Raw genomic sequence first — 55988 nt, forward strand, 5'->3', positions numbered from 1 at the left:
TTATTATTACTCAAGCCTTTTATTTGCATTTTAATTATATAAAAATCTTTTTATCTTCTGAGTAGGACTTTTAATAAATTCTTCTTTTTGTATAGTAAATCCAGATATTCTTCCAAATTCAGGAAGTATTTTATTTACTTCTACTCTGTTTTTTTCTATTAATTTAATAACTTCTTCATCGCTCAAATTCTCTGCTTTTATTCTTTCTGAATCTAAATATATTAAAGCATGGAGTTTATTATCTCTTTGTAAAACTAAAGATTCTAATATATAAGGCATAGTATTTAATTTACTTTCAAGCTCTTCCGGATAAATATTCTGTCCGCTTGCACCAAGAAGCATATTTTTACTTCTTCCTTTTATAAATATTCTGTTATTTTCTCCAAGTACACCCAAATCTCCAGTTCTAAGCCATCCGTCTTTTGAAAGCACATCAGCAGTTGCCTTATAGTTTTTATAATAGCCAAGCATTACATTTTCACCTTTAACCATTATCTCGCCTATTTCACCTTCTTTTTTAGCATCTATTTTTACTTCTAAAGTGTCAATTATACATCCGCAGCTTCTAGGAACATGCTTATCCCAAGGTCCATAACTTATTAAAGGCCCGCATTCTGTCATACCATATCCCACAGTGAATTTGAATCCTATATCCATAAGAAATTTTTCAACATCGCTATTCAAAGCACTTCCGCCGATTATAAGCTCATAAAAATTACCGCCGAAAGATTGAGTTAAATTATTTCTTATCTTTGATTTAATTAAAGATGATATAATAGGCATTTTTAATAATTTAGCCATTATAGGTTTTTCTATAGCAGGAAGTATTTTTTTTAAGTATATTTTTTCTATTATGAGAGGAACCATAAGTATAAGATTAGGCTTTACCTCATCAAATGCTTTTAATAAAACATTAGGGCTAGGTATTGCATTAAGCATATATATGCATGCTCCTCTTGAAAATGGGAATAAAAAATCAAATAAACATCCGAATACATGGGCAAGAGGAAGAAATGAAAGTATATGATCATTAGGTTTTACCGGCATATTATTAATGGCAAATCTGATATTAGCAGCCAATGAATTATGATTGAGCATAACACCTTTACTGAATCCTGTAGTTCCTGAAGTGTATATTATAGTAGCCAATGTGTCATTTTCAAATATAGTAAGATTAAATTTTTCTTTGCTTAGTTTTTCTATTTCTATATCATTAAATATATTTTCTTCTTTTTCTTTCTCTTTTACAACAGTATTGAAATTTTCTAAATAGAAACATTTAGTTAATGAAGATAATGTTTTATCATCTATTCCTTTTATAATATTAGAATTGGCAAAAAAGAATTTAGAGCCTGAATCTTTTATAATTGATGCTATATCTTCTTTTGAAAAATCTACAAGTATAGGAACAACTACTGCTCCGTAGCTTACTACAGATAAATATACTAAAGCCCAATTAACGGAGTTTCCTCCGCATAATGCTATTTTCTCACCTTTATGAATATCGAGCTTTTTAAAAGCTATATGTATTTTTAATATATTTTCTGCAACATCTGAGTATTTTAATATTCTGTCGGTACCGTAATCAGATAATGCATTAATGTCCCAATTATTTTTTATAGTGTCTTGAATATAATCGCTGAGTCTTTCTTTAATCATTTTTATCTCCTATTTTTTTAATATAGTTTTAGAATATATTTGCAACATATCTGAACATGAAAACAGCATGACAAATATTAGATATTATAAGAAGGGAATAAAATAGCGGTAAAAATAATGTATATCTTTTATTAGATTCATACATAGCAAGTCTATAAAAAACCATTGATACAGTTAAAAGAAGAAATCCTGTTAAATAAAGTATAGCTCCATATTCTCCTACAGCATTTGATATTCTTGATATTGCTATAAGCCAAACCCAGTTTAATAGTAAATAATATATAGTTTCTGTAAAACCTCTCCATCTATAAACAAATACACTTCTTAATGTTATACCTAATACACATAATCCTGTAATTATACCAAAAAAGCTCCATCCCCATCCGTTTTTTAATGATATGAGGCATGGCGGTATGTAAACTCCCCATATCATCATAATAAAAAATACATGTGATAATATATAAAATACTTTTTTAGCTTTATTATGAAATGGAAAAAAATGATATATTGAATTGATTATATAAAACGTTATTAAAAAACTTGAATATAAGGAAAAAGATGTTATTTCTCTGGCCGTTTTCGAATTAACTATTAAAAGTACTAAAACGGCTACAGCAGAGCTTGCACATATTATGCATATAATAGCACTTATTTTTGAAACAGAATTTTTTATTCTGTTATTGCCTATATTTTTAAATATACTGTTCATAATTTAATATATTAAACCTTATTTATAATAAAGTAAATGGTGATTTATAACTATTTTGCTGTATTATTTTCAAAGTATTAAAATTTATACTATTTTTAGGGAACTATTTGTTTGTGTTATACGTCTAATTAAACATATAATAATTTATTTAGGAGCGTAATTATGAAACGCGTTATAACAGTTATTTTCATCATTTCCATATTATCAGTATCCTTATTTGCTGAAGAAGGCTATTATAATAATTGCAATGAATCTTATAGTTATGGATATTTTATATATAATGAAGAAGGACTTAGTGAGGAACAGTTATCTCAGGTTATTCAATTAAAATCAAAATATCAGCCTAAAATAGCTGAACTTAGAAAGAAAATTTATTTAGGAAAAACTAAAATGAATTTAGAGATGAGCAAAAAGTATCCAAATAGAAATTTGATTGACAATTCTAAGATTTTAAATATGCAATATGCTAAAGAATTACAGAAATTAGCCAATGAGTTTTTAGCTGAATATAATAAAATAAAAAATAATAAATAATATATTTTGTCTTTCATATAGAGAGAGGGATATATTCTCTCTCTCTTTTTTTATTAAATAATATATTTAAATAAATTGTTTTATTATGTATAATATAAAACATGTTTCCCATATATTGCCGGATTAGTGTATGAATTATTATAATTTCATCAATAACATGAAAATAGATTCTAATCTCAAGTTTATAAAAAAAGTAAATTTTGAAACATTAGAAGATAAAGATTTGTTTTATTATAATTTCATTGATGAGTTTAAAAAAAATAATAATCAATTAAACATACGCTATAAAAATACAGCTATAATTCAAAAATTAATTGACTCATATATAGATGAATGTGCATATAGCGGAGATGATGAAAGTTTTGAAAATGTTACCGGAAGTATCAATTCTGTATTAAGAAGAGACAGCTATAATATATATGCCAGAAATAAAGCGGCATTTTTATACCTCACTAGATATATTTATGATTTTGATGTTATATACTATAACATAGCTTTAGAGCATATTAATTATATACTTAAATATGATGATGATATAAGTTATTTTATTCTAGGGCTTTTGTATCAATTTAGGTATATGCATACAAAAGATAATCAATATTTTACTAAATCTTTAGAATGCTATAATAATATGGCAGAGTTTTTTAAATATGATATTAATATTAATTATAATGTTTATATTTTGTATAAAACTAAATATTCTGATATAGATAAAGAAATATACTCTGATATTTCAGTATTCAATAGAGAAAACATATTTGCATTATGCGATTTAGCAAAACTATACAGGGATAAATTTTTATTAACAAAAAATTATGATTATTATTTAGAGGCTGTAAATTATTATATAGAGCTTTCATATATTGGAAAGGATATTAATGTACTTTTAAATTTAGGCTTTATATATACTATAATGTTTAAATATAGCAGTGATATTCGTTTTTTTGATGATGCTGTTTATACATATAAAAAAATAGAAGACAGCAAATTATTAAAAGACAACAGCATGTTTTATAATTTATTAGGATATGCTTATGCTATTAAATATGATTTAACAGAAAGCAGGGATGATTTTACATTTGCTGTAAATTATTATGATAGTGCAATGATATATGATAATAATGCTTTGTATTTTAAGGCATATTTATATTTAAAAGCGTATATTAAAACAAAAGATGATTTATATTTTGAGGCTTCTCTTTCTTTTTTTAATCGTTTAGATATTGATGAAACTGATATATTAAATTCTATTGCCTATTTATATGAGATAAAATTTTATATAAATAAGAATAAAGAAGATTTTGACAATTCTTTACGTTATTATAATAGAGCATTAGCAATTGATAGAGATTATTTGTATACATATGCTAATAGATTTCATTTATACAAATTGGCTTATTATATATTTGAAGATACCAATTATTTTACATTTGTTCTTAATGATTATGAAACTTTGTATAATGAAGGTCAGCTTAATAATAATGACTTATTATGTAATTATGTAAATTATAATATAGGATGCTTTTATTATTGTTTATACCTTGATAGTTTAAAAGATGATTTTTTTGAGAAATCTTTATTTTTCTTGTCTCATACAGATTATAATTTGGCTGTAACTGATTTGTATAGAATTAAGTATATAGAAAATCGAAACAATAAATATTTTGATTTGGCTTTAGAGTATATAAATAATAATTATAAATATGATATAAAAAATTTTTCAAAGAAGGCAGAATTATATTATGAAAGATACAAAATAGATCATAATAATAAATATTTTGATATTGCTTTAGAAAATTATAATTATGCTTTGAATGTAAATATATATGATAAAACTTTATATTATAATTTAGCTCTTCTTCATCATACAAAACTTATAGAAAATAAAATACATGATTATAAAGAAGCTGAAAAAAATTATCTTACAGCAATAGATTTAGATAATTCATATTTAAAGGCAATAGAGAATTTAGCTTTTTTATATTTATTTGCATACAGCATATATAATACAGATGATATATATAATAGTTCTTTATCATGTTATGAAAGTGTATTAACTGATAATCCTAATTCTATTATAGCTTTGGAAGGTTTGGGATATTTATACTATCTTAAATCATATAAAAGTGATAATGAATTAAAATATGATTATATTATTAAATCAATTCATTATTATGAGCATGCTTTATTTTTGGGGGCATCAATAGATTCTATTTATGAAAAATTTAAAGATGCATATATTGTTTTGTTTAATTACTGTTCTGATAAGGTTTCTATAAATGAATATTTTGATAGATATATTAATATTCTTAAGGATGACAGAAATTTAGCTAATAAGCATTTATTTATACTTAATAATGTTATGTATGATATGGATAAGAATATAAAGCATTTAATTAAGGCTGGCAAGTGCTTAAACAGTTTGAAAATGGATATATCTTCTATAAGGTTATGCGGCAAATTTTTTAAGTTGTTATTTGAAATTACTAAAAAACCAAAATACGGATTATTGGCAGTATTTTATTATGAATATATGTCTAATATAGAAAAAAATAATGCTGATTATTATTTTGATTCTGGAATTTTATATCATAGACTTTATTTAAAAACAAAAAATTACGAATATGTTATTAGTGCTTTTCATTGCTACAGCAGGGTTTTAGATATAAATCCTAGTTATCCCAAATGCAATTATAATAGGGCATTGGTATTAAAATATTTATTTGAAAAGACTTTAAAAATAGATTATATAGAAAATGCATTTGAGAATTTGGTTCATTCTGTAAAACTTGGAAATGTAGAGGCTTATTCTTTAATTGCTGATGTTTATTTACTTCTTTATAAAAAGCATGAGAAAAAGGAAGAGTATTTGAATAAGGCTATAGATAATTATAATCTTTCTATAAAAAATAATTTTTACGGAAGAAATGAATATGAAGTTTATTTCGGTATAGGTTTTTGTTATTATTTAAAATATAAAGTTCATAGAGAAATAGAAGATTATTTTAATAAGTCTTTAGAATATTATAAATATGCTTTGAATGTTGATAAATATAATGGAAAAATAAAGAGGTTTATAAGATATTTATACATAGTAAAAAAGATTATTCCGCCTTCTTCTGGTATTAATTAAAATAATAATAAGTCAATTATTAAAGTTGAAAAAAATAAAACTTATACTAAAATATCTGTAATAGAATAAATATCTATTTTCTATAAGAGAGGGAAATTTATGAAAAATATAAGAATATTTTTATTGAGTATTTTTATTTTAACATTATCGAATTTATTATACTCTGAAAATAATAAAGTATATGTAATAAATAAACTTGAGTTTCAAGAAGTTAATAGATGGTATGCCGGATATATAAAAAAGTCAATAGATAAAGCTAATGAAGATAATGCAGATTTAATAATACTTGAACTTGATACTCCCGGAGGTCTTTTATCTTCTGCTTTGTCTATAAAAAATTATATAATAGAAAGCGAAGTTCCTGTTGTTGTTTATATTAATAAGAATGCATTATCTGCCGGTGCTTTAATATCATTGAGTGCTAAAGAGATTTATATGTCTGACGGCAGTGTAATAGGTGCGGCAACTCCTGTTTATTTGAATGGAGATGAGGTAAAAAAAGCAGGAGAGAAAGAAGTTAGTGCTATGCGTGCTGCCATGAGAGCATCAGCAGAAGCAACAAAAAAGAATACTAAAGCAGCTGAGGCTATGGTTGATGAGACTATAGTTTTAACTAAAGGAGAAGATGGTATTGATTTGGATGATAAAACTCTTCTTACTTTAAGTGCCGATGAAGCTATAAAAATAAATATAGCAGATAAGAAAGCTAATTCAATAAAAGAGATAATAGAATTAAAGGGGCTTTCTGATAATTCAGAGATTATAACAGTTGAAGAAGAGAATTATGATTTTATATTAAGATTTTTATTGAATCCATTTGTATTAAGTTTATTAATGTCAATCGGTATAGCAGGAATATATTTAGAGATAAAAACTCCTGGTTTCGGGGTAGGGGGAGTAACTGCCATAATAGCATTTTCAATATTTTTCTTTGTGCAGTTTTTTTCAGGAGACAGCAGTTTATTAGAGCCTGCAATATTTTTATTGGGTGCTGTTCTTATTTGTGTTGAGATATTTCTTATACCAGGTTTTGGGATTACAGGAATACTTGGAATAATTGCTATATTGGCAAGCGTGTTTATGTCTTTTGGAATACATAATATAGCCATAGCTGTATTTGTTATATTTATTTCTTTAATAATAGATATAATACTTATAATACTTATAGCTAGATTTATGACTAAATCCAAAGAGTTTAAAAATAAAATCACATTAAGCAGCGATACAGCAGGGTATCATTCAAGTGTTTCTTATAATCATTTACTCAATAGGGAAGGTGTAGCGGATACTTTTTTCAGACCTGCAGGATATATAATAATAGATAATAAAAGATACGATGCTGTTAGCGAGGGCGAATTTATAGACAAAGGAAGCAATTTGAAAGTTATTCTAGTTGAGGGAAATAGAATTGTTGTAAAGAAACTTAATGACTAAAATAATATAAGCTAGAAATATAAACAAACTATAAATTTCTAGCTTAAAATTTATTTATATAATTCATGAAGTTCTCCAATGCTAAAATCATATTAAGCAAGTGAACTGAAAGCTCTTACTGATGCAATATCTATTCTAAGCTGAAGTACATATCTTTTACCATCACGGCCTATAGCATAAGTGTATCTGCTTGATAGAGGAGATATGCCGCTTCCTTGCTGACTAATCTTCTGAGGATTATTTGTATTTTGAACTGATGATATATTTGCTCTTGGTGAAACTGCTGCTGCAGGTTGTTGCTGTACATTATTTATTTTATTAATAGTCATACTAATAACTCCTTTTATTTAGTACTTTAACCGTATATATTAACGGTAATATAAAAAAAACCTTAACAACTTTATTTTGTGCTTGCAAAACATATCATTTATTATATTATTTCATACATGGTTATTTTAAAAATGAAATTAAAAGGCGATAAAATATACATAAAAGTATCAGGCGGCGATGTATTCAGCATACCAAAAAATGGTACTTATGAGCTTGATATATATGAGGGAATGGAAATAGAATATGAAGAGATACCTCATATAAGAAATAAAGCTTATGAATCTGCGGCAAGAAAATCTGCTGTGTCAATTTTAAAACGCGGTTTTATAAGCGAGGGAATGCTTAGAGAAAAATTATCTAAAAAAGGTCATAAAAAAAGATTTATAAGCTATGCTGTTGCTTACTGCAAAGAATATGATTTAATAGATGATAAAAGATTTGTAAAGATAGCTATTAACAGTTTAAAACTTAAAGGCAAAAGCAAAAGGCATATTATAGACTATTTAAAGAAATGCAAAATAAAAAGTTCATTAATAGAAAGAGCAGAAAACTCAATAAGCGATAAAAGCGATGAGAGAGCATTAAAAGAGGCTATAAAAAAATATTATAGAGTTTATGAGCATAAAGATAAAAAGGAAGATTATATTATAAAAGCTCTTATGAGAAAGGGTTTTAAATATGATAGAATAAAATATTTAGTAGGCAAATATTTAGAAAAAAAGAAAAAATAAGCCCGCATATATTTTGCAGGCTTATAAAAAAATCAATTATTAAAAAATATTTTTTACTATTATAGTTTCTTCTCTTCCGGCACCTACTGATACAATAGAGATATCTGTTTCAATTACTTCGCTTAATCTTTTTAAATATTTTTTAGCATTTTCCGGAAGCTTATTATATTCTCTTATATCTCTTGTGCTAGTTTTCCAGCCTTCAAATTCTTCGTATACAGGCTCTGCTTTTGAAAGCACTTCTAAATCTGCAGGATATCCTTCTAATATTTTACCATTATATTTATAGGCAACACATATTTTTAGTTTATCCAATTCATCTAATATATCAAGTCTTGTAATAGCTATAGAATCAAGTCCGTTCACATAAGAAGCATATTTAACAACGCATGCATCAAGCCATCCGCATCTTCTAGCTCTTCCTGTAACAGTACCGTATTCTCCGCCTTTATCTCTTATAGCCTGTCCTATTTCATCATGCAGTTCTGAAGGGAAAGGACCTTCTCCAACCCTTGTAGAATAAGCTTTTACAACGCCTATAACATTATCAATTTTTCTAGGACCTACACCCGAACCTGTACAAGCTCCGCCTGCAGCAGGGTAGGATGATGTTACAAAAGGATAAGTTCCATGATCCAAATCAAGCATAGTTGCCTGAGCACCTTCAAATAATATATTTTTCTTTTCTTTAATAGCTTTATTTAATATTGTAGTAGTATCAGCAACATAAGGCTTTAATCTCTCGGCATATTCCAAATATTCTTTTAAAAGCTCATCATAATTAACGCCTTCATGATTATAAAGTTTTTTAAGAAGTTTATTTTTAAGTTCTACATTAAACTTTAATTTTTTAGCGAATGTTTCTTTATTCATAAGATCGGATATTCTAATTCCTAAACGGCTTGCCTTATCCATATAGCATGGACCTATTCCGTTTTTAGTTGTTCCAAGTTTATTTTCTCCTAAATCTTCTTCCTGAAGTTCATCAAGTATTTTATGATAAGGCATTAATACATGAGCTCTGTCTGAAATTTTAAGATTTGACATATTTACTTTTTTTTCTATAAGAGCATCTATTTCATCCAAAAAAACTTTAGGTTCTATTACTACTCCATTTCCTATAATGCATACTTTATCTTTATGAAGTATGCCTGAAGGAAGAAGCCTTAATTTATATTTAATATTATTAACTACAACAGTATGTCCTGCATTACTTCCGCCCTGAGAACGCACAACATATTCGCATTTTCCGGCAAGATAGTCTACTATTTTTCCCTTACCCTCATCTCCCCATTGGGTACCTACTATGATTACTGAAGCCATATGTTCAAACTCCTTTCTATAGATAGTGTAAAACACACAAAGGCAATTATATAAATTTTTGATAAGAATTTCAAGATACTTTGAATAGAAATATTTATTTTATATAAAATAGATATGTAACTTTTTTAAATTATTGGTAAAATATAAAGGTGTTTTATTTTAATATAAGTAAAGGATTTATAATATGAATGAAAATTTAGATTGGCAATTACATCAAATGCATAATGAAGGCAGACATCATGATATAATAAAACTTATATTATCGCTTCCTGAGGAGAGTTTGGACGATGATTTAAAAGGACTTCTTGCTGTTGCCTATAACAATACTGGTAAATTTGATTTGGCAATAGAAACACTTAATTCTTTAAGCGAAGAAACTAGAAATCATCATACTTGGTTTTATAAAATATCTTATGCTTATTTAGGTAAAACAGATATAGGCAATGCTTCTTATAATATAGAAAAGGCAATATCTATTCTTGAAATTAATAAGCCAAATATAAGTATAGAAGAATATAATTATTATAACAATTTATATAATGGATTTAAAGAAGAGATAAAAAAAGATGGTATGCATTATACAGCAAACAGTGTTGATATTAATGATGCCGATTCTATCATAAAGGATATATCATCTATTTTATCTAATGATGTAGAACATGAAATAGTGGAAGGAAGTATTGTTATAAAGGATTGGAATGTATTTATAAATGCTTATATAGATCAAGTCAATGACAGAAGTGCTACGGTAAATTATTATATATCAAGTCCTAATTGGGATAGAGATATATTTGAATGCTGTGCTAGTATAGGAAAGGATGCTAATACTGCACTTGGTCTTTCAAATGGAAGTTTTGTATTTGGTATAATGACTGGAATAAAAGCTATGAATGAAGGCAGAATACTTGATGAGGCGGAAAGTGAATTTGCAGGAAAAAAACATAAATGGAAAGTTTATACAAGTAATATTGTTAATATGGGAAACAATAACGGTGTGCCTAAAAATGTTAATACTTATTGGAATATGTTTAAAGATGATATATTAAAACGTATAGGAAATCAAAAAATTTGCTACATAAAAATATATGGGGCAAAAGCTAAGAATGATTATTCCATAGGAGAGCTTAGAATAAATGATGTTAATATACCAGAGCTCAGCGATAAAATGAATGAGTATGTTAAGACTTGGGGAGAAACTGATTTTTCATCTGATAAGCAGTTTTTCTTTTTGGTTCAGGAAGAAGAAACTTATACTCCTTATCCATACAGCAATGAAGAGATTTTTAATTTTGTTCAGCAGTATTCAAACATTGTTTTAAACTTAGAAGAAACAGATGATGCTTATGAAAAACTTGAGGATATGGCTTATGATTTAGTAAAAGATAATAGTTTAGCTGTTGATTTATTTTTATTTTTGCCGGAAATATGTGCTGATAATGAGTTTTTTAATGAACTTCATTCTGGAGAGAAAATCAATTTTATTTTTGGATCAAAAGAAAAAAATCAAACAGTGTATAAGACTCAGCTTTATACATATTACCTTATTAATAATTATATTTTTGAACTTTTTAGAAATGGTATGTTTAATGGAAAAGAAAATGAGATTTATGCTAAGTTTATAAATATGAGTGCTTTATATAATATATATATACAAATAAAGGAAGATTATGAAAAGAAAAATAAAAAACTTGAAAATCTTGAAGTAAATTTAAGCTATAATGTATCTGATTCTTATATATTATGCTGATAATAAACTATAAATAAAAAGTATAATTTGATATAATACAAAAATATAAATTATAGTATTGATTATATCCTAAGTGTTAATATAATTAATAAAAAACATTAAGGATATAATATATGGAAATGAAAGAGTTTATTGAGTATTGCAGAGAGGGTAACCCTATAAGAAGCACAGAGAAAGAGAAGGGTGCTTTGCTATTTCAATGTTCTCATGAGGCAATGAAAATAACAAGTAAATTAAATAATAAATACAATACTTCAGATGAGGTTAGAAAGCTATTTGAAGAACTTACAGGAAGAGAAATTGATCCAAGTTTCATGTGCTTTCCTCCTTTTTATACAGATTTTGGAAAAAATATTATTATAGGAAAAAATGTATTTATAAACATGAATTGCAATTTTCAAGACAGAGGCGGTATAATAATAGGGGACGGTACTCAAATAGGTATGAATGTAGCTATATCTACTTTAAATCATGGTTTTAATTTAGATGACAGAGATGTTACTTATGCGTCAAAAGTAGTTATAGGGAAGAATGTATGGATAGGCTCTGGTGTATCTATAGTTCCTAATGTAACTATAGGGGATAATTCGATAATAGCATCTGGTGCTGTTGTAACTAAGGATATACCTTCAAATGTACTTGTTGGCGGAGTTCCTGCGAGAATTATAAAAAATATATAATTTTGAATTTTAGAAAATATTGTTTTTAAATAGTTTTTGCATAATTCCTTTTTTCTGCTGCTTATGCAAATGAAGAAGCATTTTTAAATTATCAATTTGCTTATCTATAATAAATATAAGTTCTGATATTTTATTTTGCTCTTCAATGCTAGGCAGCTTTATTGTCATATCTGTTAATGTGCTTAAAACTATATAAGGAGTATTTCCTTTGTTTCTTTCTTTTTTGATTTTTTGTTTTAAAAATAAATCTAAATAATATTTTATGTATTTTATATTTTCTGTAAAATCCATTAATACATAAGTTCTTTGATAAGCATTAAATTTTCCTTTATAATAATGAATATAACCCACATAAGCCCCGTTTCCTGATATAAGCAATGCTTCTCCATCAAATGCATAGGTATTTATTGTATAATATTCCTTAGCACATGTATAGAATCTGTATTTTCCATTTTCCTCCATAGCATTGGCATCAAGTTTTCCTGTTTTTATACTTCTGCTTATTTCGGATAATTTTTTAACTCTCCATTTATCATTGAATTCTTTAAATCTTACTTCTCCGCTTAAAAGTTTCTGCATAACTCCTTTTTTATATAATTCCTTTTTTTCTATTAATTGATTAAGATTTTCTATTACATTATCGCATATTGTAAGTATTTCTGCTATGCGTTTTTGTTCCTCGATTGGCGGCAGTGCAATGCGGCATTCTCCTATTTCATGCATATTTATCTTTTTTGGAAATGCGGCATGCAGTGTTTTTGAAATAAGTTCTTTTTGAAAATTACAGGATAGTATTGAATAATACAAATATTTATAATAAACATCTTTATTTATATTTGTAAATAAACATACCGTTACATAATAGGCTATATCTTCATCTTTTTGAACAATTGCAGGAATGCCTATATTTCCTATTCTGGTCATAAATATATCATTTTTTTTAGCTTTAATTTTGTATAAATTATTATAATCTTCTTTTGATATAAATTTATTGCTGCTGTGTATATTATTAATGTTTTCTGCACTTATAAATTTTATTCCGCTTTTTGTGTATTTTGGCGTAGTATGTATTCCATCTTGTATAGTGCATATTTCTTTAAGTTTTACTATACGCAGATTTTTTTTATTATGCTTCATAAAAAAACCTGAATGATTATTTAAAATATAGTATAAATAATAATATTAATTTATTCAACTGTATTATAATTTTATTAATTTTATGTTATACTACAAGACTATGAAGATCATAATTTGAATGATTTTTATAATGTGTAACTTAATAAGTAAAATCATTCTACCGATAATATACAAAAAGTTTATGTAATTTTGGAATTTATTTATGCATAGAGTTTATCTTTTATCTTTGATGAGCGCATTGGTATTTTTATCATGCAGTGAAAAAAAAGAGAGTAAACAGTATATGGGGAATTTAGAGGAGAATATAAATACTGTAGATGTAGATATAAAAAGCAGAAATTTTGATGCGATAAGTTTAATAAAAAACAGCTCATTTACAACATATCCAAACATAAAAATAGAAGATTTAATATCATCATTTAATAGTGTAGAATGGCAGGATTTCATAGCCGAAGATGATTATATGCGTTATATAGATATGATAGGCAAATATGATACAAACGAATATATAATACAATTTAAATTACTAGATCATTACAGATGGGAACTGTATGCATTTGAAATTAATAGAACTGCATATTCAATAGATGAAGTTGCAAGCAGTTTATATACTATTTATACCAATAAAAAATAATATAATTAATAACTGTAAGTTAATGATATACTTGCTCTTTTTATAGCTATAGGACCTGCTGTACCTCTTGATAATTTTATCTGAATTGATTGGCTTCTGTCTATATCATCTCCTAAAGTCCAATCATTTTTCTGAGGTTCAAATAAACCTACTGTAGTACTTACTGCACCTTTTTTGCCCAAGAAAATTTTGACATCATAATAAACTATAACTATTCCTCTATTTCCTTTAACAGTTTGTTCTGTAATCTTTAATGGAGATGATAATGATGCAGATTTAATTTCTTGTTCTGACATATTTTCTATGTCTTTTCCTCCTATAACATAATAGGTTTTTCCATCAATTTCTATAGCCTGAACTTCTTTATCTGCACCGTATACTGTGACTTTCTTTTGAGGAGTATCTTCTCTTGTAATAGTCTTTTCTTCTTCTTTTTTACTACTATTATTGTCAGCAGTTTTTGTTGTATCTTCTTTAGTCGGCATAGTTGCACAGCTTGTAATTATAAATATAGAACTAATAGCAATAAAAAATTTCTTAAACATGAACCCTCCGTAATCTACCTCTAATTTTCATATTACTTTTTATCTCGGAAAATATTTTGCTAAAATTAAAATATTTTCTGTTAATAATTATTGAATAAAATTTATAGTTATTATAGTATAACAAATAAGAATTAAATTCATAAAATATTATTTTAAATAAAGGATATTAAAATGCAAATTTCAGAAAATAGATATGATAATATGATATACAATAAAAGCGGAAAAAGCGGTCTAAAACTGCCAATTATTTCTTTTGGACTTTGGCATAATTTCGGTGAAAACTGTGACTATAATAATATGAAAGAATTAGTGAAAACGGCATTTGATAACGGAATAACTCATTTTGACTTAGCAAATAATTACGGACCTCCTTATGGTTCTGCTGAAATAAGTATGAGTAAAATATTAAATGATGGATTAAATAAATATAGAGATGAACTTATTATAAGTACAAAAGCGGGTTATGATATGTGGGATGGTCCTTATGGTAATTGGGGAAGTAAAAAATATTTAATAGCAAGTATTAATCAAAGTTTAAAAAGATTAAATATTGAATATGTTGATATTTTTTATCATCATAGAATGGATCCTGAAACTTCGCTTGAAGAGACTATGGAAGCATTAACTAGAATTGTGAAAGACGGAAAAGCCCTTTATATAGGTCTTTCAAATTATGATGGAGTTACCATGGAAAGAGCCTCTAAACTGTTTGCTTTGGCTAATGTTCCTTTTATTATAAATCAAAACAGATATTCGATATTTGATAGAACAATAGAAAATAATGGACTTAAATTGAAAGCTAAAAAATTAGGAAAAGGTATAATAGCATACAGTCCTTTAGCACAGGGATTATTAACTGACAAGTATATAAACGGTATTCCTGAAGACAGCAGAATAGCTATGGATGGAAGATATTTAAAACAGGATGCAATAACAAGAAAGAGATTAGAACAAATAGTAAAACTTAATAAATTAGCAGAACAAAGAGGTGAGAGTTTAGCTCAAATGGCTTTAAGATGGGTGTTGAGAGATGAAGAGGTTACAAGCGTATTAATAGGTGCTTCTAAACCAAGTCAAATAATAGAGAATTTGAAAATTTTAAATAAATCTATTCTCACAGATGAGGAATTAAGAAATATTGATAATATATCTTTATAATATAGTAAGGGCTAATGCATATAAATAACATACATTAGCCTTCACTTTAATTTAAGGAGTTAATTTAAGTTAGTAACCGTAAAACGATGAATTTACAATCAAATATCTGTCTTTGCCTTTAGTATTAACATCAGGATTATAAACTATATATGTATCATCACCAAGCTCAACATATCTTAAAAGTGTATCATCAGACATGAAGTCCCCTTTAACATATATAGCAGCACCCGGAGCCATAGGACAATTATATTGTGTTGTTATTATCTTAGGTTTTGTTATAATTTTGCCATTATATCCGTATAAGCCGCTTTTGTCATTTTTATAATTAGCTTCAAGCCATGTAGCATAAAGCTCGCTCCAATCTTTAAATTGCTTAATATTTTTATTTGCAGCATAAATTATAGCTTTATAAGTTCCTCTATATTCTTCCGGAGCGTTTGCTATATCTTTGTATATTTCAAAACCGTTTTTAGAATGAAGTCCAAGCCAATACATAAAAAGCGAAACAGTAGCATATTTATGAACTGTATATCCTTGATTCCAATTAATAAAATAATCTCCTTTGGTTATCAAATACATTGAGTCTGTATTATAATAGTTAAGTCTATTTTCCGGTACTTTTCCTCTGTAAGTAATAACAGCTGCTTCAGATAATGCTTCATCTACCCATATATCAAATGAACTGCTGCTTTTGCTTTCAAGCTGACTGTAATGTATAACATGATGAAGCTCATGTGCTATTGTGTTTACTACAGATTCTATATTTTCCCAGCCGTTTATATAATCTAAAAATATTATATTTTCATCATCATTTTTTATTTCATCAAGACCATCTAATATAGAATAGCCTTGCATATATGGTTTATCTCCTGTATATCCTCCATTAATATCCATTATTAAAAGGGTTAATTTTCCGTCCAATTTTCCATATAAATATTCTTCTAAATCATGTATTTTTGAAGTTTCTGATATTACTTGCTGCAAATCTCTCTCATTTATTTTTAATCCGTTTTCTAAATAAACGTCTATTTTTGAAGTAGAGTATATATTTTTAGCTTTTAAACTTTCTTTTGAATAATTGTTATTTATGTATCTTACAGCATTAAATGTTTTTTCTGTATTTTTGCCTTTGTAGATATTATAACTTACAGGATTTCTTAAAACTTCATTTATACTTGAATATTCTTTAGCATTTAAAAAATTGCAAATAAAAAAAATAGTTATAAGCAGTATTAAATATTTTCTCATAATAAACCCTATTAACATATTTGCAATATTATCGGAAAAAAGGCTTCAATACAAAAGTATTAAAAAAATAGAATAGGCTTTAAAAACCTATTCTATAAAACATAATAGAGATATATTAATTAATGATGACACCCTTTGTAATTATCATACATGCATATATAGCAGTTTCTCCTGTGGCAACACAGGCATAAGCATTTTTTGCCCTTTCATAAAATGAAAATCTGTCTATATATTCAAATTTTTTAAATGTATTATCATGTTTTCTTAGAATAGCCTCGTATTTATCCCATATTTCAGGTTTGGAATTATCATTTGGTTTCATTAAAGTAACAGGATATTCTACAAATTGATCTAAAGGCATAAACTGCATAATAGCATTTAATATATCGCAATTAAAATGTCCGTCTAATCTTGCAAGCCTTTTGCTGTAAGTAGAAGCGGCAAAATTAGAATCTCCAATAACTAAAGTGTCTCCATGCCCCATACTCATCATAATATGCATCAAATCCGGAGATATAATATTTGGAATATTTTTTAACATATTTTCAATCCTTATGATTTTCTCTTAGATAAACTGAATGTGAATGCTAAAGCTGTAACAAGTACGCATCCTTTAATAAAATCCTGTGTATAATAAGGCACATTAAGCATAGTAAGTCCGTTTATAAGCATACCTATAAATACAGCACCTACTATAGTACCGAAAGGATTAGGTTTCTGTGCCCCTAATACAGCATATCCTATAAGAGCAGAAGCTATAGCATCCATAAGCAAAGTACCGCCTGAAGATACATCTCCTCTTCCAACTCTTGCAGCTAAGACAATACCGGCAAAACTAGCTACGAATCCTGATATTATATATGCTAATATTCTATATCCGTAAATATTAACTCCTACAAGTCTTGCAGCCTCGCTGTTTCCTCCTATAGCATAAAATATTCTTCCGTATCTAGTTAAAGATAATACTATAAATACTATAATAGCTATTAAAAACATAAATGCTACAGGCACAGGTATTAAATCAAATAATCTTCCTTGTCCTAAGAATTTAAATCCTTCATCAAATACACCTTCAGCAGTTTTTCCATTTGCTAAAGTCATTCCGTTTCCTATAGATCTTCCTGCAGAAGGTATAAGCTGTAATCCTTGAACTAAGAACATCATTCCTAAAGTAGTTAATAAATCAGGTATTTTTAATTTTACTATTAAAAGTCCATTAACTAATCCTATAAAAGCTCCTATTGATAAGCATATAATAATAGCATGATATCCCTGCAGTCCAAGAACTATCATACAATAAGAAGCTATCATTACAGATAAAGATGCAACGGCGCCTATAGATAAGTCCATTCCATTAACAATTAAAGGGAAAGTTTCTCCAAGTGCTAATATTGCATATATAGTTATACCAAGAAGTATAGAAAATAAATTTGATGATGTAAGAAATACCGGTCTTGTTATAGAGAAAAATATAAATAACAAAGCCATTATTATCAAAAAACCGTATTTTATAGAAAATTGTGTTATCATTTTTTTGTTCATTATTTTTGCTCCTCAGTATTATTTAACTCATCAATATTGCAGCTTATATAGTGAAGTAATTTATCTCTGTCTATTTCATTTCCGTATTGTTCAAAAACCATTTTGCCTGAATTAAATACTATTATTCTGTCTGCTACTTCTATAGCCTCATCTAAATCTGCAACTAAAATCAATGCCGCACTATCTTTAATATTTTTTCTTAAATATTCTCCCATATCAAATCTTGATGCTATATCAACACCTTGAAACGGCTCATCCAATATTATCAAATTATAGTTTTGGAATATCCATCTTGCTACTATAACCTTTTGCTGATTACCTCCGGATAAACTGTCCATCATATCTTCAATAGAACCATATTTAAGAGATAATTTTTCTACTATATCCAAAGAAGATTTTTTCTCCAATTTTTTTTCCATTATAAGTTTAGGACTGAATTTATTTAAAAAAGGAATAGTAATATTTTCTGTTATACTAAAGTTTGGGAAAATAGCATTGTTGCTTCTATCTTCCGGCACTAAGTGTATTCCGTTTTTTATAGCCTTGCCTATATTTTTATGCTCTATTTTTTGACCGTTCATAAATATTTCACCGCTTATAGGCTTTTTTATAGAAAATAAAGTTTCTCCGAATTCACTTTTACCTGCACCTATCAATCCTACTATGGCTGTTATCTCTCCTTTATATAAAGTAAGATTAATAGGACTTCCATTTTTCATAAAAACTAAATCTTTAGTTTCTAATAACGGCTCCATTTTTCTCTCTTCTTTAGCAACAGCTTTTACAGTTTTTGGTACAGAACCTATCATTGCAGTAACTATTTTATTTACTTTAATAGGCTTTTCCATTATATCAGATACTTTTCCGTCTCTTATAACTACAACATTATCAGCTATTCTTTCTATCTCATGAAGCCTGTGAGAAACATATAATATAGTGACATTTTTTTCTCTTAAACCATTAAGCTTATCAAATAAAATCTCAGTTTCTTTTTCAGATATAGCAGCTGTAGGCTCATCTAATATAAGAAGTTTAGGATTTGATTCTAAAGCTCTTGCTATTATTATAAGCTGTCTTTCGCTTTGACTAGTCCAAAATACCTCTTTATTTAATATGCTGTGATCTATTCCCATTAAATCGGCTACTCTTTCAGCATGCTCCATATAGTCTTTTTTCTTAATAAAAAAATTCTTTTTATTGGTTAAAATATCTTTAAGCACTAAATTTTCTGCAACGGTCATACTTTGCACCACACCCTGATTTATAATCTGATGCACTGTTTGTATTCCTTTAGAATAAGCATCAAGCGGGCTTGTGAATTTTACCAAATTTCCTTCTACAAATATTTCGCCGTCATATTTTGTATGATATCCGCAGATTATTTTTATTAGTGTAGATTTTCCAGCACCATTAGCTCCGACTATAGCTGTAATATCTCCTCTTTTAAAATCGAAAGATATTGATTCCAATGCTCTAGTGGAGCCGAATGATTTACCTATGTTTTTTAAGTTTATTATAGCGTCTTTATTACTCATAATTTATCTACCGCAGAATATTCATTTACAATACTTGCCACTTTTTCTATATCATTTATATTATCTCTGTTTATTAAAAACTCTTTTCCTATTTTTAAGCATATCCAATCTAATCTAGCTCTTTCATCTAAATCAGTAATGCCTGAAATGTCTTTATTTTTTGCAAGTCCTAAAGTTCTTCTTATAAGAACACATCCTGCAAAACCAACAGCATCTTTGAATATTCTATTTAATACAGTTTTAATATATTCTTCAGAATGTTTTTTTCCTTCCGGATAATTCCAATATAATGGTTTAGTTTCTTCTAAATGTTTTTTCCATAGAGCTTCAAATTTACTCAAAGTTCCAGTAATCATATATTTAGCAGTATCAAATAACCACTTTCTAAATTCTTTTGAATTTGTGCCTAATCTTTTTTGATGATATTCCTGAGAAATATAAGCCATAAAGAAATTAGCCATAGCTTTTCCTACATCAAAACCTATAGGACCATAGAATGCAAATTCAGGGTCTATTACATAAGTTTCTTCCTCATTACCCATAAAACTGCCCAAATGGAAATCTCCATGAAGCAATGCTTCAGCTTTAGTCATAAATGCATATCTCATTTCTGCGGCAGCTGTTTTTAATTTGCTGTCTCTTTGGAATTTTCTTACCTCTTCCATATTTAATTTTTCATGGTAAATATTAGTTTCATTTTCTTCAAAAGGATGAGTGAAAATAAAATCTTCTGTTAAACTGCATAATTCTGCATTCATATATTCAACTACAAGATTCTTTTTAGTCTTTCCATCCAAATAATAATCAGAAGTATAAAATAAAGTTTTTGAAAGAAAATCAGTTAAATCCTCTGCTACTTTAGGGAATTTTTTACCTTCTATTATTTCTCCTCTAAGAACTTTATGTTTATTTAAATTCTGCATTATAACAACGCACATATCTTCAGAAAAATAATATACTTCAGGTACTAAATTAGGACATAATTTGTGCTGTTCTTTAAGAGCTTTAATTTCTATTTTCATTCTGTCCTTTTCTAAAGGATAGCTTTCCCCAACGCATCTTAAGAAAGGAACTGACTGTTTTAATATTACAGTTTCTTTTTCATTTTTAGCATTTGTAATGCTGTATACGAAATTTAAATTACCGTCCCCAATTTCTTTTATTTGTAAATTATCGAAATCAGAAAATATTTTTTTTATTTCATCTATAGTTTTTAAATAATCTATTATTGTATCTACTGTTAATTGTTTGTAAGACATATTTTATCTCCTTAAAATTAATTAAAGGCCTTTTTTAAATTATCTATATAAGGAGGTTTTATTATACCTTTTTCTGTAATAAAACCTGTTATAAGTTTATTAGGGGTAACATCGAATGCCGGATTTCTAACTTTAATATCCAAAGGAGCAGTCTGCACTCCGGCGAAGTTCATAACTTCTTTAGAATTTCTTTCTTCTATTATTATATCATTTCCTGTTTTAGTATTTAAATCGAAAGTAGTAGAAGGGCATGCTATATAGAAAGGTATATTGAAATATTTAGCCAAAATAGCCACTCCCATAGTACCTATTTTGTTAGCAGCATCTCCGTTTTCAGCTACTCTGTCGCATCCTACTATTACTAAATCAACAAGTCCTTTAGACATTATAAATGCAGCCATATTATCGCATATTAAAGTAACATCTATACCGGCTTCATTAAGTTCAAAACTAGTTAATCTTGCTCCTTGAAGCAATGGTCTTGTTTCATCTGCATATACTCTTATTTTTACACCGTTTTGATGAGCTATATACATTGGAGCTAATGCTGTACCTATTCCGCTAACGGCTAATCTTCCTGCATTACAATGAGTTAATACGCCGCAATTTTCTTTTAATAATTCAGCACCGTATTCTCCTATTTTCTGACATATATCAACATCTTCAGAATGTATTTTCTTAGCTTCTGCTTCTAATATATTATATAATTCTAATGAAGATTTATCAGTATTTCCATTTATAGTATTAAACATTCTATTTAAAGCATAACTCAAATTCACAGCAGTAGGTCTTGAAGAGTTTAAATATTTAGCTCTTTCTTCAACAAATCTTATAAAATCATTGCTATTTAAATCAGTTTTCTTTTTTAAATCTATAAGCAAAGAATAAGCAGCTGCAACCCCAATAGCAGGAGCTCCCCTTACTTTTAACTCTTTTATAGCATCATATGCATCTTCTACAGTTGATAATTTTATTTCTTTTACAGTTATAGGTATTAATGTTTGATCTAATATATATAACTCATCTCCAGTCCATCTTACAGTAGGTATTCTTGAATTTGTCATGTTATAATCCTTAAATATTTATTATACAGCGATACATAATTTTACTAATATGCATCGCTGTATACTTTTATATAATAATCATTCAGCCATAGGTATCCAACTGGCTGTCATATTTGTAGTTTTGTTAAATTCAGGGAATTTAGCCTGAAGCTCTTCCATATTTTTAACACCAGCTTCTCTAAGCATATCTTGAGTAAATAAAGTAGGAGTTATTAATATATCATCAGGAATTTTTTCTCCTGCAACTTTTAATGCTAATGCTCTTACAGACAATGCTCCTATAAGTCTAGGGCTTGTAGCAGCTGTTGCAACCCATGGACTTCCTTCTTTAATCATTAATTCTATATCTTGAGTTGATATATCAGCACTGTATACTTTTACTTTATCATTTAATCCCTCTTCATCTAAAGCAAGAACAACACCTTTAGCAAATTCATCATAAGGTGCAAAATAAGCATTTATTTGAGGATTAGATTTTAAAGTAGCTTTTACTTGCTCAGCATTTTTTACAGAGAAAGGAGATTCTACTGTACCAGTTCTGGCTATTTCTTTCATATTAGGGAATTCTTTTTTGAATTCAGTGAAAGCCTGATCTCTTTTATCCAAAGGCAATATACCTGCAAAGTATACATATCCTATATTAGCCTGCTGATTATAATCTTTGTTCATAGCATCTAAAGCCATTCTTCCTAAAGCATGATCATCCTGAGCTATTTGATTGATTTCAGGATTTTGAACATCAACATCGAATGCTACAACAGGTATTCCAGCAGCTACAGCATCGGCAGCAGGTTTGGATAATGTTTCAGTAAGTCCGTGATCCAATATTATACCATCTACTTTCATATTAATAGCTTGATAAACGAAATCTGCCTGAGCCTGATTATCCATATTTTTTCCGAATACAGTTAATTGTATTCCCATTAAATCAGCTTGTTTTTGAGCTCCGTCCTGCCACATTTGCATAAACTCGCCTTCAACCATTTGTCTTATTAAAGCAAAATGAATCTTTTTGCTTCCGTCAAAAGGAGCAGGAGCCCCTTCCAATTTTGTTGTTGAAGATGCAGATGAAGAAGAACCCTGACTGCATCCTATTGAGAATAATAATATAACTATAGATAATATTATAGTTAATTGTTTCATAATATTAACTCCTTTAATTGTGCTTGAATTTTAGTATAGTAAAATGGTTTTAAATTGTCAATAAAATATACATATTTATTTTACTAAAAATTAAGTAAAATATAACATTCATATTATAAAAATAACTGTGTATAGAATGATATTTTAATTAATTTAAACTTAAAAAAATACTTAAATTTTAGTAAATATTCTGTATTGATTTTATATACTTTTGATAGTATTATTAATAAATAAAATAAATTGGTAAATGACTAATGAAAAATAACAATAAAATAAATCTTGCTGATATAGCAAAAAAAGCGGGTGTTTCCGTAGCTGCGGTATCTCTAGTTTTGAATAATAAAAACGGAGTTGGAGCAGAACTTTCTAAAAAAATTAATGAAATAGCTATGGATATGGGATATAAGCAGAATAAAAAAAATACTTATAACAAAAGAATAGCTTTTATAAAAATAGAGAGGCATGGACATATATTGAATGAAACTCACAATGTTTTTTTAGCTGATTATATACAAGGAACTATAGACAGAAGTAAAATATTAAATTATAAATTAGAAATTTTAAGTTATTCAAAAGATCAAATAAATTCTATTAAACCCTATATAGAATCAGAGAATTATTCAGGAATCATAATTTTAAGTACAGAACTTTATAGGGAAGATGTTGTGTTATTATCATCTATAGATATACCAATTGTATTTTTAGATGCTTATTATCCATATATAAAATGTCATTTTGTAACAATGAATAATGAGAACTGTATATTTCAATTAGTAGAGCATTTAGTTGATCTTGGACATAAGAGAATAGGGCTTGTTGACAGTAAATCCAATGCTTCAAATCTTATTATTAGGAGAGAGGCTTTTTATAAATCTTTAAAATATTTTAATTTGGAATTTGATTCAAAGGATTATTTTTTAGTGGATTCTGTTTATGATAAAACAGTTGCTGATATGGAAGAATATTTATCTAAAACTAAAGATATGCCTACAGCTTTAGTTTGTGTTAATGATACTATAGCTATAGGTATTATGAAAGCTTTAAAAAATGCAGGATATGATATACCTAAAGATATATCCATAGTGGGGCATGATAATTTACCTACCGGTTTATTTATAGATCCTATATTAACGACTATAGATGTACCTAAAATAAATATAGCACAATCGGCTGTTGATATATTGGATAAAGAAATAAGATTTCCTCAGAATGATTATTATAAAGTATGCATGATAAATGGAATGCTTATGCCTAGAGAAAGCAGTGCAAGAATAAATTTATAAGCGGACATTTCCTTGACGCAAAATTTTATTTTCTAAACAGTCATATAATGTAGAAGGAACTTTATTTTCTATAACTCCCGCATTAACTATTAAATCGACTTTGTCTTTATAAATTTCTGCTAATTTATTTCCGTCTAATATAACACCGTATCCGCTTGGATTGGCAGAAGGAGCTACTATAGGGGGAGTAGATTTTAATATAGTTTCCATATATTCATCTTTTGGAATTCTTAATGCTACTGTGGATTTTAAGTATAGGAAATTGTTTTTAAGAGAGTCAGAAAGAGGCATAATAAAAGTTAATTCTCCCGGAACATTGTTTTTTATTATATCAGGAACTTCCATATTTGAGAATTTACTGCAGTATTTTATATCTTTTATTAGTATCAAAAGAGGCTTATCTTTTTCTCTTTCTTTTATCTTATAAATCTTATTAACAGCATCAACATTAAAAGCATCAGCGAGCATTCCGTAAACTGTATCTGTAGGAGAAATTACAACACCGCCTTTATTTATTACTTTTATAACTTCATTTGCGGCATACTCTATACTTTCTTTGTTGTTTTTATCAATATTGATTATCATTGAAACTCACCTTTTGATTAAAGTAGGGTGAACAAATACGCTTGCAAATCCTCTTCTTTTAGCATTATGCAAGGCAAGTAAAACGGGAGCTATCTCTTTATCCATACTTTCTACATGGTAATTTTTTTTGTATGCTGTGTATGAAATACCTGCGGATATCGTATATTTTATTATCATTCCGTTATATTCTAATTCATTTTTATCAACAAAATTTCTTATCTCTTCTAATTTTTTATCATAGAATTTTATACTCATTCTATTAAATGCCACCATAAATTCATTATTATCAAAACGTGCAAGTATATCTTCTCTTCTGGTGGACTTTCTTAGCACTTCTGTAAATTTAAGCATTATCTCTTCTGCAGCAATAATACCAAATTCATTAATAATCTCTTCAAGCCCATCTATAGAAAAACAAGCAAGTACAATAGTTTCCTCATGTCTTACAGTTTCATAAAGAAGTCTTGTAAATTGTTCATAAAATTCTTTTTTGTTCCAAAGGCCTGTTTCCAAATCTACATTTAATATATCATCATATTTCTTTTGTGCTTCTTTATATGATTGATAATTTCTATTAGAAACTTCTGTCATATCATTTAAAGAATTCTGAAGATAATCTGCTTGTTTTATTAATTTTTGATGTTCTAAGTAAAGTTTTCTATATTTTAAACAGCTGTTTACTCTAACTACCAATTCCATTTCATCAAAAGGTATAAATATAAGTCCGTCAATTCCTAAATTAATAGCTTCTTCTATAAACTCCATTTTTCTATATGGAGTACTGAGCAGAATAACAGGCGTACCCTTTGTAGATTCCTGATTTTTAAATGTATCAAGCAGTTGCAAACCTTGGGAATCTCCTATATCAGCGTCAAGCAATATTAAATCTATAGTGCTTTCATTAGCTATATTTACAGCCTGTGAACGTGATTTTGTTGATATAGGGTTATAATGTCTCTCTCTTAGTATATCAACAAATCTTTCTAAAAGATCTGATCTGTGTTCTACTACTAAAATGTTTTCATTCATAATTAATTACATCTTTAAAAAGTATAAATTCATATATTACAATATCGTAAATTTATAGAATATATTGAATAAAAAATAGAAGCTGAATATCAATGAATTATCAATATTGACAAAATATATATGTTTATAATATAATAATTACCGACCATATTAATAAAAATATATTTAGATTGAATTATGTCAGAAAAAATTAGAAAATACCCAACCCTTTATGTGAAAAATTTTGCTAAAATTAAAGAGGCTGAAGTTGAACTAGCTCCGTTTACACTTTTTGTAGGCGACAACAACAGCGGAAAGAGTTATTTAATGACTTTAATTTATGGATTGATTCAATATACTAACAAAGTAATAGATATCATATTTAAAGATGAAAAAACTTTAGAAGAGCTTGAAGAATATAAAAAAACTAAAGATATTATAGATAATTATATTGAAACTTTAGATTTTGATAAATCAGAGAATATGTCTATTGAAGAAATAAAAAATTTTATAGATTTATTTAATGCATTATTGAATAAATACTCAAATAACGTAGTCAATTATATATTTAATTCAAGTAATGAAATTATTTTGGAATATATAGAATGTAAATTAAATTATGATAAATTTTTATTTAAAAAAGTTAAATCAAAGAATATTCGTGATGATATAGAAATATCTTTTATTGGTATAAGAAAAGGAGGGATAGAAAGAGGAGTTGGATATACAAAAGATAAAGTACGATATAGAGAAATTATAAAAAATATGGTTGATTTTATTATAAATAGTTATTTTCAAATACAATATGAACTTTCAAAAACAAATAAAATATTTTTGCCTGTTTCAAGAACTGGTTTTTTATTGACAAAAAGTGATATAGCTAGTTCTGCAATTATTGATAAATATGATAGATATACAGAAGAAAAAAATAATCAATACTTATCAAGACCTGTTATTGATTTTTTAAATCATTTAAATTATTTATCTAAACAAAATAATAAAATAGAACATATGACAAAAAAATTATATTTCATGATTAATTTCTTTGAAGAAAATTTAATCTCTGGACAAATAAATATTAATTCTGAAACAGGAAATATTTATTATCAGCCTAAAAATATGAATACAGAATTTCAAATGTATTTATCTTCTGCTGTTATTACAGAACTAGCACCTTTATACCTATTTTTGAAATACGGCTTAATAAAATATAGATTATTAATGGAAGAGCCTGAAATTTCTTTGCATCCTTATCTTCAGCAGCAATTAACAAGAGTTTTTATTAAATTAATTAATAGTCATATTCATATTTTAATAACAACTCATAGCGATACAATTATTCAGCATATAAATAATATGATTAAATTAAATGCTAATAGTGAAGATAAAAGAAAAGAGCTTATGCAAATTTATAATTATGATGAAGATGATTTGATTTCAGAAGATAAGGTTAAAATGTATCAGTTTGATATTGAAAAAGACGGATTTACCAAAGTGACGGAATTAGAGGGTTCTAAATATGGTTTTGAAGTTCCTACATTCCATGATTATTTAATCAAAGTATCTAAAGAATTCGACGACTTTATTGAAAAATTGGATAATTAATTTTATGCAAGAATTGTATGATAAAATATGTAAATTAAACAAGTATTATAATAAGGATATATTTGAATTTTATATTATCAATAGTAATTCATTTTGCCATGAAGAGAGTATTGAAGATAGTAATTCCAATCATAATATTATAAATTACAACATTATTCTGCCATACAATAATTGTATTTTAATTAGAAAAATAGAGGGAAATAATAAATTTTATCATTTAAATAAAAATAATTCAGCAGATATTTTTTTAATATCAAAAATTGCTGCTGATTCATATAAATTAGATATTTTGGAAATAAAATCATCTATTAGTATAACGGAATTAGAAAGATTATCAGATCAATTAATATATGGATATTTAAGAGTTATGACTTTGATATCACCCCTGCATTTAAATATTAATAAAATAGAGTTATATGTAGCTTTTTACGAAGATAATAATATATATACTAATTTAGATTATTTATCTAATTCCAAGCGAAAATTAGCAATGATGAATATTCCATGTTGGAAGCAAAATAAAATATATTTAGCAAAAACAATACCAAATAATTTTTTTAATTCTAAAGAAATCAATATAATAAAGTTGAGATATGATAATTATACTCTAAATAATAATAGGGCAATTATAAATATATAATATTAATAGCAAAAAATTCTTAATATATTTTAATATTTTTCGAAATTTATCTGTTATAGTAAAATATATATTTGAAATAAAAAGCATTTTGTGTTATTATATATAGTAATTTTTTAACAACTTATGGAGGATAAGTAAAATGAAAGTAGCAAAATTTGGAGGCTCTTCTGTAGCAAATGCAAGTCAGATAAAAAAGGTTGTAGATATAGTTCTAGCCGATAAGGATAGAAGAATTGTTGTAGTATCTGCACCTGGAAAGAGATTAAAAGAAGACACCAAAGTGACCGATTTACTTATTACTCTAGCTGAAACTATTATTTCCTGTAAGGATGGAAAATTAGAATTAAAAATTATTATAGAAAGATTTAAAAATATAGTAGATGAGCTTTCTCTTTCTAATGAACTTTTAGAAGAAATACAAAGTGATATATTAAAGAGAATAGCTGAAGATAAAAGCATTCCAACTAAATTTATAGATGGAGTTAAGGCTTTAGGTGAGGATTTATCTGCTAAAGTAATAGCAGCTTATATTAATTCACTTGGTGTTGATGCTAAGTATGTTAATCCTAAAGATGCAGGACTTCTTCTATCTGAGGAGTTTGGAAATGCGGCAGTTTTGGAGAAATCTTATGCTAATTTAGCTAAACTAAAAGATGAAACTTCTTTAGTAATATTCCCAGGATTTTTCGGATATACAGAAAAAGGAGATGTTGTAACTTTTCCTAGAGGAGGAAGCGATATTACAGGTGCTATTTTAGCTAAGGCTGTTAATGCAGAAGTTTATGAAAACTTTACTGATGTTGACGGAGTATTTGCAGCTGCTCCTAATATAGTTGATAATCCTAGATTGATAGAAGAGTTTACATATAGAGAGATGAGAGAATTAAGTTATGGTGGATTTAATGTACTTCATGCTGAGGCTTTACAGCCTGTTTATGAAGCTAATATTCCAGTTCATATACTTAATACAAATAATCCATCAGCTAAAGGTACTAGAATAGTTGCAAGCAGAAATAAAAATGTTAATCCTGTAGTAGGCGTTTCTGGAGAGGCTGATTTCTCTTGTCTTTATGTTAGTAAATATTTGATGAATAGAGAAGTGGGGTTTGGTAGAAAACTTTTAGAGATAATAGAAGATGAAAATATACCTTATCAGCATGCTCCTTCAGGAATAGATAATATTTCTGTAATAGTTAGAAATTCTGCAATTACAGAAGAAAAAGAAAAACGTATATATGAAAGAGTACGTGATGAACTTAATGTTGATAATGTTTATTTTGAACATGGACTTGCTTTGATAATGCTTGTTGGAGAGGGCATGCAGCAATGTATTGGTGTTTCTGCAAGAGCTATGCATGCTATGGAGAAATGCAATATCAATATAGAAATGCTTAACCAAGGCATAAGTGAAGTAAGTATTATGATAGGCGTTAAAGATGATGATTTAAATAGAGCTATAAAGAGTATATATAAATCTTTCTTTGAAGAGCATTAAAAAATAATCAGTAAAATTATTTTGGGCTTTAATTATTTTTTAATTAAAGCCCAATTTTTTTTTATATTAAATTGATTTTTTACGTAAATATAGTAGAATAATTTTTATTTTTTTGGAGAAACATTATGAATAAAGGTACAGTAAGATCCATTCCAATGCTTATTATATTATCAATAGTAACATGTGGTATTTATTATCTCTATTGGATTTATAAAACTACAGATGAAATTAAAAACTTTATGGAAAGAGAAGATATTAACCCAGCTTTGGAATTGATATTGACTTTAGTAACTTGTAATTTATATACTTTATATTGGTATTATAAATATGGAAAGATAGTATATTTAGAGATGACTAAAAAAGTAGGAATTGATAGTGTAGAAGATAGTACAATATTATTGGTAATATTAGATTTATTTGTAGCTATCGTATCATGTGCTATATTGCAAGATAAATTAAATACAATATGGAATAGTATTGATGATGATACAAAAGCTATAGAAATACATCCTGAAGAAAACGATAATCAATAAAGATTATATTATAATAAAAAAGGCTTACCTAAATTGGTAAGCCTTTTTTATTAAAATTAATTTGTTGTATCTAAAGTTTCTTCTACAGAAGAAGTGCTTCCTCCCATTACAGAGTTAGCTAAATCTTTTATTTTTTTACTAGCGGATGATTCAGATAATGTTTTTATAGCATCAAGCATATTTCCTGTAGGAGGAGAATCTTTATATAGATTTAGTATTTCAATTGTAATGGCTTCGGAATTATCATTTTTAAGTCTGTATATTAAAAGCTCTTCGATTTCTGATTCTGTTTTATAATTTCCTAAAGCCTTAATAGCATATATACGTACTGAATCGCTGTCATTTTTAGCAGCCTCTACAATATCCTTTTTTACATCACCATAAGCATTATACTCAGGAAGAATATATATAACTCTTGCTGTTATTTCCGGTAAATCTTCATCTAATAGCTTCTGAAGTATTTCATAATTTTCTGCACTAGGGTATGCTCCCAATGCTACAACTGCCATATAACGAACTAAAGCAGGCTCTCCTACATTTTGAGCAGAATTCCTAGCTATTTCTTCTCCTTTAGGGTCTTTAGTTTCACTAAAATATCTTAATATTTCCACTTTTGTACTTGATCCTACTATATTATTAGTATACTGTTCAAGTAAATAATCTGCTGCCATTGTTGATTTTATAGAACCTAAGGCATTTATCATACTGTCTAATACTAAACCTTTAGCATTTGTAATATCTGCCATAATATAAGTTTCAAATTTTATATCAGGATATATAGAACATAAATAATATGCATCCTTACGCACATTATCATTCTCATCTTGAATAGCATATTCTATTATAGATTTAGCATTATCATTTTTAACTTGTTTAAAAAAGTTAATGATTTCAGATTTAACTCTGCTATTCATCTCTTCAGGATAATGAGCTGCAAGCATTGCAATATCAGCCTCATTTTTAGTATTTTTAATTTTACCTATAGTTGCAATTTTTTGAGAAGGTGTTCCATATTGAAAAGTTTTTTCAAAATCTGGATTTGCTAATCCTATACTTGTGTTTGTAGTAGGTTCTGGTGATATTTCCGGGGTTGTTTCCTGTGAGAATAACTCGAAGCTAATACATAATAAAAAAATAAATATAATTTTTCTCATAAACAAAAATAAAAATCTCCTTAAAAGTTATTTTATATAAAGAAAACCCCTTCAATTTATAAAATTAAAGGGGTTTTAATATTTTCAAAAATTAATTTCCTTGGTACGTACTTTCTGCTTTAACATCCAAATTTGAAATATAAGTATTATATTTTACCATATCTTCATCATTTTCAATAACAATGAATTCGTATCTTCTTAAAGCATCCTGAGAAGGATATTCAGGCAAAGCCTCACCTAAAGGACTTTCTATTACTCTGTTAGAATCTACTCCTTTATTTAACAAGTAAGCCTTACCGTTTTTAGCTCTTAATACAGAAAGATTATAGTTATAAGGATAAGCTCTTCCTCTGTTGCTTGTATGAGCTTCTAAAACTATACTGGTATTAGTATTATTATTTAAAAACTCTACAACCTGTGAAAATACTGTATCAGCATTAGCAGGCATATTTGTTTCTACAAACTTGAAAATTATTTTAGGGTCAGTTTCAAGCACTTTACCTCTTTCTGTAAGTCTTATAGAAGCACCAGCAGGCAAATAAAGTTCTTTAGGTTCTTCAGGAGCTTGTTCCTCTTCTATAATAACATCCTCAGGAGTATCAGATTCTTCTTGTACCTGTTCTTCAGCAGGTGCTTCTCTTTCAGCAATAGCCTCTGCTGGAATACCGCCTTGAGTTGTAGTCTTACATGATACTATGACAAAGATCAATAAAATAAAAATAAATAAAATTTTTTTCATTATTTTGCTTAAACCTCGATATTATTTTGTTTCTGCATTAATGTCGACAGTTTTAGCAAAATCGTTATACTTTTTCAAATCATTTTCATCCATTATGATTATAAATTCGCATCTTCTATTTTCTTTTAAAGTAGGATATTCAGGTAAAGCCTCTCCAAATGCATTTTTTAATAATTTACTATTTGCAGCTCCCAATTTTATTATATAATTGAAGCTTGTATCAGATCTTCTTTTAGATAAATTATAATTATAAGGAGCAGGGCCATCTTTACTTGAGTTTCCTTCTACCATAATTCTAATATCTGGATTATCATTAATTATTTGATGAACTAGATTATAAGCCTCTTTGTAACTTCCTATTTCTATAGTTTTGTCAAAAGCAAATTTTACTTCATAGTTATTTGCCGGCTTTCCTACATCAGTTTTAGATTTAGGATCATGTAATACTAAAACACTGCCTCTAGGAGTATTTCTAACGGTAGCTCCATCCGGAAGATTTAATCCCTTTTTAGCTGATTGATTATCAGCCTGTTTAGTATTGAATCCGGAACCGCTTTCAGGTCCAGCAGCTACTGGGGCACTTTTACATGCTACAATAGCGATAAAACTTAAACACATAATTAAGACTATTTTTTTCATGTTTTTTCCCTTAAGAACAATATTTTAATTTTTGGTAATATTATGCTAATAACAATTAACATAATACTATTATAACAAGTTTTTAATTGCATTTGTAAAATATTTATTATTTTTAAAAAATATTTTATCATGTTTTAGAATTAAAAACTATAAGCTTTTATTATAAATCGGATAATTTTGAAAAATCATTATTTTTTATTATTTACATAAATACATTCGAATGTATCTCCTAAATTTTTCTTTTGTGCTATGGAGCGGTATAATTTTGAAATTCCTTTATTGTTTCTAATTAAATTTAAATTAAATATATCGCAGAATCTGTTATAATAAATACTTTGATTTTCTAAATTTATTCTTTTTAATGAATATTTAGATAGAAGTATATCTAAGGATTTAGGATTAGCCTCAAAAGCATGATCTGTAGGAACTATAGAAAAATAATTTTTATTGAATCTTCCGCTTATTCCATATCCATTTGGTGTGGCGAATGCTAATATTCCATCATCTTTAAGTGAATATAATATTTTACTTAAAATATTTTCAAAATTATATATATGCTCTACAACATACCATGCTGTAATTATATCGTATTCTTTTTCTTTGTATTCAAAATCTAATAATGAACAATTATGAACATTAAGATTTAATGTATTTATGCAGTAATCTGATGCATATTTGCTTATTTCTATACCTTCAGTATTATATCCATTTTCTGATGCTTCTTTTAGGAAAAAACCCATAGCACTGCCTATATCAAGTATTTTTCCTTTCGGTTTTATTTTCTTTATTTTTTCTAAACGTCTTCTGGCTAATGCTCTTAAATTTTCGCTGTCTTCTTCATAAGTTTTTCCATACTGATTCTTATAATCTTCTACAAAATATTTTGATGAATAATCCGTAAACGGAGGAAGAAAATATTTTCTAAATAATGTATCACATTTTTTGCATTTATATAAATTAGATTCTAAATTCCTATTTTTCATTTCTATAAAACTGCTTGAGCAGAAAGGACATTTTATATCTTTAAAATCTTTTATATTATCTATAATAGTTTTTATTCTTTCTAATGATTTTTCTGTATCTATTGAGTTAGCATTTTCTGTATATTTATTCTGTGTATCTCTGTCAAATAGAAATTCTTTTAATTTTTTTACAGCTTCATTTATATTAACATTCTCAAAAAAGCCTATATTAAAAAATAAATCCCTCTGACTTTTAGCTAAATCATCATGGTATTTTGTAGGTGAAAGCAATACTGTTGGTATTGAGGCTTCTATGCATTCAAAAGCTGTAAGCCCGAAATATGTAATAACTGCACTATATGGTTTTGAAAAAATATCCGGGCTGAAATTTATATATTTTATATTAGGATATTCGCTTTCTTTTTCTATATCTATTAAAACGAAATCCTTATTTTCAATTCTGCTTATAATTTCTAACGCTTTTTTCTTTAATTCATTATTAAATCCCAAATAAAGCAGAACAGGGGCATTCTCATCATATTTAGGTTTTACATTTGAATTCAAAATAGTAGCTATAAAAGGCTTTATATTAACATCTTTAGAATTATCAACATTAGGAAGCATTTCTATAACTATGTCGGCAAATTTTCTTTCATTTCCTACGCTGTCAATTATAATAACATTTGATATAGTTTTAAGTTCTTTTATAAATCTTGATTCTACTTCTCTGCTGTCTACTATTATTAAATAAGGGTTAATAGATTTTATTTCATTATATTTGCAAGTTTTTATACTTGCATCTTTGAATATATCGCTGTTATTATTAATAGAAGAAAATACAAAATTGTAATAATCTTTTAATTTATTAGCTATAAACTTCATGCGGGTTATATGCCCAAATCCGTATATAGTTCCTATGTCTGTTATTATACATATATTATTGTTGTGCATTAGAGTGTACTTATTCTTAAATATTATTTTAATTGCTATGCATTATATAATAAAAAAATATAATTACAAATAAAAAACTTACAGCATATTAAAAAAGTTAATAACAATATGTTATTTTTAAATTTCAGAGTAAAAGTTATTAAAATTTTGAAGGGCGGGATAGTAAAAATTAAATATAAAAAACCCCAAATAGTATTAAACTATATGGGGTTCATTATATACAAATATTTAATTATTCGCTTAAAATCTTTCTTAAAACTTCATTAACAAGTTTAGGGTTACCCTGTCCCTTAGTAGCTTTCATTGTCTGACCTACTAAGAAACCGAATGATTTTTCTTTACCTGCTTTGAAGTCTGCTACTGATTTAGGATTTTCTTCTAAAACTTTTCTGATTATTGTTTCAAGCTCACCTGTATCGCTAACTTGCTTGATGCCTTTTTTCTCAACTATAGCAGAAGGAGCTTCTCCTGTTTCGCACATATCCTCAAAAATTTCTTTAGCTATTTTACCGCTTATAACGCCTTCATCTATAAGTTTGAAAATCTCACCTATATGCTCTGCTTTAGGTTTGAAATCTTTTATAGTTTGAAGTTTTTTATTTAAGTAAGCATTAACTTCAACCATTATCCAGTTGCTTATTTTCTTAGGCTGTTTAGGATAAGCTTTAACTGCTGCCTCATAATAATCAGCTAATGCAGCATCTTCTGTTAATACAACTATATCCTGATCTGGTAAATCATAATCTTTTTTAAGTCTTTCGCGTTTTTGCTGAGGAAGTTCTGGAAGCTCTTTTTTAGCCTGTTCAATTTCTTCATCTTTAAGAACTAAAAGAGGTATATCTGGGTCTGGGAAATATCTGTAATCTGCAGCACCCTCTTTTGAACGCATACCCTTTGTAGTGTTTTCTTTAGCATCGTAAAGTCTAGTTTCTTGTAAGATTTTCTCGCCGTTATTTAAAGCTTTAATTTGTCTTTTTATTTCATAGTCAATAGCAAGTCTTACATTTCTAAAACTGTTCATGTTTTTTACTTCAGTTTTAGTACCAAGTTCAGTACTTCCTTTAGGGCGTATAGAAACGTTGGCATCGCATCTTAAAGAACCTTCTTCCATGTTACAATCAGAAACATCAATATATTTAAATATTTTTTTAAGCTCTGTTAAATATTGATAAGCTTCCTCACCTGTAGAAATATCAGGCTCGCTTACACATTCTATCAAACAGCATCCAGCACGGTTTAAGTCTACATAGCTTAAAGGTCTTCCTGTATCATCATGCACAAGTTTACCAGCATCTTCTTCCATGTGTATTCTATTTATTCTTATACTTTTATTATAAGAAGAACCATCATCATTAAGTACAGTTATATCAAGATGACCTTCTGTACAGATTGGTTCGTCCATTTGAGTAATCTGATAATAAGAAGGCAAATCCGGATAAAAATAATGTTTTCTAGCGAATCTGCTTTTCTTTTGAATAGTGCAGTTAGTAGCAAGTCCTGCTTTGATAGTTTTATGCACCATTTCTTTATTAACTATAGGCAAAGTACCAGGGTGAGCCTGACATCTTGGACAAGTAAGAGTGTTTGCAGGAGCACCGAAAGTGTTTGGGCATGAACAGAATGCTTTAGTTTTAGTATTAAGCTGAACATGCACTTCTAATCCTATGACTGCTTCATATTCCATATTATTTAATCCTAATTATTAAAGTAATTTTTAAAAATATTATGTTTATTTTATATGAATTCGTATTTTTTTTCAACATATAGTTAAACTCTTTTTCGTTTATTAAGATTTGAAAACAATAAAAAATTGAAAGTATATAGTAATAGGGTAGAATGTAAATAAAAATTAATTTTTATTATAATGAGCTTCTTTTACCTTCTTCCATATAGTGTTTAATTTATTTTGCATAATAATATCAGGAATAAGCAGCATAGCAGTAATTAGTAGAACAACAATAATAAATGCTAATATAGTACCAGCAAATATTAATAATATTTCAGGATTCAAAGTAAAACTATTATATGCTCCTCCGTAAAGTACTGCCATACCGCTTACCAATACTCCCATAACAAAAGCAAATATTAATCCCCCTATAATTGGCATACCTACAAATAATACGATAATAAATGAAACCATACTTATTTGAGTAACATCATTTTTATCGTTTTCATCAATTTTTAAAGCTATTTCTTTATGAATAATATTTCCGTATTTATTATACCAAAATATGCTGTAAAGATTGCAGGTAATAATACTAAGCAACAGTTCTAATTCAGGAGATATGTCCTTTCGTTTAGTAAATTTTTTAACTTCTAAGCTGATATAATAAATCCAATAGAAATGGTATATTCCTAAAGTAAAGAAGTTTAGAATAAACATTGCAGGAATTGATCTTACAGCACCTATATTCATAAAATTATTTCCATTATTGCTATGTTCGCCTCGCCTTAAAGTAGTGAATAAGTAAACTTATTCACACGTCTGTGCCCCTGTGGGGCTGGCTCGGCTCACTTGTTTGTTGCTATGTTCGCGACGAAGTCCACATTGAGAAGCAATGTGCAGCCGCCTTAAATAAGCTAGTGAGTAAACTCACTAGCTGGCTTCGGCACGCTTCGCGAAAGTGCATATTAAAAACCTATTTATTAAATGTAAAAACTTGTTAGTAATTAATAAAATCCAACAATATTGCCTCACTTCCTTTATCAGAAAAAAGATATATAACAAAATAATCATTTAATTTATTAAAATATCTCCAAGTTTTATCTGCGAACCATGAATAAAGCCATGAATCGTACCTTTGCCGTCATTATCATCAGGGGGTAAGTAATACACTTCAATCCAGTTTTTTTCCCAATCACTTAAATTGCCGTTAATATCAGCTTCCAATAAAAGTCCACCATTATTAATCATATCATTTTTCAAAATCTTTCCTATTATTTTTCCATTTGGTTTATCTCTTATATTCACATAATCATCTTTAGAATTATATTCAAGAGTATCATAATAATTTCTATCATAATTATCTTTAGTAAAATACTCTGTTTTAATATCTCCTAATAGTTTAAAATTTACAAGCTCTCCATAAGCCTCTCTTCCTGCTTCACCTTCTCCATAAAAAGAATAGTTTCTTATTGTTACCTCCGCCCTTACAGCAGCAGCACCTAAAAATCTTTTATTTAAAGGTTCTGGTAATTTTACTTTAATATTTTCTAATAAAACTCCGAAGTCTAATCTTTCAAATTCTTTATATTAAAAATAACATAAATTGTCAAAGACAAATAACATTCAAACACTAGACAAATAATATTCAATTTTGACAAATCACATTGAACTTCAAAATAAAAATTCATGCTAATTCTAAGATTAATATGCTGGTAAATACAGAGATGTATTTTTTATAAAAAACAATACTTTAAGGAGTAAAAAATGTTAGTAAAAGAATTCAAAAAAGAATTAGAAAACTTTGAAGATGATGCTCAAATATTTGTTCGTGTCAAAGATGAAAAAGATAGAATCACTTTAGCAGATTTCGGAGGAATAATTACAAGTGAAGAATTAGGACTTGGAGTTATAGTTCCTTTATTTAAGGTAAATAAGGAGAAATAAATGTCGGATTTGATAAAAAGTGATAACAAGAAAGACATATTTGTTTCTAATCAGCCAAATATAGAAACTAACAAAAATACAAAAACTTTATGCTATGAAGCAGAACCTCAAATACTATCTTTAGACATAATTTACTTAATTGAAAGAGGCATTGAAGATTTAGACTGCAATGTAGAGTTTGATTTAGATGACGGAAATTATCCTTCAGATTTAGCTCCTAGCAGTTATGAGAAAATAGAAGAAACATTAAAAAAAGCAGGTATTGATATTGAGGCATTAAATAAGCAGATCAATAAGGCTATGTTTGGAGAAGACGAATGTTTGAAATATTATCCGTATAAGGAGGTTGAAGAAGAATGAAATGTGATATGTGTAAAGAATATTTTGATGATAATGAATATTTGTTTGAAGTGAATATCGAAGATTCAGGAAGCAGAACCTGTTATGAATTATGCGAAGAATGTGCTGATAAAGTTAGGGATTATATAGAAAGCTATTATAAAAAGCAAAAAGAAAAAGAACGTATATATGGTTCATCAAATTAGTAGGAATAAAAAACAAAATGAAAACAGAAGAGATTAAAGAGCAGATAAAACAATATGATGATGATTTAATAATAAAAATTAAGGACTGTAATAATATTGAATTAGTAAAAAGCTGGGGTGATTTGTATTTTGATATTTTTGAGAATTGTAATCATAAGGTGCGAAACATTAAAGCAGCTGATTTAAAAAAGAAATTAGCTAACGGAGCTTCAAATGTTATGGTGCGTAAAGGAAACAGTATTTTTCCAATTATCAAAATATCTAAAAGAGGTAAATATTTAATAATTCAATATTAAGGAGGTGTTAAATGGCTATGGAACATAGAAAAGCAATAGAATGGTCAATAATGATGGCAGAAATGGAGCTTGATGAAGGACTTGAGGCAAATACTTCGGAAATGGTTCAGATATGGAAAGAACAGGGATTAAAAGTAAATGATAAAGCCAATATCTATGAAAAAATTGGAACACTTGACAGTATGTCATTTATAGATTGTTTGAATGAACCTGAAAGAAAACTCTATAAAACAATATATGAATATACAAGAGAGTCAAAAATTGCCAAAGTAATGGAAGAAAATATTAAATAATTTTTATTGGGGGTATCCAATGATAAAAGCTATTAAAGAAAAAATAAAAAATTTTTTCAAACATCGTAAATATTTAGTATGTCCTGTATGCGGGGATAATGTAGAAGGCAGTTGCAGAGTATTGAATCTAACTGTAGACGGCACGGTTGGGGCTTATGCTTTACATAGAGAATGCGAAAAGAAATTAGAAGAGTCAGGAAGTCAAATAAAACTAAAGAAAGTACAAACTTTATATTAAAAATGAAAAGGAGAACAATATGCAAGTAATGAGCAAGGCATCTTATGAACAGCCTCAAACAGGATATGTAAAAGCAAAATGTTTATCAGTTGTAGACGGAAGATATGATAAAGCAGTTTATAACGGTATAGAAAAATGGACAAGAAGAGTATTTTTGATTTTTGAAATTAATCAAAAAGTAACTAGAGGGGAAGAAAAATATATAGGTAAAAATATGATATTTCCAAAAGAGTTTACATCATCGGCAAGTCCTAATTCTATTTTAAGAAAAATGCTTGAAGAATGTAGAGGTAAAAGATTTGGAGAAAAAGTTGATTCTAAAGGTAATATCATATTGATGACAGAAAAGAAAAATGAAGAAACAGGAAAAATAGAAGAAGTGCCTTTTAAAATAGAAAGTTTACAGGGGCTTGATTGTATTTTGCTATTTGAGAATGTAGGAAAAGATAAGAACTATATTACTATAACAAAAATATTACAACTTCCTAGAAATGAAGAACCTATCATAAGGGAAAATAACATAGGATATTATCCTGATTATTTGGCAAGAAAAATAACTTTAAGACCTGAAGTAAATCCTGATGAATTATCACAGCCTATAAGAGGCTATCCTGATGGTTATTTAGTGGAAGAAGAAGATGATGATGAAGTACCTTTCTAATGAAAAAGATCAGTTTGAGATTTCTTTTTCTGAAGATGATTATTTAGAAGATAAAAATAATATTGATTGTGATGATTGGCTTAATATAAAAACGCCATTTGATGATGATTAAAGGAATATTATTATGCTTGAAAGATTAACAAAGATAGAAAAAGAGATAGATTTTTTATTTCAAGGCTGTGAACCTCATAATATTCCTGACATAAGAATAAAGCATATTTTAGGATGCGGGCTTACAAAAGATAAAGTGATTATAAAAGTTTTGAAAGATATTTATGAGGCAAGACAAAGAGGCATCAATATAGAAGAATTGAAATATTTAAGAGAGGGTTAATAAAAAATTAATTATTAGGGGGGATAGTACAATGGAGAAAATATTAAAAAATCAAGAAGAAGAAATTGCTTTTCAATGGAGAGGCAATTCAGAAAATCCTGATATAAAGAAGGCTATAGAGTTAAAAATAGCTTTTATAATGCCTGGTATGTCTGATGATACAACTCTTTGGGTAAAGACAGGAGAATATGAGGCAGCAGCTAAAGAAACAATAGCAAGAGTAAAATATCAGAATGTGCCTATGGATTATTGGATAGTTATTTCGGATTGTATAGAAAAAGATAATGAAATAAAACATGTAAAGAAAGTAAAAATCATAAAAGATAAAAAGTTTTCAAGCAAATATCATATTCTAAATGATGAACCTACTCTATTTGATAACGAAGAAAATGAAACTGAAGAAGATAAACATCTGAAAGGAGAATTAAAAGAGGCAGTACAAAATTTCTCGGATAAAACAGGTATTAAAGTAGAGGTTTGCTGATTATGGAACATTCTTTTGATATAAAAATAGCAGAAAAATACGGCGTAGTAGAAGCTATTGTTTATAAAAATTTGCTTTTTTGGATTATGAAAAATAAAGCAGAAGGCAAAAATTACCATGACGGTAAATATTGGTCATATAATACTATTAAATCTTTTCAGGAGTTGTTTCCTTATCTTTCTTATGAAAAAATAAGAAATGCTATTAATAAACTTGTAGAGAAAAAAGTATTATTAAAGGGAAATTATAATGTTAATAAATATGACAGAACTTTATGGTATGCTTTTGTTGAAGAGCCTGAGGAATTAAAAACTATAAAAGCACCTATTGATAATAACAATTCCAATACTGAAAATAAAAAAATAGATGATGATAATAACATAAATCCAAATGGCAATAACAATAATCCAAATGGTGATGGTAACAAATCCAATTTAGGAAATCCACAAATGGATTTAGGAAGCAGCCCAAATATTGCAGATATAAGCACTAATAATAATACTAATATAACCCAATATAATAATACAGATTTTTTAAACGGCGAAAAAAAATCTGAAGTTTATTTGGAAATTAAAGATGGTGTAACCCGTTACAAAGGGATTAGCAGCTTCGATATATTTGCTAAATATACTGTTCATTTTTTGTCAATACTGCTTGCGAATACCGGAACTGAATTAAAAAATTATTTAAAACCTATAGAAATAGACAGACTTAAAAACAATTTTGAAAACAGAGTATCTAATTCAGGAAGTGCTTTGCTTTTTGCTTTAGATGAGGCTTTTAAGCAGCCTATTTCATACAGACAGATTAATTTTATAAAATGCTTGAATATATATTTAATAGAAGGTTCTAATTTGTCTTTAAAAGACACTGAATATACAGAACAGATTATAGAACTTGAATATTATAAAGGATAATATATGGCAAAACAGGTTAATAAAACAGAAGTATCTTCTTTGAGTGAAGAAGAAAGAGAAAAGAAAAAATTATCTCATAGATATTTTTATTTAAAAGAGATGATTAATTTTAAAAATGAATATGGTATTGAAAATATTGATGCTGTATATCTTTTTAGATTTTTATGTCTGCTCGATAATTTTTGCTCATATAAAAACATATCTATAGAAAAATATATAAATATGTCTATGAATGAAAGTTTTTATCTTAGTATAAAAGAAAAATTATCAAATGAGGCAGAGTTTAGAAAGTCTACTATTAAAGCTATAGAACTTTGCGTAGAAGTTTGTCAAAAGCAGTATGATAATAAAAAATTAGACAGATTATATTATATTGATGATTTTATTTCAGATTTATCAGTTTTTGCAGGTGAGAGATATGCCTATGTTGGACATTCATATAATTTTTATTCTCCAAGCATATTTTTAGAAGAAGATCCTCTCTATGATAATGAAATAAAGCCTGATATAGAAAAAATAAAATCAAATGATGCTTTATCTGATGCTCAAAAAATTATAGAAATACAAAAAATAACTTCTGATTATATTTCAAATTATACAGAAAAAATAGCTGATTTAAAAAAATTGAAGTTAGAAAGAAAAGCTGATGAAAAACTTAGAGGTTATTGTTTAGCAAAACAATTAATAGAAGAAAGTCAAAGAGGTGCTTTATGATTAAAAATACTTCTAAAATAGCTAAGAAAAAAATAGACAGTAAAGGCATTACAAGAACTCAAAAAGAAAAAATATTGAAATACGTTAAAGAAGTTAATCGTCCTGTTACAAGAAATGAAATAGCTAATGCTTTAGGATTTTCTATTAATGCAGTATGCGGCAGAGTATGGACTTTAATTAATGAGGATAAAGAGCTTGTAGAAGAAGAAGAGATGATATTATGCAGTGTGTCGGGGTTCAAGTGTCATGCTGTAAAAATTAATCCAATAAAACAAGGTAGATTATTTTAAAAAATAATTGGGGGGGTTCAATGAATAATCTAAATGAATACGGCATATCTATTTTAGAAAAGAAAGAAGTAAATGAAAAAGATAGAGATGTTGAAATAAGAGCAGACAGTCAATATATGCAAGCAGCTGATATAAAACTTGAAGATTTAGACTGTGATGCTTTCAAAGATTTTTACGGTTCTTGGAGAGGCAAAGACATAAAAAGTTTAATATCAATGGAGGCTGAATAATGAAAAAAATAAAAATATATTTAAGCGGTGCTATTACAAATAGAGAAAATTATAAACAAGAGTTTTATGAGGCAAGAGATAAAGTTCTTGATTTTATGAAAAGCAGAAATATAGAATGCGAAATTATAGTTCCTTTTGAATATGATAATCTTAATAAAACAGGAAGATGGGAAGATTATCTAAAGAATGACATAAAAATACTTGTAGACTGCGATTGCCTTATAGACATAGAAAATGAAAGCTATAACTCAAAAGGTGCTATATTAGAGAAAATAATATGTGTATATTTAGGAATACCTATTATTTCTTTAAGCTCATTTTTAGAAAGTCAAATGATTAATAATTATTCTACTACAAAAATAAATAAAAACTTCTTTGAAAATATGAAAATTGATGATTTTAAAGAGTTCGGCGAAATGCAGTATGATGTTTGATATAAGGAGATTTAAATATGAATAAAGAAGAACTTATAACTAAAAAAATAGATTCTTTGAAATGTAAGGGACAGTATGATACAGATATTAAAGACAGTATTAATAATATGTTTCTTCATTTTAATAAATTAAAACATAAGGTATTAAACGGAAATTACAAAGTAAAAAATCATCTATATAGCTTAATACATTCTTCTGTCAATACTGCTGTATTAAAACAATATAAATGTCTTGGATACGAAGATATAAAAAATAAATATGAGGAATTGGAAAAACTGCTTATAAAGAAAAATGCTGATTATGGAAATAGTTTTGATAAAACGCTTGATGAGTTTGGAATTAATACAGGCTTGGTGAGGATTGCTGATAAGATTAATAGAATTGCTAATTTGAAAGATAAAGATGAAGAGCAGATACAGGCAGAAGAAAAGCTGGAAGAAACTATTTTGGATATAGCAGGCTACAGCGTATTGTTTTCTATATATTTAGAGAATAACTATAAAAGGAGATAACAATGACTAAAAATTTAAAAATAGATTTAATTGCTTTATTGGCTGATAAACTTAATGACTTGGATAATGAAAAATTTAAAGCATTATTTAGTGATGAAGATTTTGATTCTATGGATGCTGATGAAATAATAGCAGAATTAGAGACAGAATTACGCTATCAAGGTTTACTTGATAGTTTTAATGAATTAAATGAAAAAATAAATAATCTCTTTTATCCTGAAGAATCTTTTGATGCTAATAAATTAATCAGAGAATATTCCTCATATAAATCTCAATTTAAAATTGATAGTTATAATTCTGATAGATTTTGTATTAGGATAAATGGTTCTTTTGATACTGTTGTATGGGTAAGATTTGAAAATAATTCCTATGAGATAAAGTTGGAATGTAAAACTTTAGATAATGCAGATTGGTCTAAAAAAGAAACATTAGAAAAACCTAGAAAAATCGCAGTATTAAATCAAGTAGATAGCTTCATTATGTATTATTTTGATAATAAAGAGAGATTGGGATTTTTGTAATTTTGTAGGAGGCTTGAATATGAAATGTGAAGTTTGTAATAAAAATAAAGCTATAAAAGAAACTGCTTATCAGATAGAAAGTTCAATAACATTAGTTTCTGTATGTGATGAATGTGCTTCAGATATAGAAAATACTAATCATATTTTTAATACAAGATATGAAATACAGGGAGAAGTTAAATAATGATAGTTTTTAGTAAAATTGATGAGGCAGATAGAATAAAAAAATATAAGCGAATAAGACAATTAATTGAAGTTGAGAAAAGAGATAAAGATCCTTTTAGAGAAAGTCAAATACAGAATATGATTATAGAGTATCTTAATGAACAAAATATTGACTATCACCCTTCTATGAGCGGAATTAAGGCTAGCAGCGGACTTGCTAAGTTTATGAAAAGTCAAGGTATAAATGAAGGACATAGCGATTTAATTATTTATGCCAAGACTAAAAAACATGAAATACTTCTTCTTGAATTAAAAACAGCGAAAGGCAGATTATCTGATGTACAAAAAGAATGGCTTAGAAATAAAGCAAAGCAGGGTTATGCTGTGAGTGTTGCTCATGGATATTATGATGCTGTTTATAAAATAGAAAGATATTTAGAAGATAAGCCTATTTTGTATGGTATCAAAAATGTTAAGAAGCACACAAGAAAAATTAATTATTTCAGGCTTCCTAATATTAGAAGATTTATAAGGAGAACAGCATAATGAAAAATACAGGCAGAACGTTAGTAAATATATTTAACTTCATTGGGTATAGCAATAATTTTAATAAATATGTAAACGGTTTCTATAAGAATGATAAAAGCTACGATGTACGTACTTTTGGTCAAAAATATATAAATAGCAATAAGTATAAAAGAGTAAAGAAGAATAAAAGGAAAAGCAAATGAGAAAAGTAAGAAGATTTTTTAATCATTATAAAAGAACACGTTTATTAATGCTTCAAAAGATAAAAATTAAATTATTAGAATATGGATATAAGGCAGAATATAATAATTTCGATGTTGAGTTTTATATAGGCAAAAAACTGTATTTCATAGAATTATTTAGAGAGCAGATAAGATTATTTGATGATAAAGATTTTGAGTTCTATTACAGTAATATTAATCAGCTTTTTAATAAAATAAAAGAACTTAGAGATAAGGAGCTTTAATTATGGAATTAAAAACTATAGGAAAAACAGAAAAGACTAAAAGAGCTATAAGTGAGTTTTTAGGAAAAGACATTGACATAAAATTAAATAATAAAGAACTTATATTGAATTATAAAGATAAAGATTTCTGTTTTATTTGTATAGATCATTTTTTGAGAATAACTATATACCCTATAAATATAATTTTTAATTTAGCAGATGCCCTGCTGATTTTTATACTATGAAAGAACTTGCTGATATACTAATTATTCTATCAAATGCGGATAAGAAAAAAGAACTGCTAGCAATAGTAAAAGAAAATTATATTGAAGTGTATGTATAAGGAAATTTGAATATGTCAATATATTTATGCTGTAAGAAATGCGGAAAGATTTTGAATAAAAATAATACTGCTATGTATAGGAACAAATTTTATTGTAAGGAGTGCCGTTTTGCTATGAATAAAAATGAAATAAAGTTCAGTAAAAATTACCCTAAACTTTGGGGACAAACTCAAGCTAAATTAATTGCTGTTGAGGATATAAATATTGATGAGAATACGAATAAAGATTTGCTGGAATATGATACAAAAGCTAATGACGGCTCTTATTATGAATTGAAGAAAGGAAAATATATTCAGCTTGTTTTCTTAGGAAATAAAAATATTCCTTTTTGTACTATTAGAAGTATTTACGGACAGTACGGAAATAAAAAAGAATATTATCAGGCTAAAATCGGCGAAGTATTTAATATAGTAATGGTTTATGAAAATCCTAAATTACCATTGGAGGGATAAAATGAAACATAATAGATTTAATAAAAGAGATAACAGCTATTTAAAACATAAAAAAGAATTATTTGAAGAAATGAAAGGAAGATGCGGTTACTGCGGATGCGAATTAGATTATAAAAAAGCTACTATAGATCATAAAGTACCTTTGTCTATCGGCGGTACTAATGATAAATATAATCTTTTAATATGCTGCTGGAGCTGTAATCATTATAAGCAGAGAAGAGATGTAGAAGGCTTTAGAAAATCTGTAGCAAATACTATTAAAAGATTGAACTGCAATTCTGCTTACAGGCTTGCTTTGAAATATGAAAGAATAAAAGAAGAAGATATTAATAAAGATGTAGTGTTCTATTTTGAAAGGAGAAAATAATGAAAAAAGAAATCATTAAACAAATAAAAGAAAAAATAGAACAAATGGAAAATATTGAGTTTGATAGAGATATATTAGATACAGCTAAAGAAAATAATATAGCAATAATATTCGGAAGCGATGAAGATTATTTAATCTTTGAAGGTGCTGTATGCGATGAAATTAATGTATGCCGTAAAGAAACTATTTATATTGATAAAAGAAAAGATGACTGCTATTTAATACTAGAAGCTAATTTAGATTCTCTTTATGAAGAATTAGATTATATTCCTCCTGATTTAGTGTCTGAACTTTTGAAAAAACATTTTAAGAAATTAATAAAATTAGAAGCTGATTATGAAAACGGCTGGAACTTTAAAGCAGAAGCACCTGAAGGGTATATTGTAGATTATAGTAATTTTACTGTTAAGGATTACAAAGGCTTAATATTGGATTTGAATATGTATAGTGAAAATATTATTCAGAAAGAACTTGATTTAGAGCTTTTGAAAAATAAATTAGAAAAACTTGATAGTAATATAGCTTTTTATTCTGAAAAAAATTATGGGTATGGTATTTACACTATAAGTTTTGACGGATTATTTAGGATTATATTCTTTTATTCTGAAATTAATATGGAGAATATAGATATTCATAATATTCATCCAAGTAATGCTTTAGATTTTAATAATATTGATAAGGTTAAATATGTATTGGATTTTATTAAAAATAATAAATCTGAAATAATACAGGCTGTAAAAGATAGTATTAAGGAAGTGAATAATGACTGATACTAAAAAACAATCAGAGGTTCAGCAGTTTGAAATAAGTAAAGAGGGTTTCTTAAAACTGAAAGAGTTTATTAAAACATTAGCCAATCCTTTTGGGTATGTTATTCAAATCATCAGTAAAGATAAAGCTAGAAGCAACAGACAGCAGAATTGGTACTTCGGTATGCTTATGCCTGCTATACGTTACTTTCTTACTGAAGAATGGGATAACATTAAGGATAACGACATGATGCATAAACAAATAGAATATACCCTCTCTGAAATATACTATGAAGATAAAATATATTCTGTTAAAGATAAAAACGGCAGAGAAATGAAATATACAAAGCTCTCTATCGCATTTAATAATATGAGCCATAAAAAGTTTCAGGATTATTTAAAGAAAATATTAATTAATCTTTCAAGATTTACAGGTTTTGAAGTTGGAAATCTTGAGGAATTAATAAAAGAATACTGTCTACAGACAGGCGAAGAATACAAGCCTTATAAAGGTTAAAGGAATTAATATAATGAAAGTAGAAGATTTAAAGAAAGAACTTACAGCTAAAATAAAGAATTTGATTCTTGAAATCTTAAAAGATTTTGATCTATCAAGATGCAAAATAAAAATAAAGATATTCAAAATAAAAGAATATAAAGGAAAGTCATACGAAAATCAATGTAATATTTATATAATTAAAGATAATTTAATTTATAAGATACATTATCATAACTTTAATATTATAAGCATTTCAATATACTCTAAAAAAGATTTATTAATCACTCGTTATGCCTATGATATTATATATAGAGATTATAAAGCATATCCTTTGGAAGAAATTATACAATTTTTAGATAGTGAAGCTGTAAAGATAATAAGAAAATTACATAAATCAAAAAGAACATTAAGAACAAAATTAAAAAATATCTTGGAGTGAAAAATGAAAGAAAATAAAGATTATTTTTTAATTAAAATTGATTCTATAGGTAAAAGAAAGGCTTGGGACTTATATAATAATACAGGGGCAGGTATTTATCGTAGAGAACAAACAAAAGAATATCAGGACTTTATTAAAGAAAAACATGAACTACCTTCTGAAATAATAAAAAATCAAAAAATAAAATTATATTGTAAAAGATGTGATAAAGTCTTTCCCGTAAGTTATATACAGCTTCAAAATCCATTTGGATATGACTGTTTTTTTGTATGCCCTGTTTGTAAAAGTATTTTAGAAAAATATAAGGAGTGAAAAATGAACGAGGATATTATTAAAAATAAAATTAAAGAATTAGATAAAAATAATATTAGTATAAGTATTAGTACTCTTTTGGTAACAATATGGATAAACGATTTTTTTTGTATAACATACTTTAAGGATAATTCTATGTCTTTTGACATTGATAGTAAAGATGAAGATAAAAGTATGATTTATGATTATGATGTAGATATGCCTAAAGATACAGTAGATAACGTTGATAATTATATAAATACAATAAGTTTTTTTAAGAGAAATAAAAATAAAATCCAAAATATAATGAGAAAAGAATTTAAAAAAGTAGAATATGAGGAGTGAAAAATGGAGTTTATAAAATCTTTTGTTTTTTATGATTATAATACTACTGATGTAATGATATTTTTAGCGGCTGCTGTTATTTTTAATATTATCATTATGCTTATATTATACCCTAGCAGAATACTTCATTTATTACATGAAAGTTATGATAAAAAATATCTTAATGAATTAAATAAAATAACAGCTTATTTAAAAAGAGGTATAATCTTGAGTTTTATATCTATGTGCTTAGTGATATTCAATATGATATTTTTAATAATTTTATATTTAAGTTTTCTTATAGTTTCAAATACTCTATCTGCTTTTTTTATGTTTATTAAGATTTGGCTAATTCCTAGAAATGAATAAGGAGAAATAAATGTTAAGAGATAGCGAACTTTTTAAAAAAGATTTTGAGCTTTTAAAGCAAAAATACTTAAAAAATATTATTGATGATATATCTAATATTTTAACAAAAAATGTGCCTGAATTAAAAGAAGTCAATAAAGACTATGAAAAGCATATTGTCAGTTTTAGTTTTGAATATAGAAATATTTTATCATTACAAAACGAATTAGAATATACAGAAATAAAATTAAAGGTAAATAAGAAGCTGGATTTTATTGCTTATATAAATACTACTCAATACACTAAAATTGATAAGATATTACAGTTTGTCAAAAATTATATAAAAAGATTTCATAAGTATGGGTGTTAGATTATGAGTATAAATTTTGATAAACAAAAATATATGTTTCTTAATGGTGTCAAATATATGATAGAAGATATAGAGGCATATTCCTATAACTATATAAGAATGTATATTATTTTAATATTGAAAGAAAATAATGAAGAAGAAAAAATTATAAAATATTTTAATAGAAATAATTTACGCAATGATGTAAACAAATTAAATCAATTATCAGTTTTTAGAAAAGAACAAAGAAAAAAATATTGAATTAAATATTTACAGCAGTAAAGGTGTAGATGGAATGAAAAGAAGATTAGATATTCAAAAAAGACTTGAAAACATTGGAGAATATTTTTCTTTTAAAACAGAATACATTATGGATAAAAATTTAACTGATTTAGAGTTTAGATTCTTATGTTTTTTATCTTTATTTGCTCCTCTTCCAAAAAATGAATATACGGAAGAACTGCTAAATATTAGCACAGAAACATTAATAAGAGTTATTGATGATTTAAAAGAAAAAGGATATATAAAAAAATAGGAGATTTGAAAATGGATAAAACTGTATGCGTGTCTTGTAATAAGGAAATTGAATCTGAAAATACTTATATACTAAGAGTATTTCAGAAAAAAGAGGCTTTAGGAACTGTTGGCGAAGTTCAGATTTGTGAGGCAGAGCTATGTAATAAATGCTTTGCGGCAGTGATGTTTCAAATAAGTAAATAAAAAGTGAATTAAGTTTTAATTTATAAAATAAGGAGGTTATATTTTTATGGACTATTTGTATTCAAAACCTATAAATCTTATGCTAAGCCCTTCATTGATAAATCATAGTATTATTGAAGATGCAGATGGAAATAAGATTGATTTAAATAATCTTAATAGTACAGAACTAAATAATAATATTATTAAATGTCTTAGCAAAAGAATAGACTTTTTAGAAAATAGAGTTGATTTTTTAGAAGAAAATCAAAAGAAAATCTTAAAACTTCTTATAGATACTATAAATACTGATATTAAATCTATAGAACGTCAGTTAAAAAAATCAGATAATATTAGTAAAAACTTTGATGCTAATATAAATGCTATAGATAAAAAAGAAGTAAATAGAAGAAACTTATATCCTGATAGAATTAATAGCAGTGTAAGAAAAAAATAAATATTTTTGGGGTAGTCAATGGAAAATAATAATAAAAAAAATAGTTCTATAAGAAAGCTAAAAACTTCTGCTTCTATAGCTAAAAACGATGAATATTTTACGCCTCCTGAAGCAGTGTACCCTATCGCTGAATTATTAAAAAAATACAATATTAATAATATTTTAGAGCCTTGCGATACAAATAATAATTCTAATATTGCTAAAGTATTAAGAGAATATAATTTTAATGTTTATAGCTCATCTATCAAAGAAAGCAACTATATTCTTAATATGCCTGTGAAAACAAATGTATTTGTTGTTACTAATCCGCCTTATTCTCTTAAAGATGCTTTTATTGAAAAAAGTGTTTATCTTATAGAGAAAAATATTATAAACGGTTTTGCCTTTCTTCTTCCTACTATGGCTTTACATGGAGTAAAAAGGCATAAGTTTTTTAATCAATTAAATAATCTTGGCTTTAGTATAAAAACTTTAATATTTGATAAAAGAGTTGAGTTTACATCTTTTGAAAACATTAAATATTTAAATAAGCCCTGGTTTGATGTTGCTTGGTTTGTATTCATTAAAGAAAAAGAAGTGTTTAATGAAGTGAAATTTGTCAAACTTCAGAAGAGAGAAAAAGATAATTTTGAGCATTTATTATAATAACTATAAGGAGAATATATGAAAAGAGATAATATAAAAGACATTATATTAAGCAATATTCATAAAATAGATCCTGATAAATATTATAATACTTTTGATTTGCTTAGATTATTTGGTACAGGTATTACTCCGACTAGAAATTTTATTACTAAAAAAATACCTATAGAAAAAAGACATGTTATTACATTAAAAGAACATTCAAAATATAATTAAAATTTATTTAGGAATAAATAATGGATAATAAAATAAAAAGAAATACTAAAAAAACTTTGGTAGTATCCGGAGCAGATATTATTAATGCAGTACAGTCCAATAATAAAAATATTGACTGTACTGCTGATTATAAAACTTGTAAATATTTTTCAAGCGGAGAATGTAATCATAAAACTTTATTAAATATTGATGAGGCAGTGATATGTCCTTATTATCTTATAAATAAAAAAGACTAAATCTTTAAAGTTTTTTTCATCTCATAAGATATATTTTTAAATATAATATTACTTTTAAGTATCTTTTTAGCCGATTTTTTGAATATTGGTCTTTTTCTTACTTTTTTCTTTCGGCTTAATATTCTAATCGGCTTTATATCTCCTCTTTTTGTACCTACTCTTTCATATATAGCAGCTTCTTTTCCTTTGGGTTTTAACATAAAGAATCTTTTATCTCTTTTCTTTAATTTACATTCTTTTATTCTTTCGCCTATTTGTCTAATATTTCCCATTTTATTAAATCTGTATCTATTTGGTATAACCTTTTTATAACTGTTTTCTCTTCCGATTAGTGTTGCGATTGGGTTTATAGTTAATGACTGTCCCCAAATATTGCGGCTTAATGGCTTGCCGGACTCATGATACTCTTGATATTCTGCTGTGCTTCCTACTATGCTTTTTTTATCTTTTTTAGTTGCTTTTTTTACCTGTATAACACTTAAAGGATAATTTTTTCTTATGGTAAACTCTTTTTTAGTTTCTTCTCTTGCTTCTCTTTGTATATTAAAAGCTGCCTGATTAAGTATTTTTGCAGTTTTTTTATCTGCAAATTTTTCTAACTTTTTTAATTTTTCCGTAAGTTCTTTGAATGTTATTGTTTCAGCCATAATATTATCCATTATTAAAAGAATAATATCAAGTTATAAAATAGAAAGTGAATCAATAAAAACGGCGGCAATTACTTTTAATAATCACCGCCTAAAAACTAAAAACTAAAAAATAAAAAATAAGAAACAATTACTTATTACATCTTTGTCATAGCTTCTTCTACTTCTTCGTCCGTATCATAGCCTTTATAGTGTTCTCTTGCGTATTTTTTATATTCTTTCATATATTCTTCATCTTCAAGTTTGTCCGGATCGCCTTGATATATATACCATTTGTTGTTTTCTTCGTCTAAATAAGCATCTACTACACTTCTTATAGCAGGTTCTCCTTCTACAAAATTATATAATTTATCTGTTATAGACACAAGTTTTAATACAAATCTCTTAAAAAGTGTGTTTTTATCTCCGTCCTTTTTCATAGAAATCCATTTGAATAATTCTGTAATATTTATAAGTATGAATAGTAAAGGTTTTAATAAAGTTTTCATTATATACTCCTATTGTTATTATATTCGCAAAAAAATGGCTTATATTTATTTTGTAAAATTGTAAATAACCATAATTTCATCTGGGTTTTCATCTTCTGCTATTATCTTTTTTATTCTTTCTAATGCTTCATGGGGATTTGAGGACTGCATACTCATTATTTCTTTTATATCTTCATCATAAGCGTAAACAATAGCTTCATTATTTGCTATTTTACGGTTTTCTCTTGCTTTATAAACGGCATAAATAAGTCTATTTCCTTCTTCGTATATATCCCAATCTTCTTCAGTCCAATGAGTATATTCATCTTCTTCGCCTTCTACTCCTTTGGCTATTAATTCTTCTTCTATGTATTTATCAATTTCTTCATCTGTGGGTTCTTTTCCTCCCCAATATTCCCAATCATAAGTATATAGCTTTCCGTCTTTATATCTTCTTTGGAATGTTACCTTTAATGTATCCGTATCTTCGCCCTTTATATAACTATGTAATGACTCTATTAAAGAAGTAAGTTTTAATAAAGAGGCTGTTTTTTCTATTTCATTATCTTTTATTAGACTGAGTTTTATAGTATGTATTAATTTAAGCACCCATATAAAAGGTATTAATATTGGAATTGATAAATATCTCAATATTGTTTTTAATATGTTTGTCATTTTTTATAACTCCAATTATTATTATGTTCGCCTACGCTTTAATTATATCGATAATAAATTATCGATATGCTTCGGCTCACTTATTTATATATTCTATTATTGTTCCGCCGAAAAAATTGCTGCTAGGCTATATACAATAAATTGCACATTCGTGTAGGCAATTTTTTACGGCTGTTATCTATTTATATATTCTATTATTCTTTCTATTTCTTCAGTTGTAATATTCGGTACTTGTATATGCTCTAATTTTATACTGTCTTTTCTTTTTAGCAAGGCATCACCGTTGCCTATTAAATCTTCTGCTCCTTTATGGTCTAATATTACTCTGCTGTCTGTATTACTAGCAACTGATAAAGCTATTTTTGTAGGCAAGTTCGCTTTTAATTCGCCTGTTAGCACTTTAGCACTAGGTCTTTGTGTGGCTGCTATTAAATGTATACCGGCACTTCTTCCTAAAGATGCTATAGTATTTATTATTCTTTCGGCTTCTTTCTTTATATCTCTGCTTAATAAGTCCTGAAGCTCATCTATAATAAGCACTATATATGGAAGTTTATTTCTTACTCTTTTATTATATTCTTGTATATTTCTTGCTCCTTTCTTTGTTATTTTATTGTTTCTTTCTCTCAATTCTCCTTCAATATTTCTTAGTGCTGATATTATATCATCATCGTTGTTCAATGAATTATCTATCAAATGCGGAAGTTCATTAAATATGCTTAATTCATTTTTCTTATCTATAAGCATTAATTGTAATTCTTCATCCGTCTTCTTATATATAAGGCTTGTTATTATAGATGCTAAGCATACGCTTTTACCGCTTCCTGTTTCTCCTGCTATAAGCATATGCGGTGCTTTTGCTAAATCAATAGCTGTTTTTTCATTATCCGTGTTTATGCCTAAGTATAAAGGAAGTTCAAAATTATTATCATCATTAATAACTTCTTTTAAGCCAAAATATCTGCTATTATCTATTTTTATATATTCAATAGCTAATGTCTTTGGGGCATAATATTTATTTAATCTTATATTATCGCCGAACACGCATTTTAAGCTATTTTCTAATGTACTTAGTGTATAGCTTTTTATTATGCTGTTATCATACTTGAATATATAATTAATAGCTATTCTTGATTCTTTTACTTCCTTTGAAATTATATTAATTTTTAATTCTTTCAATATGTTTTCTATCTCTTCAATATTTATATAATCATTAGATATAGTTTCTTTGCTTTCGTTTAATAAATCAAGTCTTGGATAATTATATTCTTTTTTAGTTTCCTTTTTTTATTATTTTTAATATGCTTTATTAAATTAAATACAAAAACTATCGCCTTAAAAGAATGTTCAATTAAAACTATTAAGCATTGTAATAAAACATTGAAACACATTAAAGTCCCTATTATCATTTGCAGTTCCTCCTTATTAAGTATT

General features: G+C 27.0%; 76 protein-coding genes and 1 pseudogene. 51 read left to right on the plus strand and 26 right to left on the minus strand.

The features are described from left to right. Window positions 1-30: 30 nt before the first annotated feature. Window positions 31-1659 (minus strand): AMP-binding protein, encoded by a 1629-nt coding sequence (locus T324_RS0102530; protein WP_028328817.1) that lies wholly within the window; start codon window positions 1657-1659, stop codon window positions 31-33. A 28-nt stretch (window positions 1660-1687) separates the two neighbouring features. Beyond that, the gene (gene trhA / locus T324_RS0102535; RefSeq protein ID WP_028328818.1) at window positions 1688-2368 is read right to left on the minus strand and encodes a PAQR family membrane homeostasis protein TrhA; all 681 of its coding nucleotides are present in this window, start codon (window positions 2366-2368) and stop codon (window positions 1688-1690) included. 162 nt (window positions 2369-2530) lie between these two features. On the opposite strand from trhA, the gene T324_RS0102540 reads away from it, so the two are divergent. From T324_RS0102540 to T324_RS0102550, 3 genes are all read left to right on the plus strand, one after another. Continuing rightward, complete coding sequence (locus tag T324_RS0102540; protein ID WP_028328819.1) at window positions 2531-2902, plus strand: hypothetical protein; 372 nt, start codon at window positions 2531-2533, stop codon at window positions 2900-2902. A 130-nt stretch (window positions 2903-3032) separates the two neighbouring features. After that, window positions 3033-6035, plus strand: a complete 3003-nt coding sequence (locus T324_RS0102545; RefSeq protein ID WP_028328820.1) for a hypothetical protein — start codon at window positions 3033-3035, stop codon at window positions 6033-6035. A 99-nt stretch (window positions 6036-6134) separates the two neighbouring features. Next, on the plus strand, window positions 6135-7469 hold the full coding sequence (locus tag T324_RS0102550; RefSeq protein ID WP_028328821.1) for an NfeD family protein: 1335 nt from the start codon (window positions 6135-6137) through the stop codon (window positions 7467-7469). A gap of 92 nt (window positions 7470-7561) precedes the next feature. Here T324_RS0102550 and T324_RS0102555 read toward each other — a convergent pair whose 3' ends face one another. Further along, complete coding sequence (locus tag T324_RS0102555; protein WP_028328822.1) at window positions 7562-7798, minus strand: hypothetical protein; 237 nt, start codon at window positions 7796-7798, stop codon at window positions 7562-7564. A gap of 132 nt (window positions 7799-7930) precedes the next feature. Between T324_RS0102555 and T324_RS0102560 the strand changes: the two genes are divergently transcribed. Then, window positions 7931-8530, plus strand: coding sequence for a regulatory protein RecX (locus tag T324_RS0102560; RefSeq protein ID WP_028328823.1), 600 nt, complete (start codon window positions 7931-7933; stop codon window positions 8528-8530). 39 nt (window positions 8531-8569) lie between these two features. Here T324_RS0102560 and T324_RS0102565 read toward each other — a convergent pair whose 3' ends face one another. After that, a complete protein-coding gene (locus T324_RS0102565) occupies window positions 8570-9853 on the minus strand; it encodes an adenylosuccinate synthase (protein WP_028328824.1) in 1284 nt (427 codons plus the stop codon). Between the two features lie 184 nt (window positions 9854-10037). Between T324_RS0102565 and T324_RS0102570 the strand changes: the two genes are divergently transcribed. Further along, window positions 10038-11600 (plus strand): DUF6348 family protein, encoded by a 1563-nt coding sequence (locus tag T324_RS0102570; RefSeq protein ID WP_038374959.1) that lies wholly within the window; start codon window positions 10038-10040, stop codon window positions 11598-11600. 113 nt (window positions 11601-11713) lie between these two features. Then, the gene (locus T324_RS0102575) at window positions 11714-12280 is read left to right on the plus strand and encodes a DapH/DapD/GlmU-related protein (protein ID WP_028328826.1); all 567 of its coding nucleotides are present in this window, start codon (window positions 11714-11716) and stop codon (window positions 12278-12280) included. Window positions 12281-12289: 9 nt separating this feature from the next. Here the strand turns inward: T324_RS0102575 and T324_RS17850 are convergent, their stop codons facing one another. After that, window positions 12290-13417: a restriction endonuclease subunit S gene (locus T324_RS17850; protein ID WP_084548593.1), complete on the minus strand. Its 1128-nt coding sequence runs from the start codon at window positions 13415-13417 to the stop codon at window positions 12290-12292. Window positions 13418-13619: 202 nt separating this feature from the next. On the opposite strand from T324_RS17850, the gene T324_RS0102585 reads away from it, so the two are divergent. Continuing rightward, window positions 13620-14051, plus strand: a complete 432-nt coding sequence (locus tag T324_RS0102585) for a hypothetical protein (RefSeq protein WP_028328827.1) — start codon at window positions 13620-13622, stop codon at window positions 14049-14051. Window positions 14052-14056: 5 nt separating this feature from the next. On the opposite strand, the gene T324_RS0102590 is transcribed toward T324_RS0102585, so the two are convergent. Further along, on the minus strand, window positions 14057-14596 hold the full coding sequence (locus T324_RS0102590) for a hypothetical protein (RefSeq protein WP_028328828.1): 540 nt from the start codon (window positions 14594-14596) through the stop codon (window positions 14057-14059). 171 nt (window positions 14597-14767) lie between these two features. On the opposite strand from T324_RS0102590, the gene T324_RS0102595 reads away from it, so the two are divergent. Next, window positions 14768-15754: an aldo/keto reductase gene (locus T324_RS0102595; RefSeq protein ID WP_028328829.1), complete on the plus strand. Its 987-nt coding sequence runs from the start codon at window positions 14768-14770 to the stop codon at window positions 15752-15754. A 69-nt stretch (window positions 15755-15823) separates the two neighbouring features. Here the strand turns inward: T324_RS0102595 and T324_RS0102600 are convergent, their stop codons facing one another. From T324_RS0102600 to T324_RS0102630, 7 genes are all read right to left on the minus strand, one after another. Further along, complete coding sequence (locus T324_RS0102600; protein WP_028328830.1) at window positions 15824-17002, minus strand: DUF2268 domain-containing putative Zn-dependent protease; 1179 nt, start codon at window positions 17000-17002, stop codon at window positions 15824-15826. Window positions 17003-17117: 115 nt separating this feature from the next. Then, the gene (locus T324_RS0102605) at window positions 17118-17543 is read right to left on the minus strand and encodes an RbsD/FucU family protein (RefSeq protein ID WP_028328831.1); all 426 of its coding nucleotides are present in this window, start codon (window positions 17541-17543) and stop codon (window positions 17118-17120) included. An 11-nt stretch (window positions 17544-17554) separates the two neighbouring features. Further along, window positions 17555-18544: an ABC transporter permease gene (locus T324_RS0102610; protein ID WP_051436777.1), complete on the minus strand. Its 990-nt coding sequence runs from the start codon at window positions 18542-18544 to the stop codon at window positions 17555-17557. Continuing rightward, window positions 18544-20079 (minus strand): sugar ABC transporter ATP-binding protein, encoded by a 1536-nt coding sequence (locus T324_RS0102615; protein WP_028328833.1) that lies wholly within the window; start codon window positions 20077-20079, stop codon window positions 18544-18546. Before T324_RS0102615 ends, T324_RS0102610 begins: the two co-directional genes overlap by 1 nt. Continuing rightward, the gene (gene mtnK, locus T324_RS0102620) at window positions 20076-21338 is read right to left on the minus strand and encodes an S-methyl-5-thioribose kinase (RefSeq protein WP_028328834.1); all 1263 of its coding nucleotides are present in this window, start codon (window positions 21336-21338) and stop codon (window positions 20076-20078) included. The genes T324_RS0102615 and mtnK overlap by 4 nt, the downstream gene beginning before the upstream one ends. Before the next feature lie 17 nt (window positions 21339-21355). Next, window positions 21356-22402 (minus strand): S-methyl-5-thioribose-1-phosphate isomerase, encoded by a 1047-nt coding sequence (mtnA, locus tag T324_RS0102625; RefSeq protein WP_028328835.1) that lies wholly within the window; start codon window positions 22400-22402, stop codon window positions 21356-21358. A 78-nt stretch (window positions 22403-22480) separates the two neighbouring features. After that, on the minus strand, window positions 22481-23545 hold the full coding sequence (locus T324_RS0102630) for a sugar ABC transporter substrate-binding protein (RefSeq protein WP_028328836.1): 1065 nt from the start codon (window positions 23543-23545) through the stop codon (window positions 22481-22483). Between the two features lie 254 nt (window positions 23546-23799). Here T324_RS0102630 and T324_RS0102635 point away from each other — a divergent pair, with 254 nt between their 5' ends. Then, entirely contained in the window at window positions 23800-24828 is a 1029-nt protein-coding gene (locus T324_RS0102635; RefSeq protein ID WP_028328837.1) for a LacI family DNA-binding transcriptional regulator, read from the plus strand. Here the strand turns inward: T324_RS0102635 and T324_RS0102640 are convergent. Further along, a complete protein-coding gene (locus tag T324_RS0102640) occupies window positions 24823-25413 on the minus strand; it encodes an L-threonylcarbamoyladenylate synthase (protein ID WP_028328838.1) in 591 nt (196 codons plus the stop codon). The two genes, T324_RS0102635 and T324_RS0102640, sit on opposite strands and share 6 nt — an antisense overlap. Before the next feature lie 6 nt (window positions 25414-25419). Beyond that, window positions 25420-26442: a GGDEF domain-containing response regulator gene (locus tag T324_RS0102645; RefSeq protein WP_028328839.1), complete on the minus strand. Its 1023-nt coding sequence runs from the start codon at window positions 26440-26442 to the stop codon at window positions 25420-25422. 177 nt (window positions 26443-26619) lie between these two features. On the opposite strand from T324_RS0102645, the gene T324_RS0102650 reads away from it, so the two are divergent. From T324_RS0102650 to T324_RS0102665, 4 genes are all read left to right on the plus strand, one after another. Continuing rightward, window positions 26620-28026, plus strand: a complete 1407-nt coding sequence (locus T324_RS0102650) for an AAA family ATPase (protein ID WP_028328840.1) — start codon at window positions 26620-26622, stop codon at window positions 28024-28026. 4 nt (window positions 28027-28030) lie between these two features. Continuing rightward, the gene (locus tag T324_RS0102655) at window positions 28031-28666 is read left to right on the plus strand and encodes a hypothetical protein (protein ID WP_028328841.1); all 636 of its coding nucleotides are present in this window, start codon (window positions 28031-28033) and stop codon (window positions 28664-28666) included. Between the two features lie 139 nt (window positions 28667-28805). Beyond that, the gene (locus tag T324_RS0102660; RefSeq protein ID WP_028328842.1) at window positions 28806-30161 is read left to right on the plus strand and encodes an aspartate kinase; all 1356 of its coding nucleotides are present in this window, start codon (window positions 28806-28808) and stop codon (window positions 30159-30161) included. Window positions 30162-30286: 125 nt separating this feature from the next. Beyond that, window positions 30287-30694 carry a DUF4234 domain-containing protein gene (locus T324_RS0102665; protein ID WP_028328843.1) on the plus strand — a complete coding sequence of 136 codons (408 nt, stop codon included), beginning with the start codon at window positions 30287-30289 and terminating at the stop codon, window positions 30692-30694. A 56-nt stretch (window positions 30695-30750) separates the two neighbouring features. Here the strand turns inward: T324_RS0102665 and T324_RS0102670 are convergent, their stop codons facing one another. The 7 genes and pseudogenes from T324_RS0102670 to T324_RS16575 all read right to left on the minus strand — a co-directional run. Next, window positions 30751-31848: a HEAT repeat domain-containing protein gene (locus T324_RS0102670; protein WP_028328844.1), complete on the minus strand. Its 1098-nt coding sequence runs from the start codon at window positions 31846-31848 to the stop codon at window positions 30751-30753. Window positions 31849-31939: 91 nt separating this feature from the next. Next, on the minus strand, window positions 31940-32587 hold the full coding sequence (locus T324_RS0102675) for an OmpA family protein (protein ID WP_028328845.1): 648 nt from the start codon (window positions 32585-32587) through the stop codon (window positions 31940-31942). Window positions 32588-32608: 21 nt separating this feature from the next. Continuing rightward, window positions 32609-33226, minus strand: coding sequence for an OmpA family protein (locus T324_RS0102680; RefSeq protein ID WP_028328846.1), 618 nt, complete (start codon window positions 33224-33226; stop codon window positions 32609-32611). Window positions 33227-33414: 188 nt separating this feature from the next. Beyond that, on the minus strand, window positions 33415-35139 hold the full coding sequence (locus T324_RS0102685) for a class I SAM-dependent methyltransferase (protein ID WP_028328847.1): 1725 nt from the start codon (window positions 35137-35139) through the stop codon (window positions 33415-33417). Between the two features lie 232 nt (window positions 35140-35371). Next, the gene (gatB, locus tag T324_RS0102690; RefSeq protein WP_028328848.1) at window positions 35372-36823 is read right to left on the minus strand and encodes an Asp-tRNA(Asn)/Glu-tRNA(Gln) amidotransferase subunit GatB; all 1452 of its coding nucleotides are present in this window, start codon (window positions 36821-36823) and stop codon (window positions 35372-35374) included. 165 nt (window positions 36824-36988) lie between these two features. Then, the gene (locus T324_RS0102695; protein WP_028328849.1) at window positions 36989-37555 is read right to left on the minus strand and encodes a DUF4234 domain-containing protein; all 567 of its coding nucleotides are present in this window, start codon (window positions 37553-37555) and stop codon (window positions 36989-36991) included. 321 nt (window positions 37556-37876) lie between these two features. After that, window positions 37877-38392, minus strand: a pseudogene (locus T324_RS16575) (hypothetical protein); the annotation flags it as partial. Between the two features lie 177 nt (window positions 38393-38569). On the opposite strand from T324_RS16575, the gene T324_RS0102705 reads away from it, so the two are divergent. The 38 genes from T324_RS0102705 to T324_RS0102895 all read left to right on the plus strand — a co-directional run bounded on the left by T324_RS0102705 (window position 38570) and on the right by T324_RS0102895 (window position 52765). Then, window positions 38570-38749 (plus strand): hypothetical protein, encoded by a 180-nt coding sequence (locus tag T324_RS0102705; protein ID WP_028328851.1) that lies wholly within the window; start codon window positions 38570-38572, stop codon window positions 38747-38749. Further along, the gene (locus T324_RS0102710) at window positions 38750-39109 is read left to right on the plus strand and encodes a hypothetical protein (protein ID WP_028328852.1); all 360 of its coding nucleotides are present in this window, start codon (window positions 38750-38752) and stop codon (window positions 39107-39109) included. Continuing rightward, complete coding sequence (locus T324_RS0102715) at window positions 39106-39294, plus strand: hypothetical protein (RefSeq protein WP_028328853.1); 189 nt, start codon at window positions 39106-39108, stop codon at window positions 39292-39294. The genes T324_RS0102710 and T324_RS0102715 overlap by 4 nt, the downstream gene beginning before the upstream one ends. Window positions 39295-39311: 17 nt before the next feature. Beyond that, on the plus strand, window positions 39312-39590 hold the full coding sequence (locus tag T324_RS0102720) for a hypothetical protein (protein WP_028328854.1): 279 nt from the start codon (window positions 39312-39314) through the stop codon (window positions 39588-39590). An 11-nt stretch (window positions 39591-39601) separates the two neighbouring features. Next, window positions 39602-39883: a hypothetical protein gene (locus T324_RS0102725; protein WP_028328855.1), complete on the plus strand. Its 282-nt coding sequence runs from the start codon at window positions 39602-39604 to the stop codon at window positions 39881-39883. A gap of 19 nt (window positions 39884-39902) precedes the next feature. Then, window positions 39903-40121: a hypothetical protein gene (locus T324_RS0102730; protein ID WP_028328856.1), complete on the plus strand. Its 219-nt coding sequence runs from the start codon at window positions 39903-39905 to the stop codon at window positions 40119-40121. 19 nt (window positions 40122-40140) lie between these two features. Further along, a complete protein-coding gene (locus tag T324_RS0102735) occupies window positions 40141-40782 on the plus strand; it encodes a hypothetical protein (RefSeq protein WP_028328857.1) in 642 nt (213 codons plus the stop codon). Beyond that, entirely contained in the window at window positions 40760-40894 is a 135-nt protein-coding gene (locus T324_RS18720; protein WP_281171793.1) for a hypothetical protein, read from the plus strand. Before T324_RS0102735 ends, T324_RS18720 begins: the two co-directional genes overlap by 23 nt. A 12-nt stretch (window positions 40895-40906) precedes the next feature. Next, window positions 40907-41116: a hypothetical protein gene (locus tag T324_RS0102745; protein WP_028328858.1), complete on the plus strand. Its 210-nt coding sequence runs from the start codon at window positions 40907-40909 to the stop codon at window positions 41114-41116. 31 nt (window positions 41117-41147) lie between these two features. Further along, window positions 41148-41600 carry a hypothetical protein gene (locus T324_RS0102750; RefSeq protein WP_028328859.1) on the plus strand — a complete coding sequence of 151 codons (453 nt, stop codon included), beginning with the start codon at window positions 41148-41150 and terminating at the stop codon, window positions 41598-41600. Between the two features lie 2 nt (window positions 41601-41602). Next, window positions 41603-42517, plus strand: a complete 915-nt coding sequence (locus T324_RS17645) for a hypothetical protein (RefSeq protein WP_028328860.1) — start codon at window positions 41603-41605, stop codon at window positions 42515-42517. Window positions 42518-42520: 3 nt separating this feature from the next. After that, a complete protein-coding gene (locus T324_RS0102760) occupies window positions 42521-43231 on the plus strand; it encodes a hypothetical protein (protein WP_028328861.1) in 711 nt (236 codons plus the stop codon). Beyond that, entirely contained in the window at window positions 43228-43521 is a 294-nt protein-coding gene (locus T324_RS0102765) for a FaeA/PapI family transcriptional regulator (RefSeq protein ID WP_028328862.1), read from the plus strand. The genes T324_RS0102760 and T324_RS0102765 overlap by 4 nt, the downstream gene beginning before the upstream one ends. Before the next feature lie 20 nt (window positions 43522-43541). After that, the gene (locus T324_RS0102770) at window positions 43542-43751 is read left to right on the plus strand and encodes a hypothetical protein (protein WP_028328863.1); all 210 of its coding nucleotides are present in this window, start codon (window positions 43542-43544) and stop codon (window positions 43749-43751) included. Beyond that, entirely contained in the window at window positions 43751-44185 is a 435-nt protein-coding gene (locus T324_RS16585; protein WP_084548595.1) for a DUF4406 domain-containing protein, read from the plus strand. Before T324_RS0102770 ends, T324_RS16585 begins: the two co-directional genes overlap by 1 nt. A gap of 17 nt (window positions 44186-44202) precedes the next feature. Next, window positions 44203-44697 (plus strand): nucleotide modification associated domain-containing protein, encoded by a 495-nt coding sequence (locus T324_RS0102780; protein ID WP_245580611.1) that lies wholly within the window; start codon window positions 44203-44205, stop codon window positions 44695-44697. Window positions 44698-44699: 2 nt separating this feature from the next. Next, a complete protein-coding gene (locus tag T324_RS0102785) occupies window positions 44700-45218 on the plus strand; it encodes a hypothetical protein (protein WP_028328865.1) in 519 nt (172 codons plus the stop codon). Between the two features lie 19 nt (window positions 45219-45237). Continuing rightward, window positions 45238-45402, plus strand: coding sequence for a hypothetical protein (locus T324_RS17985; protein WP_156920135.1), 165 nt, complete (start codon window positions 45238-45240; stop codon window positions 45400-45402). Then, window positions 45402-45929 (plus strand): VRR-NUC domain-containing protein, encoded by a 528-nt coding sequence (locus T324_RS0102795; RefSeq protein WP_028328866.1) that lies wholly within the window; start codon window positions 45402-45404, stop codon window positions 45927-45929. Before T324_RS17985 ends, T324_RS0102795 begins: the two co-directional genes overlap by 1 nt. Continuing rightward, on the plus strand, window positions 45929-46114 hold the full coding sequence (locus T324_RS0102800; protein ID WP_028328867.1) for a hypothetical protein: 186 nt from the start codon (window positions 45929-45931) through the stop codon (window positions 46112-46114). The genes T324_RS0102795 and T324_RS0102800 overlap by 1 nt, the downstream gene beginning before the upstream one ends. Beyond that, window positions 46111-46377, plus strand: a complete 267-nt coding sequence (locus T324_RS0102805) for a hypothetical protein (protein WP_028328868.1) — start codon at window positions 46111-46113, stop codon at window positions 46375-46377. Before T324_RS0102800 ends, T324_RS0102805 begins: the two co-directional genes overlap by 4 nt. 2 nt (window positions 46378-46379) lie before the next feature. Next, window positions 46380-46601: a hypothetical protein gene (locus tag T324_RS0102810; RefSeq protein WP_028328869.1), complete on the plus strand. Its 222-nt coding sequence runs from the start codon at window positions 46380-46382 to the stop codon at window positions 46599-46601. A gap of 110 nt (window positions 46602-46711) precedes the next feature. Beyond that, window positions 46712-47152 (plus strand): hypothetical protein, encoded by a 441-nt coding sequence (locus T324_RS0102820; protein ID WP_028328870.1) that lies wholly within the window; start codon window positions 46712-46714, stop codon window positions 47150-47152. Between the two features lies 1 nt (window position 47153). Next, window positions 47154-47519, plus strand: coding sequence for an HNH endonuclease (locus tag T324_RS16590; protein WP_051436778.1), 366 nt, complete (start codon window positions 47154-47156; stop codon window positions 47517-47519). Then, the gene (locus tag T324_RS0102830) at window positions 47519-48289 is read left to right on the plus strand and encodes a hypothetical protein (protein ID WP_028328871.1); all 771 of its coding nucleotides are present in this window, start codon (window positions 47519-47521) and stop codon (window positions 48287-48289) included. Before T324_RS16590 ends, T324_RS0102830 begins: the two co-directional genes overlap by 1 nt. After that, on the plus strand, window positions 48282-48785 hold the full coding sequence (locus T324_RS0102835; RefSeq protein WP_028328872.1) for a hypothetical protein: 504 nt from the start codon (window positions 48282-48284) through the stop codon (window positions 48783-48785). The genes T324_RS0102830 and T324_RS0102835 overlap by 8 nt, the downstream gene beginning before the upstream one ends. Before the next feature lie 13 nt (window positions 48786-48798). Further along, complete coding sequence (locus T324_RS0102840; RefSeq protein WP_028328873.1) at window positions 48799-49206, plus strand: hypothetical protein; 408 nt, start codon at window positions 48799-48801, stop codon at window positions 49204-49206. Window positions 49207-49209: 3 nt separating this feature from the next. Next, window positions 49210-49518 carry a hypothetical protein gene (locus tag T324_RS0102845; RefSeq protein ID WP_028328874.1) on the plus strand — a complete coding sequence of 103 codons (309 nt, stop codon included), beginning with the start codon at window positions 49210-49212 and terminating at the stop codon, window positions 49516-49518. A 3-nt stretch (window positions 49519-49521) separates the two neighbouring features. Beyond that, window positions 49522-49842, plus strand: a complete 321-nt coding sequence (locus T324_RS0102850; protein ID WP_028328875.1) for a hypothetical protein — start codon at window positions 49522-49524, stop codon at window positions 49840-49842. Window positions 49843-49845: 3 nt separating this feature from the next. Beyond that, window positions 49846-50190, plus strand: a complete 345-nt coding sequence (locus T324_RS0102855) for a hypothetical protein (protein WP_028328876.1) — start codon at window positions 49846-49848, stop codon at window positions 50188-50190. A 10-nt stretch (window positions 50191-50200) separates the two neighbouring features. Next, window positions 50201-50539, plus strand: coding sequence for a hypothetical protein (locus T324_RS0102860; RefSeq protein WP_028328877.1), 339 nt, complete (start codon window positions 50201-50203; stop codon window positions 50537-50539). A 3-nt stretch (window positions 50540-50542) separates the two neighbouring features. Then, window positions 50543-50779 carry a hypothetical protein gene (locus T324_RS0102865; RefSeq protein WP_028328878.1) on the plus strand — a complete coding sequence of 79 codons (237 nt, stop codon included), beginning with the start codon at window positions 50543-50545 and terminating at the stop codon, window positions 50777-50779. A gap of 34 nt (window positions 50780-50813) precedes the next feature. Then, a complete protein-coding gene (locus tag T324_RS0102870; RefSeq protein ID WP_028328879.1) occupies window positions 50814-51053 on the plus strand; it encodes a helix-turn-helix domain-containing protein in 240 nt (79 codons plus the stop codon). A gap of 11 nt (window positions 51054-51064) precedes the next feature. Continuing rightward, window positions 51065-51238: a hypothetical protein gene (locus tag T324_RS17990; protein ID WP_156920136.1), complete on the plus strand. Its 174-nt coding sequence runs from the start codon at window positions 51065-51067 to the stop codon at window positions 51236-51238. Between the two features lie 46 nt (window positions 51239-51284). Then, a complete protein-coding gene (locus T324_RS0102880; RefSeq protein WP_028328880.1) occupies window positions 51285-51671 on the plus strand; it encodes a hypothetical protein in 387 nt (128 codons plus the stop codon). Between the two features lie 18 nt (window positions 51672-51689). Then, window positions 51690-52316, plus strand: a complete 627-nt coding sequence (locus T324_RS17650; RefSeq protein ID WP_028328881.1) for a hypothetical protein — start codon at window positions 51690-51692, stop codon at window positions 52314-52316. Window positions 52317-52334: 18 nt separating this feature from the next. Continuing rightward, the gene (locus T324_RS0102890; protein WP_028328882.1) at window positions 52335-52529 is read left to right on the plus strand and encodes a hypothetical protein; all 195 of its coding nucleotides are present in this window, start codon (window positions 52335-52337) and stop codon (window positions 52527-52529) included. Between the two features lie 20 nt (window positions 52530-52549). Further along, a complete protein-coding gene (locus tag T324_RS0102895; protein WP_028328883.1) occupies window positions 52550-52765 on the plus strand; it encodes a hypothetical protein in 216 nt (71 codons plus the stop codon). Here T324_RS0102895 and T324_RS0102900 read toward each other — a convergent pair. The 4 genes from T324_RS0102900 to T324_RS16600 form a co-directional block, all read right to left on the minus strand. Continuing rightward, entirely contained in the window at window positions 52762-53412 is a 651-nt protein-coding gene (locus T324_RS0102900; RefSeq protein WP_028328884.1) for an HK97 gp10 family phage protein, read from the minus strand. The genes T324_RS0102895 and T324_RS0102900 overlap by 4 nt on opposite strands. Window positions 53413-53549: 137 nt before the next feature. Continuing rightward, a complete protein-coding gene (locus tag T324_RS0102905) occupies window positions 53550-53900 on the minus strand; it encodes a hypothetical protein (protein WP_028328885.1) in 351 nt (116 codons plus the stop codon). A 45-nt stretch (window positions 53901-53945) separates the two neighbouring features. After that, complete coding sequence (locus T324_RS0102910) at window positions 53946-54554, minus strand: hypothetical protein (RefSeq protein WP_028328886.1); 609 nt, start codon at window positions 54552-54554, stop codon at window positions 53946-53948. A gap of 174 nt (window positions 54555-54728) precedes the next feature. Next, complete coding sequence (locus tag T324_RS16600) at window positions 54729-55733, minus strand: FtsK/SpoIIIE domain-containing protein (RefSeq protein ID WP_028328887.1); 1005 nt, start codon at window positions 55731-55733, stop codon at window positions 54729-54731. Between the last annotated feature and the right edge of the window lie 255 nt (window positions 55734-55988).

The organism is Brachyspira alvinipulli ATCC 51933 (assembly GCF_000518245.1).
Taxonomy (GTDB): domain Bacteria; phylum Spirochaetota; class Brachyspiria; order Brachyspirales; family Brachyspiraceae; genus Brachyspira; species Brachyspira alvinipulli.

Excerpts from the sequence above, each read along its gene's own strand:
- T324_RS0102745 (WP_028328858.1), top strand. The coding sequence starts at position 40,907 with ATGCTTGAAAGATTAACAAAGATAGAAAAAGAGATAGATTTTTTATTT.
- T324_RS0102860 (WP_028328877.1), top strand. The coding sequence starts at position 50,201 with ATGTTAAGAGATAGCGAACTTTTTAAAAAAGATTTTGAGCTTTTAAAG.
- T324_RS0102695 (WP_028328849.1), bottom strand. The coding sequence starts at position 37,555 with ATGAATATAGGTGCTGTAAGATCAATTCCTGCAATGTTTATTCTAAAC.
- T324_RS0102720 (WP_028328854.1), top strand. The coding sequence starts at position 39,312 with ATGAAAACAGAAGAGATTAAAGAGCAGATAAAACAATATGATGATGAT.
- T324_RS0102705 (WP_028328851.1), top strand. The coding sequence starts at position 38,570 with ATGTTAGTAAAAGAATTCAAAAAAGAATTAGAAAACTTTGAAGATGAT.
- T324_RS0102670 (WP_028328844.1), bottom strand. The coding sequence starts at position 31,848 with ATGAGAAAAATTATATTTATTTTTTTATTATGTATTAGCTTCGAGTTA.
- T324_RS18720 (WP_281171793.1), top strand. The coding sequence starts at position 40,760 with ATGATGATGAAGTACCTTTCTAATGAAAAAGATCAGTTTGAGATTTCT.
- T324_RS0102680 (WP_028328846.1), bottom strand. The coding sequence starts at position 33,226 with ATGAAAAAAATAGTCTTAATTATGTGTTTAAGTTTTATCGCTATTGTA.
- T324_RS0102575 (WP_028328826.1), top strand. The coding sequence starts at position 11,714 with ATGGAAATGAAAGAGTTTATTGAGTATTGCAGAGAGGGTAACCCTATA.
- T324_RS0102870 (WP_028328879.1), top strand. The coding sequence starts at position 50,814 with ATGAAAAGAAGATTAGATATTCAAAAAAGACTTGAAAACATTGGAGAA.
- T324_RS0102655 (WP_028328841.1), top strand. The coding sequence starts at position 28,031 with ATGCAAGAATTGTATGATAAAATATGTAAATTAAACAAGTATTATAAT.
- T324_RS0102765 (WP_028328862.1), top strand. The coding sequence starts at position 43,228 with ATGATTAAAAATACTTCTAAAATAGCTAAGAAAAAAATAGACAGTAAA.
- T324_RS0102830 (WP_028328871.1), top strand. The coding sequence starts at position 47,519 with ATGAAAAAAGAAATCATTAAACAAATAAAAGAAAAAATAGAACAAATG.
- T324_RS0102645 (WP_028328839.1), bottom strand. The coding sequence starts at position 26,442 with ATGAATGAAAACATTTTAGTAGTAGAACACAGATCAGATCTTTTAGAA.
- T324_RS0102800 (WP_028328867.1), top strand. The coding sequence starts at position 45,929 with ATGAAAAATACAGGCAGAACGTTAGTAAATATATTTAACTTCATTGGG.
- T324_RS0102545 (WP_028328820.1), top strand. The coding sequence starts at position 3,033 with ATGAATTATTATAATTTCATCAATAACATGAAAATAGATTCTAATCTC.
- T324_RS0102865 (WP_028328878.1), top strand. The coding sequence starts at position 50,543 with ATGAGTATAAATTTTGATAAACAAAAATATATGTTTCTTAATGGTGTC.
- T324_RS0102880 (WP_028328880.1), top strand. The coding sequence starts at position 51,285 with ATGGACTATTTGTATTCAAAACCTATAAATCTTATGCTAAGCCCTTCA.
- T324_RS0102890 (WP_028328882.1), top strand. The coding sequence starts at position 52,335 with ATGAAAAGAGATAATATAAAAGACATTATATTAAGCAATATTCATAAA.
- T324_RS0102570 (WP_038374959.1), top strand. The coding sequence starts at position 10,038 with ATGAATGAAAATTTAGATTGGCAATTACATCAAATGCATAATGAAGGC.
- T324_RS0102615 (WP_028328833.1), bottom strand. The coding sequence starts at position 20,079 with ATGAGTAATAAAGACGCTATAATAAACTTAAAAAACATAGGTAAATCA.
- gatB (WP_028328848.1), bottom strand. The coding sequence starts at position 36,823 with ATGGAATATGAAGCAGTCATAGGATTAGAAGTGCATGTTCAGCTTAAT.
- T324_RS0102630 (WP_028328836.1), bottom strand. The coding sequence starts at position 23,545 with ATGAAACAATTAACTATAATATTATCTATAGTTATATTATTATTCTCA.
- T324_RS0102795 (WP_028328866.1), top strand. The coding sequence starts at position 45,402 with ATGATAGTTTTTAGTAAAATTGATGAGGCAGATAGAATAAAAAAATAT.
- T324_RS0102735 (WP_028328857.1), top strand. The coding sequence starts at position 40,141 with ATGCAAGTAATGAGCAAGGCATCTTATGAACAGCCTCAAACAGGATAT.
- T324_RS0102585 (WP_028328827.1), top strand. The coding sequence starts at position 13,620 with ATGCATAGAGTTTATCTTTTATCTTTGATGAGCGCATTGGTATTTTTA.
- T324_RS0102555 (WP_028328822.1), bottom strand. The coding sequence starts at position 7,798 with ATGACTATTAATAAAATAAATAATGTACAGCAACAACCTGCAGCAGCA.
- mtnA (WP_028328835.1), bottom strand. The coding sequence starts at position 22,402 with ATGACAAATTCAAGAATACCTACTGTAAGATGGACTGGAGATGAGTTA.
- T324_RS0102895 (WP_028328883.1), top strand. The coding sequence starts at position 52,550 with ATGGATAATAAAATAAAAAGAAATACTAAAAAAACTTTGGTAGTATCC.
- T324_RS0102675 (WP_028328845.1), bottom strand. The coding sequence starts at position 32,587 with ATGAAAAAAATTTTATTTATTTTTATTTTATTGATCTTTGTCATAGTA.
- T324_RS0102905 (WP_028328885.1), bottom strand. The coding sequence starts at position 53,900 with ATGAAAACTTTATTAAAACCTTTACTATTCATACTTATAAATATTACA.
- T324_RS16585 (WP_084548595.1), top strand. The coding sequence starts at position 43,751 with ATGAAAAAAATAAAAATATATTTAAGCGGTGCTATTACAAATAGAGAA.
- T324_RS0102635 (WP_028328837.1), top strand. The coding sequence starts at position 23,800 with ATGAAAAATAACAATAAAATAAATCTTGCTGATATAGCAAAAAAAGCG.
- T324_RS0102665 (WP_028328843.1), top strand. The coding sequence starts at position 30,287 with ATGAATAAAGGTACAGTAAGATCCATTCCAATGCTTATTATATTATCA.
- trhA (WP_028328818.1), bottom strand. The coding sequence starts at position 2,368 with ATGAACAGTATATTTAAAAATATAGGCAATAACAGAATAAAAAATTCT.
- T324_RS0102650 (WP_028328840.1), top strand. The coding sequence starts at position 26,620 with ATGTCAGAAAAAATTAGAAAATACCCAACCCTTTATGTGAAAAATTTT.
- T324_RS0102900 (WP_028328884.1), bottom strand. The coding sequence starts at position 53,412 with ATGGCTGAAACAATAACATTCAAAGAACTTACGGAAAAATTAAAAAAG.
- T324_RS0102820 (WP_028328870.1), top strand. The coding sequence starts at position 46,712 with ATGTCAATATATTTATGCTGTAAGAAATGCGGAAAGATTTTGAATAAA.
- T324_RS17645 (WP_028328860.1), top strand. The coding sequence starts at position 41,603 with ATGGAACATTCTTTTGATATAAAAATAGCAGAAAAATACGGCGTAGTA.
- T324_RS0102610 (WP_051436777.1), bottom strand. The coding sequence starts at position 18,544 with ATGAACAAAAAAATGATAACACAATTTTCTATAAAATACGGTTTTTTG.
- mtnK (WP_028328834.1), bottom strand. The coding sequence starts at position 21,338 with ATGTCTTACAAACAATTAACAGTAGATACAATAATAGATTATTTAAAA.
- T324_RS0102805 (WP_028328868.1), top strand. The coding sequence starts at position 46,111 with ATGAGAAAAGTAAGAAGATTTTTTAATCATTATAAAAGAACACGTTTA.
- T324_RS17850 (WP_084548593.1), bottom strand. The coding sequence starts at position 13,417 with ATGAAGCATAATAAAAAAAATCTGCGTATAGTAAAACTTAAAGAAATA.
- T324_RS17650 (WP_028328881.1), top strand. The coding sequence starts at position 51,690 with ATGGAAAATAATAATAAAAAAAATAGTTCTATAAGAAAGCTAAAAACT.
- T324_RS0102550 (WP_028328821.1), top strand. The coding sequence starts at position 6,135 with ATGAAAAATATAAGAATATTTTTATTGAGTATTTTTATTTTAACATTA.
- T324_RS0102785 (WP_028328865.1), top strand. The coding sequence starts at position 44,700 with ATGACTAAAAATTTAAAAATAGATTTAATTGCTTTATTGGCTGATAAA.
- T324_RS0102710 (WP_028328852.1), top strand. The coding sequence starts at position 38,750 with ATGTCGGATTTGATAAAAAGTGATAACAAGAAAGACATATTTGTTTCT.
- T324_RS0102530 (WP_028328817.1), bottom strand. The coding sequence starts at position 1,659 with ATGATTAAAGAAAGACTCAGCGATTATATTCAAGACACTATAAAAAAT.
- T324_RS0102840 (WP_028328873.1), top strand. The coding sequence starts at position 48,799 with ATGAAAGTAGAAGATTTAAAGAAAGAACTTACAGCTAAAATAAAGAAT.
- T324_RS0102845 (WP_028328874.1), top strand. The coding sequence starts at position 49,210 with ATGAAAGAAAATAAAGATTATTTTTTAATTAAAATTGATTCTATAGGT.
- T324_RS0102590 (WP_028328828.1), bottom strand. The coding sequence starts at position 14,596 with ATGTTTAAGAAATTTTTTATTGCTATTAGTTCTATATTTATAATTACA.
- T324_RS0102780 (WP_245580611.1), top strand. The coding sequence starts at position 44,203 with ATGAATAAAGAAGAACTTATAACTAAAAAAATAGATTCTTTGAAATGT.
- T324_RS0102910 (WP_028328886.1), bottom strand. The coding sequence starts at position 54,554 with ATGACAAACATATTAAAAACAATATTGAGATATTTATCAATTCCAATA.
- T324_RS0102685 (WP_028328847.1), bottom strand. The coding sequence starts at position 35,139 with ATGCACAACAATAATATATGTATAATAACAGACATAGGAACTATATAC.
- T324_RS0102855 (WP_028328876.1), top strand. The coding sequence starts at position 49,846 with ATGGAGTTTATAAAATCTTTTGTTTTTTATGATTATAATACTACTGAT.
- T324_RS0102560 (WP_028328823.1), top strand. The coding sequence starts at position 7,931 with ATGAAATTAAAAGGCGATAAAATATACATAAAAGTATCAGGCGGCGAT.
- T324_RS0102640 (WP_028328838.1), bottom strand. The coding sequence starts at position 25,413 with ATGATAATCAATATTGATAAAAACAACAAAGAAAGTATAGAGTATGCC.
- T324_RS17990 (WP_156920136.1), top strand. The coding sequence starts at position 51,065 with ATGGATAAAACTGTATGCGTGTCTTGTAATAAGGAAATTGAATCTGAA.
- T324_RS0102850 (WP_028328875.1), top strand. The coding sequence starts at position 49,522 with ATGAACGAGGATATTATTAAAAATAAAATTAAAGAATTAGATAAAAAT.
- T324_RS0102835 (WP_028328872.1), top strand. The coding sequence starts at position 48,282 with ATGACTGATACTAAAAAACAATCAGAGGTTCAGCAGTTTGAAATAAGT.
- T324_RS0102715 (WP_028328853.1), top strand. The coding sequence starts at position 39,106 with ATGAAATGTGATATGTGTAAAGAATATTTTGATGATAATGAATATTTG.
- T324_RS0102600 (WP_028328830.1), bottom strand. The coding sequence starts at position 17,002 with ATGAGAAAATATTTAATACTGCTTATAACTATTTTTTTTATTTGCAAT.
- T324_RS17985 (WP_156920135.1), top strand. The coding sequence starts at position 45,238 with ATGAAATGTGAAGTTTGTAATAAAAATAAAGCTATAAAAGAAACTGCT.
- T324_RS0102810 (WP_028328869.1), top strand. The coding sequence starts at position 46,380 with ATGGAATTAAAAACTATAGGAAAAACAGAAAAGACTAAAAGAGCTATA.
- T324_RS0102660 (WP_028328842.1), top strand. The coding sequence starts at position 28,806 with ATGAAAGTAGCAAAATTTGGAGGCTCTTCTGTAGCAAATGCAAGTCAG.
- T324_RS0102605 (WP_028328831.1), bottom strand. The coding sequence starts at position 17,543 with ATGTTAAAAAATATTCCAAATATTATATCTCCGGATTTGATGCATATT.
- T324_RS16590 (WP_051436778.1), top strand. The coding sequence starts at position 47,154 with ATGAAACATAATAGATTTAATAAAAGAGATAACAGCTATTTAAAACAT.
- T324_RS0102595 (WP_028328829.1), top strand. The coding sequence starts at position 14,768 with ATGCAAATTTCAGAAAATAGATATGATAATATGATATACAATAAAAGC.
- T324_RS0102770 (WP_028328863.1), top strand. The coding sequence starts at position 43,542 with ATGAATAATCTAAATGAATACGGCATATCTATTTTAGAAAAGAAAGAA.
- T324_RS0102540 (WP_028328819.1), top strand. The coding sequence starts at position 2,531 with ATGAAACGCGTTATAACAGTTATTTTCATCATTTCCATATTATCAGTA.
- T324_RS0102750 (WP_028328859.1), top strand. The coding sequence starts at position 41,148 with ATGGAGAAAATATTAAAAAATCAAGAAGAAGAAATTGCTTTTCAATGG.
- T324_RS0102730 (WP_028328856.1), top strand. The coding sequence starts at position 39,903 with ATGATAAAAGCTATTAAAGAAAAAATAAAAAATTTTTTCAAACATCGT.
- T324_RS0102565 (WP_028328824.1), bottom strand. The coding sequence starts at position 9,853 with ATGGCTTCAGTAATCATAGTAGGTACCCAATGGGGAGATGAGGGTAAG.
- T324_RS0102725 (WP_028328855.1), top strand. The coding sequence starts at position 39,602 with ATGGCTATGGAACATAGAAAAGCAATAGAATGGTCAATAATGATGGCA.
- T324_RS0102760 (WP_028328861.1), top strand. The coding sequence starts at position 42,521 with ATGGCAAAACAGGTTAATAAAACAGAAGTATCTTCTTTGAGTGAAGAA.